This is a genomic window from Paenibacillus radicibacter, assembly GCF_024721995.1.
Lineage (GTDB): Bacteria > Bacillota > Bacilli > Paenibacillales > NBRC-103111 > Paenibacillus_AM > Paenibacillus_AM radicibacter.
This window is the reverse complement of the sequence record NZ_JANQBC010000010.1, coordinates 230686-273693: the sequence shown is the minus strand read 5'-3', so window position 1 is coordinate 273693 and position 43008 is coordinate 230686. Positions and strand designations below refer to the sequence as shown.

Here is a 43008-nt window from a genome sequence, read left to right as displayed (position 1 = left end):
GGTGAGCCATTACCTCACCAACTAGCTAATGCGCCGCAGGCCCATCTGTAAGTGATAGATTGCTCCATCTTTCCTAACTCTCTCATGCGAGAATGTTATTTATCCGGTATTAGCACACGTTTCCGTGGGTTATCCCAGTCTTACAGGCAGGTTGCCTACGTGTTACTCACCCGTCCGCCGCTAAGCTATCCCCGAAGGAATATCTCCGCTCGACTTGCATGTATTAGGCACGCCGCCAGCGTTCGTCCTGAGCCAGGATCAAACTCTCCATTAAAAGAGCTGATTGCTCAAAATTTACTTACTAGCTTGTCTCAACCAATCGCTCGAAAGCAATGATCTCGACTGTTTGAGATTCGTTAGAACCTCATCTATTCATTCACTCGTTGTTCAGTTTTCAAAGGACAATTTCATTCTTTTTCGCGTCCACCGTTTTTAGCGGCGACTTCTTTAATGTATCACATTCAAGTTCTTAGTGTCAAGCGTTTTTTAATTTCTTTTTCGTTGAGAAGCTCTCAACCGTGCTTGCTATAAGGTTTTGAATGCTGCCGTTTCAGCGGCGAGATTTAATTTAACATAGACTACACAACAAAGTCAACACTTCTCATCAAACTTTTTTATAGAAGTAATATTCAGAAAAGTTATTTGTGATTAATGTCGTTAATAAACAAAAAAGGCAGTCAGTTGACCACCCCATTATACATATAACAAATCACTTGGATTCGATCCTATATTTAACTACGAGTGTACTTGCATCATTAGTATCTGTAACAAGTACTTCTTTCACTAAAGATTTGCTAATGAGTTTGTTTAATAACATGGGGAGTTCTCTATAGATGTTTGCAAGCTCAGGGTAGTCGCGTAACTCTTCCAGGCTTTGCGGCTCCTGCCTGCTTCCTAGAATACGAAGCAGTGGTGTACAACAACGACTTGTTCGTGAGACAACTGAAAACTCACAAGCAAGAAGGACAAGCTGAACACGCTGCTTTAAAGTCTCATTACTCATTGTAAGTTCTTCAAACAACTTATAGATACCCGGGTTAATTGAACGTACCTGCTTCCATATTGCACTCTCTGGATAATCATCTGCTTCTATAATAGCTATCTTTGCCCAATGATTAAGCGCCTGTAATATACAAGTATACGCATCTAATACTTGCTCTTCCAGCAAATACGCTCGGCTCTCTTGATACTTTTTCAAAAAGTAAACAAATTCATTAAGTAGTCTACGTTCCTTCATGTCTATCGGGTTATTGACAATATTGTTACGAAGACTCGTAAGCTGCCTATCTCGCTCCACAACAATCTCTCCTCTAATTAACCATCCTGAAACCTCTGAATCCTTACCCTCAGCGGTTAAGCGCTCGAAATCGCTTACTAAAAACCACTTTTCTTGGATCCGGATATCGCCCTTTATGTAATACAAAGTACGATTGTGCTTCGAAGTATCGCATGTTAAGATTAGCAACAACAGGTCAATACCTTGCGTAATCAAGCTAGGTTGTTCATCAATCGTTACTTGAATTACACCTTGAATGTTTTGATCGTGTGCAAATTTGTCGTTGTAATTATTGAAATTTTTCGGCATTATCATTGCCCCCATATTTGACGCAACACTGTAGTCATTTTTATCAAAAGAATTCTACATACATGTGTTCGTTTCCTGCTTATTAAGAATATCAATATTACGAAGTGAAAGAAGTGATTGTAACGTATGGAAAAAGCATCAAAAATTATGAGATCCAGCAAAGTAAATGAATTCCGCTTATGGGGACTCCTCCTAACAATGGGCGGCATGATGCTGATGATCGTTGGATTAGCAGGGATTGTATTTGACTGGGGAACTTTCGGACGAGTTCTCGCCATCATCTTTGGCGCAATTGGTATGGTAAGTATGCTGGTAAGTATGGGCGTATACTTCTGGGCAGGAATGCTCTCCACATCGGCTACTGTTATCGAATGCCCAGAGTGCGGCAAACAAACCAAGATGTTAGGAAAGACAGACCGCTGCATGTTCTGCAAAACGATCCTGACACTTGACCCGAACCTTGAATCTAACGCAGCCCCAACATCAAACAGCTAATGATGTAAAACAAAGGACTCTCGCCTAAGCGAGAGTCCTTCTTTTTTCTTCGAACATATAAGTTAAATGTATTATGGCCGTTTCGTAAGACCTTCCTCAATGACTTTCCAAATATCCGGTGTTTCAAAACCACGTCTCCAAGAAGCAATACCTGCTAAATTAAACTTCTTCACGATTTCCGTCCGTGCTTTCATCGAAACGGCATCCTCGATCCAAATTTTATTCAGCTTATCACCTTCTTTGTATTCCACATAATTCTGACCGACTTCGGGCTGGAATACAGGCGTTAGTTTGTTTTCGCTAATAATACGTTGTGCCCGCTCCATAAAGATAGCTCTCGAAGACACTTTGGTCTTCCCATCAACGATCTCTTCTGTCCATAAGCGTGTATAGCTGGGTACACCTAAAACTAGCTTCTCAGGTGGAACTTCATCTTCATCTAGAATTTTCTTAATCGCATTCTCTACCCAAGGAAGGGATGCAACTGATCCTGCTTTCGGACTTGTTGCCCAGTGCTCATCATAGCCCATTAGCATCATGTAATCCACAGTTTGTGCAAGTGCACGTCGATCTAGGAAGAGCGACCACATCTCAGATTGTGACTTAGGCGTAACATCAACGGAGACAACTAAATTCTGTTCATGTGCAAGTGGTGTAAACTCCCTTACAAATTGAACGAAGTTCTGTTTGTCTGCAGTAACTACATTCTCAAAATCGATATTGATACCTTGCAGCTTGTACATCTGTGCAAATGAGAGGAGCTGCTTAATCATTTTCATACGCGTATCATAGGTAGCAAGTGCTTGCGTTGTCTGCTTCGGTTCAAATCCGTTATCAAACAGTGCCCATACCTGCAAACCGTTATTCTGTGCCCATTTTACATAGGCTGCATCTGCAGTATTGTTTAAGTTCCCTTTTCCATCTGCAAGGTGGAACCATGTTGGTGAAATAACATTCAGACCAGGCATCGCAGGGATCTTGGAAGTATCGGGATTCTTCGAAGTCACATGCTCCCAAGTCATATTGATTTTACCACCAACAGGTTTCCAGGGAATATATGGTTCAGGTGGAACTTTGCTCGCGATTTTCTCCGTATGATCAATCTGGATGGATTGTTTCTCTACGTAACCAAGCATGCCATTCTTGCGTTGTACTTTGTACCAACCATTCTCTTCGCCCCATATCATTACTTCTTCTTGTGGAGAAAGATCGCCGAGAATTGGATTAGTAACCCCTGATCGAGTCCGTATTGGCACGGTTAATGTCTCTTTGTCTTTCGCAAGGACTGATCCCCAAACGATCGAATCCCCACCCTGATTCACAATGGTGATTCCTGTCTCATCACTTTCTCTAATGTCCAAATGGTACAGTTCAAGCAAGGGATCAATGGGAACGTTGACGACTTCACCCTTCTTATCAATTGGAAATTTGAGCGTATAAGGTTTCTCATTAATCGTAGATGTTAATCCTTTGGTACGCAGTCGAACAACTTTATTCTCTGTTGTAACAATGACGGATTGACTCGCTTCTTCATAAATGGCAGACGGATCAATCTGTTTCTGAATAAAACCAAGCGGAAGTTTCAGACTTTCCTTGCTGCCAGTTGCATCTGAATCGGACAACTCCCCTTTATAGAAAACAGGCTTTGTCTTCCCATAATACTCTATACCTACATGCTCCGTACTCGGAACTTCACGATTGAAATAATAAAATGCAGCGACAACTACTCCAGCGACACACAAGAATAGGAAAAGTAAAGATAAACAACCTTTTTTCTTAATCATCATCACACACCTTTGCTAAAAATAAAAAAGACGCACCCATCACTCGTTATGACACGAAAGTGAGGACACGTCTATTATACTAGAGGCTATTCATTAATGTAAGTATTGCTTGGAGGCTGTGGCACACTCATGACAAGTTCCATACACTTCAAGTCGATGACCTTCTACATGGAAGGCAGTCTGCTCACTAGCTGCTTTCTCAACGTTATACAATGGAGGATGTTCGAAATCGACGATTTTGCCGCAGTGTACACACATTGCATGATAATGCTCACTCATGTCAGCATCAAATCGCGAAGAACTGTCTCCATACGTTAATTCTCTAACTAGGCCAGCTTCAATAAATACTTTTAAATTATTATAAACTGTAGCTACACTCATATTCGGAAACTTCGTCTCCAATGCTCGATAAATTTCATCAGCAGTTGGATGTTCCATGGACTGTAGCAGGAATGATAAAATCGCATGGCGTTGCGGTGTCATCCGAACTCCATTATTCTTCAGTTTATTCAATGCCTCCGACAGGTTCTCAGACATATACTCACCACCTACGCGACTATTACTCTAACTTAATACTTATTCTTATATTGTAAAGCTGCAGGCGAAATGTTGTCAATGCAAGTTATACAAGAGCTTTTATTTAATTTTGGATAGCGTAACTTGGCCAATCGTCTTGATTGTGATTAGGTGGGCGCCTGTTCCATTCTTACCTTCAATTCCATCCTTCTTGTGAATATTGTTGAAGTCGGATCGGAAACTTCCCGTTACTTGACCCTCCACCTCAAAATCAGCCTCTTCCGGCAATGAAAGATGAACCGAACCAATGGAGTTATTAATATCCCAATCGCTATTAATTTGTGCAGAACTAATTCCTATCTTGCCTGTTGTGGTATGCGCTTGAACGGACCCACCAACATCGGTAATATTGATCGCGCCAACTGTAGACTCTGCTGTTAAATCACCACTAATCTTGCTCACTTTCAATACACCTGTTGTTGTCTTTGCCACTGCTTGACCTTGAATTTGTTCTAGCTTAATTTCGCCATTCGTCGTCTCTGCGAACACTTCTGCTTTCAGATTAACAAGTTCTATCGAGCCGTTCGTAACGTACGAACGCATATGTTCGAGTATAGGTACGTCTTCTATTCGTAATTGACCATTAATCACTTCGATTTGATAGTTAACCGATGTTGACTTGGGTACTGTGATATCTAAGTTCATAACAGCCTGATCCTTATTGATCCCCAAAGTCGAATATGTTTGACCTTCTGCTCGAATCTGAGTATCGTCACCTGTTGTAAAATGAATATAGGACTGATCTGCAATTTTCTTCGCTTCATCTGCATTTGGATGTCGGACTACAACTTGCGTTGCTATCTCCATATCTTGTACATCACCACTGCGAATATTCACGCCACCAGACACATTATTCAGCGTAATCTGTTGTGTATCATTATCAACCGGCACAATTGTCTTCTCTAATTCAAATGTATGCTCATTGACATTGGTACTAGAAGTTATTTTCACTGCTTCACCAGATTGCAGACGCGCGACGGGCGCACTCTCACTATCCTTCTGCTCATCTAAGAAAACAATAGGCGAATTAATATTGAGCCCCTTAATATACTCAATTGCCGTTGATGCATGTACACTACCAACAATCACAACCGCGATTAATACCGAAAGCATGATACCGAGTAAATCTAATCGAAGTGGACGATCTGTCTTTTTGTATTTGGAGCTAAAGTAAATAAACTCAAAACCTAATAGAATTAAGAAAACTGGCCACCAATTCAGTAGTATAGGAACTGTTGAAATGGTTGTGAATTGCTCTAGGAGTAACAGACCACCTACTATTAGTAAAAGAAGTGCTGCTGTATATCGACCGACTTTAATCATCGAACTCCCCCATCTTAACGTTTACGCATATTCATAACAACCATAAACACACCGATTCCAATTAATATAATACCACCTACATAACTCCCTAATGCTTGTACGAGCGCTGCTAGCCACGTTGGCTTCATGCTAACCATAAAGAAGAAACAGCCTGCCGCGATGATGATAAAGGCAAGTGAATTACTTCCTGTTACTTTACCAAAGTCACTCGGAACTTCGCCATAAATCGCTAAGTTATGATTGATTCGATCTGTGTATTGAAGAGCATCAAAAATCGTATAAAAGTAAGTAATAGGTATTAATAATGAAGCAATGACGATCATACCTGAATTAGATGGCCCTACGCCTTGATCCGCATTAGATACAAGCGTTACGACTAGAAAAATACTAAACGCAAGGAAGAACATAAACATGACTCCGCGCTGCATTAACCCTAAATACATATGTCCTGTGCCAGGGATAAAGGCCGATAACATACCTGAAGCCCATTTTTTCTTACGCGGATAAGTAGTTGGATATGGTGGGAAATCATGATAATTAGGTGGATACGGTGGTTGATCATACGCTTGCTTGTTGTAATTAAATTTCTCATTCATTGGGAATGATTCTCCCTTCTCATTTTCGTTAGAATGTAAAATACCCTGATATTCGCTCGATAAAATGGGTAACTTCAAGTACGGTTGTGTTCAAAGAAAGAATCTTCCCAAGCACACCTGCCTGGATGAAAATATAAGTGGCTGCAGCGGCAACTGCCCCATGTATAAGATCTCGGCGTAATTGTACAATACCACTTGGCGCATCCTTAGCATGTGTACCCTGCTGAGAGACCACAACATGAACTTGATTCATAACTCGATCTGTGAAATCAGCAGACGGCTGTTCCCTTCTGCTATCTTCGAGCCATTTACTTACACTCTTGCGCAGTATTTCGTCGTCTGGAATCAATTGATTGTTCATGTGCTTCCACCTCCATCCATTTATTCTTTAGAAGTGATTTACCGCGGTATAACCTTGTTTCCACTGTCTTGATCGGCAAATTCATAAGTGCTGCAATTTCTTGATAAGATAATTCTTCAAAATGATACAAAAACATGATGTCCCGGTATTTATCCGGCAGTCCGGCAAGCAAGTGATGTACCGTATCTCGCTGCTCTTGCTTCACTGCAATCCCTTCAGGTCCTAGATTGTCATCTGCCCACCAGTCTTTGACTTTATCCAGCACCATCTGCAAGGGTTTACGCTTCTGGGAACGCCGATAGTCGATCACTTGGTTCATGATCATTCGATATAGCCATGTCGTGAACTTGGCATCTCCTCGATAATGTTCGAGGTTACGAAACACTTTAATAAATACTTCTTGCGCTAAATCTTCCGCGGTCTCCCTTTGGCCTACCATTTGGTAAATAAATGTGAAAACCCGCCCTTTATGTCGATCTACCAAATAACGATACGCATCTACGTGACCTTGACGGATTGATTCGATAAGCTGTTCATCCGTCAAATCCTCCATCGCAGCACCCGCCCCATCTTTCATTTCATATTTCATTTGACGTCGATCATGATCTTAACCCTTCAAACTAGGAAAAAATTTTTACACCGCATCCTGTTAATTCCTTCATTCATAGTTTACTTCTATTTTATTCAAAATCCAAAGTGAAATTATAACCATAAAAAAGCGACATACGCTATGATATGTCGCTTCTTCCTATGAGTAGCCTATCGTAATTAGCTATTTAGCGCTTCAACGATCAGCTTATTTACCATACCAGGGTTCGCTTTCCCCTTACTTTCTTTCATGACTTGTCCAACGATAAAGCCGATTGCTTTCTCGTTACCACCTTGATAGTCAGCAACCGATTTCGGGTTATTCGCAATAACCGCAAGCACAATTTCTTTAATCGCACCCTCATCGCTAATTTGAACAAGACCTTGTTCCTCAACGATCAGCTTCGGCTCTTTGCCTGTCTCTAACATTTCTTTAAAGACCGTCTTCGCGATCTTAGTAGAGATCGTTCCGCCTTCGATCAAGTTGATCATCTCACCTAAGCTTTTACCTGTGATGTTCACGTCTTTAAGTTCCAAACTGTTCGCATTGAGGTACCCGAGCAGATCACCCATGATCCAGTTCGATACTTGCTTCGAGTCCTTCGTAAATTGAAGAGACTCTTCAAAAAAATCAGCGAGTTTCTTCGAAGATGTCAGCACTTCCGCATCGTAATCTGGCAAACTATACTCGGCTGTATAGCGCGCTTTACGTGCATCGGGAAGCTCTGGAATGGAGCTGCGCACACGATCTTTCCAAGCATCGTCAATATGAATGGATACAAGGTCTGGATCTGGGAAGTAACGATAGTCATGAGACTCTTCCTTCGAACGCATCGAAATCGTCTTTCCTTGCGCTTCATCCCAGCGGCGTGTTTCTTGAACAACCTTCTGTCCGCTATCTAACACTTCCGCTTGACGAATTTCTTCATACTCAAGACCACGTTGTACACCGCGGAAAGAGTTCATGTTCTTAAGCTCAGCACGAGTTCCAAATTGCTCTTGTTCCCATGGACGAATGGAAATGTTCGCATCGCAACGAAGTGATCCCTCTTCCATCTTCACATCAGACACTTCGCAATACAGCATGATCGCTTTTAACTTCTCCAAATATGCTCTTGCTTCCTCAGGTGTGCGAATATCGGGTTCCGACACGATCTCAACTAGCGGAGTACCTACACGGTTAAAATCGACAAGTGAAGCGTAACCGCCATCTACGTGTGTTAGTTTACCCGCATCTTCTTCCAAGTGTAATCTCGTAATCCCAATACGCTTGGTCTTACCGTCTACTTCAATATCAATCCAGCCGTTCTCGCCAACTGGTTTATCGTATTGAGAGATCTGGTAAGCTTTCGGTGAATCGGGGTAGAAGTAGTTCTTGCGATCAAACTTTGTTTCGGCTGCAATCTCACAATTAAGCGCCATCGCTGCTTTCATCGCAAATTCCAATGCTTGACGGTTCAGTACAGGCAATACACCTGGATGACCTAAGCAAACTGGACAAGTATGTGTGTTCGGCGGTGCACCGAATGATGTCGAGCATCCGCAAAATATTTTGGAATTCGTATGCAGTTCAACGTGAACTTCAAGTCCTACGACGGTTTCATATTTACTAGTTGTCACTGACAATCGCTCCTTTCCTTATCCAATTACAGCTGTGGACGCTGTTTATGATGATCGGTATGTTGTTCGAAGGCATGAGCAACACGTAATACGGTAGACTCATCTAGCGCCTTTCCGATAATTTGTAAACCAACAGGCATGCCATCAACCAATCCGCAAGGTACGGAAATTGCCGGTACACCTGCAAGGTTAACTGGAATGGTTAAAATGTCATTGAGGTACATCGTGAGCGGATTGTTCACTTGCTCGCCGATTTTAAATGCAGTTGTCGGCGCAGTCGGCCCGATCACGACATCATATTGTTCAAAAACTTGATCAAAATCTTGTTTAATCAATGTACGAACTTGTTGTGCTTTCAAATAATAAGCATCATAATAACCCGAAGACAGCGCATACGTACCAAGCATGATCCGGCGCTTCACTTCCGAGCCGAAGCCTTCACTGCGGGACATATGGTAAAGTTCAAGCAGATTATCTGCATTATCCGAACGAACGCCATAACGAACACCGTCATAGCGAGCAAGGTTCGACGAAGCTTCAGAAGATGCAAGCAAGTAATATGTTGCAACCGCGTATTCGGAGTGCGGCAAAGATACTTCCTCACAAATAGCGCCAAGACTTTCAAGTACTTGAAGCGCTTCTTTCACGCGAGCTTTAACCTGCGGATCAATTCCGCTGCCAAAATATTCTTTAGGCACAGCAATACGAAGACCTTTGATGTCTCCAGATAGCGCTGAGATGTAATCCGGAATATCGACCTTAGCAGATGTGGAATCACTTGGATCGTGTCCAGCAATTGCTTGAAGCAGGTATGCCGAATCTTCAACGTTCTTCGTAAGTGGACCGATCTGATCCAAAGAAGAAGCAAATGCAACTAAACCAAAGCGAGATACTAGACCATAAGTTGGCTTGAGTCCTACTACACCACAATAAGCAGCAGGTTGACGAATCGAACCCCCTGTATCTGAACCAAGCGAGAAATAAACCTCACCTGCAGCAACCGATGCTGCCGATCCGCCTGAAGATCCACCTGGTACGTATTCCACGTTCCAAGGGTTATAGGTTGGATGGAAGGAAGAGTTCTCATTGGAACCTCCCATTGCAAACTCGTCCATGTTCAGCTTCCCTACAGTTACAGCGCCTGCTTCTTTCAATTTGCGAACAACAGTTGCATCATAAACAGGGTTATAGTTCGACAAGAATTTGCTTGCACATGTTGTTGTAAGCCCCTCTGTTACGATGTTATCTTTAATACCGATCGGCAAACCGAATAACAAGCCACGTTCTCCGCCACTTACGAGCTGTGCATCAAGCTCAGCTGTGCTCTTACGTGCTTGCTCTTCATTTAATTTAATAAATGCTTGAACTTTCGGCTCCACTTGTGCAATTCGATCATAAGATTGATTCAGCAAATCTGTCGCACTGATTTCACGTGCATGCAACATGCTGTGAATCTCTTGTAATTTCTTTTCAAATAAAGACATGATTTCGCTCCTCCTTCCAAGCTATGTAGTTCTATTCTAGAACAGCTGGTACTTTAAATTGACCTTCTTCTTCCTCTGGTGCATTAAGCATGACTTTCTCAATTGGCAGAGATGGCTTAACTTCGTCTTCACGCATCACATTGTTCAAAATCATCGCATGGGAAGTCGGCTGAACACCCGTTGTGTCTAGTTCCCCCAATTGCTCCGCATACTTCAAGATTGCGTTTAACTGATCCGTAAATTGATCCTTCTCTTCGTCCGTTAAGTCCAAGCGTGCCAGCTTGGCCACATGTTCAACATCTTTTAACGTAATACTCATCACAGACACTCCTTTAAACGGATACTATCCTTTATTAAGGCAGCAAGCCGTTTCTTCTTGTCCAACAATTTTTTAAAAAATGTGTTGAAAGATTGTACTATTATAGCCTAGAAATTACGCTAACTCAATGTATGCGCATGACGGAGTAAACAAAGAACTCCCTCCAGCTTGCGCAAAGAGAGAGTCCTCTGATCTGTTACGAATTAACCAATAACAACGAATGCTTCAACACCAGCAGGTGTTGTTCTTGTGCGGAACAGCAATCCGCTAAAGTTAAATATACGCAAACGATAACGCACTCGTGTTAATGTGGTGATTGTTGGAAATATACACACACCGAAATTATCAAAAGATGCCTCCGCCACGACTCTTCCATTAAATGTTAATTGCGCAAAAAATCCTGCTGATGTATCAAAAGTAACGCCATTACGATCACACCATACAATTGTGAACCTGCTTAATAATTTACTCGATGTCTTATGCGTGCGACTCACTTTAATTCTTCGACCGGCAAACTTCAAATTCTGCACAGGTTTATTAGCCATAAGCTTCACTCCCTTCATCACAAGTTAATGTATGACTAGCAATGTGATAAAGTTCGGATGATAGATTAATTGATTCGCCTAATTATCTAGCTTCTCCTCAACAACTCCGCTCCTATCCGCATACTATGGAAGGAATTTAGCGTTGCAAATGCAAACAGGAGGCTGATGATGAATAAACTAGAACCTACTCTTCGGGTCATGATGAAACAAAAAAAGGTTCCAGATCGAGTAAGTGTCATTATTAGACTGCATAAACGACCGTTCTCTCTTGCTTGGAAATCACTTCAAAAAGAAATGCGACAGCAAGGATATCCAATTAAGCTAGGATGTAAACTCCCTATTATTCATGCCGTTGCCGCAAAAGTGCCTGTTACTTCATTACATTGGCTAAGTAAACATCATCAGGTGAAACGCATCTATCAGGATCGAGTGAAAAAAGTAAATTTAAATATTGCAACACCCTCAATTGGAGCAACACGAACACATACGAAAGGAATCACAGGTAAAAATGTTGGAATCGCGATAGTGGATACGGGTATATATCCCCATCCGGATCTCATTCGACCATTGAATCGGATCGTAGCCTTTAAAGACTTTATCAATGGAAGAACGACGCCTTATGATGACTATGGTCATGGCACGCATGTTGCTGGAGATGCAGGAGGCAACGGCAATTCCTCAAAGCGCAAGTATGTAGGCACTGCTCCGCAAGCCAAGCTTATAGGCGTCAAGGTGCTCGATCAATACGGTTTCGGCTCTGACTCTACCATTATTCAAGGTATTCAGTGGTGCTATGATAATCGTGCCAAATACAACATTCGAATTATTAATCTCTCACTAGGCGGTACAGCGACAACTTCGTATCTAAATGACCCCGTTGCTCTTGCTGCGGAGAATGTAGCGAAAGCAGGAATAGTTGTCGTAGCTGCAGCAGGTAATTCTGGACCAGGGAGTGGTACGATTGAATCTCCCGGTATTGCTCCATCTGCCATAACTGTTGGGGCATCAGATAGTCATCAGACGATTCGCTTATCAGACGATACACTTGCTACCTTCTCATCTCGCGGCGTTGCAAAAGGCGGATATCTCAAACCAGATTTACTCGCTCCAGGTGTTAACGTGGTATCCCTACGTGCACCGGGCTCTACACTCGATAAGCAGTTCCCAGAAAATCGTGTTGGGCAGGGCTACTTCCGATTAAGCGGTACGAGTATGGCTACCCCTCAAGTCGCTGGCGCAAGTGCGCTATTGTTGCAACTACAACCTGCTCTTACTCCCAAATCACTCAAATCGAAATTGATGCAGAATGCTTATTCCCTTGGACTAAGTCCTAACAAACAAGGTAAGGGCATCGTGAACGTTCGATTCATATCATAAAAAAGAGGACTCGTGCAAAATTGCTACGAGTCCTCTTCACATGTGACTATTAGATCCATGCTCTTAAATTAATTTGTCTGATGAAGTCTTCAGCAGTCTGCGGCTGCGCTTGTTCTTCAGCCTCAACCTCTTCTACTTCTTCATCATCAGGTTCCCCGTTCATCAAACGGAAAAACAATTCTTCATTTTTCGTTGCCAGTGCAAAATCAATGAGTGCTTCCCGTTCGACAAGTTCGACTGCTTCTTGCATGAGAACTTCTTCGGGCTCAATATCATTTGCAGGTACAAAGAAATGCTTATTTATTTTCGGTACACGGATCATATAGTCAAAAATATTGTCCGGGTTCCGGTCATAGGCAATGACAAAAGCATACTCCCCAATCGGCAAGTTCTGCTCAATACTATCTTCTACAATATATACTTTCTCTCCTAATTGCAGCATGATTGTTCCCTCCCCATGCTTGAGTACCAAAATATGATTTCTATCTATGGTACTAAAAATTAGAAGACGTGTCTATTCATTTGCTAGAATTATTCTAAATTGGTAATTGAATGACTCCGCTACGTGAAATTGATAGTTTCTCATAACCTTCCTCGGTAATTAAATACGAATCTTCAACCCCGACTACACCGCGACCCGGGAATGTAAATTTCGGTTCAATCGCAATGACCATTCCAGGTTGAAGTGGAATCGGGAACCCTTTGGCAAGCACAGGCAGCTCATCCATCTCCAGTCCAATACCGTGACCTAGGAACTTCACTTGATTGTCCCCATATCCCATAAAATGATCGGCAAGTCCAGCGTCAGCTGCATATTGGAGTGCATCCACATATAGCTGCTCACAAATTGTACCTGGTTTAAGGCTTGATTCTGCAAGTTTCTGAATTTCTACGGATACATCATACGCATGCTGTAAATCTTCGGGTAGTTCGCCAAAGACCGCTGTTCGTGTCTGGTCGATCACATAACCATCGATGCAGCAGCCAAGATCGAGCAGAAGTGGTTCGCCGATGCCGATCGGGCGCTGCGAGGAGCTCTGCGGCGATGCAGTGCTTAAACCACGGCCGCCACCGGGGCCGTCGAAGTAGGTCGGCTCCGCAGCAGCCGACCCCGCCGCTACCATGCCGGTGACTAACTCGGCATTGTAAGCCCGCATGCGCATGATTCCCGCATGCTGGCGAAGACGAAGCTGATGTTCGATGAACGCCATCAGCTCGAACTCCGGCATGCCCGGGCGGACATGCCGCAGGGCTGCTTCAAGCGCCGCGTCCACAGCGCTTGCGGAAGTGCGAATCGCCGCGATTTCATCCGGCGATTTGATCATGCGCAGCTCCCGCAAGAGTCGGGAGCCGTCCACCCACTGCGCGCCAAGGATGGCTGCTTCCAAGCGACGGAACGTCGCGACGGGAAGCACATCCAGCTCCGTGGCAAGCACAAGGGCTGCACCAGCGCTGGCCGTATCCGCGCTGGCGGGAGCTTCTTCGCCGCCGCTAGCCGCTAGGCCGGCGGCGCTGTAAATCTCTACGCCGGCGCTGCTCTTCGCGCTCACCTGCGGGTAGCGCGCAGCGAGGCGCTCTTGCAACGTGCGCAAGGAGCCGAGCACTTCGACTTCAAACGCAGATTCCTCTTCCGCACGCGAGATACTCCGTCGTACCATGAATACCGATTCTCCAACTGCTGGAACAAACAAGTATCCATTCTGCATCGATCCTGTCATGTAATATAAATCAATATTTTGTGTAACGACGAATACGTCGATTCCATGATTATTCATTCCTGCTTGGAGCCGCTGCTCCCGCTTTTTATAAATAGACTCAGTCACTTTCAGATCCACATCCTTTTCTCATTAACACGCTCCTTTTTATCATACAATAGGTTACCATTTATTATCCAATTATTTCATCACAACACAAAAGACATCCAAACTCTCGTCTGGATGCCCTTGTCTGTTACACTATACTAGCACTTAAACGGTCTACACAATCCACAGGAAATAATAACGAGTAGAATGAACAATACAAGAATTTCTCCCTTACCCCAGCGACCTTTCGTTTCAGTTCCACATCCAGCATGATGAACATGAACAGGTTTACACATCGGCTTCGGTTGACAATGGTGGACTAGAGGTTGTTGAATTGCTGGGCTAACATAAACTGGCTTATTACAGCCATCCCACATTGGTTTCTCCATAATTGGAGTTGGAGCAACATACAAATATTGTTTTTCCATTTGTACCGGTTTATGCATAACTGGCATAGGAGCTACAGGCATTGGTGTTACTGGAGCTGGCATTTGTATCGGGTTGTATTTTTCCATGTCGAACACCTCCTCAATTTAGTCATTCGTAAAGGGTTAATCTGTACTTCCATCAACAGTCTATGGGGAATCACCTCTCCCGAACACGGTATACACCTACTCCGCAGAAATTAGACAAATACCGATCATGAGACAAAAAAAGAAGCCAGAGCATCTGCCCTGACTTCTTCTCAACCGCCGCTTACACGTGCGGGTTATTCGCTTTTTCAAAACCAATTGTCGTCTTACCGCCATGTCCGGGGTACACAATGACATCATCCGCAAGTTCGAACAATTTGCCGTGGATGGAGTCTAATAAGTCATTCCCATCGCCGCCAGGCAAGTCAGTTCGACCCACAGATAGCTTAAACAGAACGTCACCGCTGAACAAGTGGTTATTCCATAAGAAAGACACACTTCCCGGTGAATGTCCCGGTGTATGCATCACTTGAAGTTGAATGCCTAGCACATCAAGCACTTGCCCTTCATCCAAATCAAATTCAGCATCATCTGTGCTGATGGGACCTGTCACTTCAGACCATCTCGTCGAACCGTTCTTACGTGGATTTGTCAGCCAATCTGCTTCTAAGGCATGCAAGTATACGGGACAACCTTTAGCTTTACGAATTTCCTCAACACCGCCAATATGATCAAAGTGCGCATGTGTAAGTAGAATCGCCTCGATCTTCATATCTTTGATTCGCTTCACAAGCGGCTTCGGATTCATACCTGGATCAATAATAACTCCACGGCTTCCGTCTTCTGTTGATAACAAGTATGCGTTAGTCCCGAGTGGACCTAGAGCAAATGATTCGATTCTGATCATATCTATATGTCTCCTTGTAATCTGTTAAAAAGATGATAGCAATTCCTTAAGTTCTGAAACCACAACATGCTGATAAGAGGTATCCTCACCATAAGCACGGATCATTTCCTGACGTACAGCAAGCATTTTCTCTTGAAAATCCGGTGCCTCGCGGTCAGGATCCGTTGCCTTGAATGCTGTCATAATCGCCTGAACATATGCAGGACGAGGTCCCCATTTACCGAGAACAAATCCGCCAGTATCTGCGAAAATAACGACTGGAATCCCTTTACCTTCGAATTCTTTCATCAAGTCTTCATGCTCTTCTTTGATGAACACTTCCACAGGAATGCCGCTCTTCGCTAAAGCACGGAAAACAACTGGAATATTGCGCACAACATCCCCGCACCAATCTGCAGCAATAATTAAGCAACGTACATCATCTCGATCACTCAGCGATTCGAAAAACTGTTCATCCGCTTCGGATTGCCATGCAAACTGCTCATACCACGCGATAAACTGCTCCTGATTCTTCGTCATTCCTTCTTGGAACTGCTGAGGAGAAATTCCTTTGCCAAGCTTGGCTGCAACAAGGTTACTCATTGATCCTGCCTCCTATAACGAATTAGATATTCATTAATAAGTGTTATGCTTTTTTTTTGCGCATCAGGATTTTAATTAAGAAGTACAAGGCTGTTAATCCGATTGCACCAACAAGAATTGGTTTTACGTATGGACCCGCAATGGTATTAATGCTCTCCCAATTGCTTCCTAACGTCTTACCTAAGTAAACGAATAGAATTGTCCATGGAATAACTGCTAATGTTGTTAACGTGATGAATCTTGCATGCGACATCTTCGCAAGTCCGGCTGGAATTGAAATTGCATGACGCACAATGGGGATAAACCGAGCGGTAAAGATCATGCCTGTCCCATATTTGTTAAACCATTTCTCCGACATATCAATATGATGACTATTAATAAATACGTATTTACCATACTTCTCAAGCAACGGTCTACCACCGTACCGGCTTGCCCAATAAATGAAGAGCTGCGCAAAAACCCCGCCAATTGTTCCAAAAATAACGGCTCCAACAAATGAGATGCTGCCATTGTAGACCAAGTAACCTGCAAAAGAAAGAATGATTTCACTTGGGATTACTTCGATCATAAGTCCAATCATGACACCCCAGTATCCGAGACCTTCTAAAAACAAAAGTATGGACGAGATAATTTCACTGATCATGGTTTTCCTACTTTCCTAGCTTTTTTCACAATGCTTATTCTATCATACTCGTCCTTAACTAACAAAAAGAACGTCCCCTCTAGAAAAGATTGGACGTTCTCGTTAAAAACAATTATTATCCGTTCATTTCAACAATGACAGGAAGTGTTTGACGTACATATTCTTGAATCTCATCTGCAGTTTCCATGTCAAGCACAGTAGCAGCGATACGCTTCGCTTCTTCATGTGTAATCTTGCTCATCAGAACACGAGCAGGAAGTACAGAGCCTGCGCTCATGGAGAACTCGTCTAAGCCAAGACCAAGAAGTACTGGAATAGCTGTTAAGTTACCAGCCATCTCACCACACATACCTACCCACTTGCCTTCTTTATGCGCATTGTCGATAACCATGCGAATTAAACGAAGTACGGATGGGTTCATTGGTTGTGTCAAATGAGATACTTTCTCGTTCATACGGTCAGCTGCCATCGTGTATTGAACAAGATCGTTCGTTCCGATACTGAAGAAGTCAACTTCTTTCGCTAATTGATCAGAAACAATTACTGCCGCTGGAATCTCAATCATGATACCAACTTCCATGTCCTTGTTGTATGCAATGCCTTTCTCATCGAACTCAGCTTGAACTTCAGCTAAGATCTTGTTCGCAGCACGCAATTCCTGAACCGTTGCGATCATTGGGTACATCATTTTCACGTTACCAAATGCACTTGCACGTAAAATCGCGCGAAGTTGTGTCTTGAACATCTCCACTTCATCCAGGCACAGACGAATTGCACGATATCCAAGGAACGGGTTCATTTCTTTTGGAAGCTCAAGGTAATCCAACTCTTTGTCGCCGCCGATGTCTAGTGTACGAATCACGATTGGGTGATCGCCGCCGAACGTCTCAGCCACTTCTTTGTAAGCTTTAAATTGCTCTTCTTCCGATGGGAAGTCTGGGCGACCCATGTATAGGAATTCCGTACGGAATAGACCGATACCTTCCGCACCATTGCGGTGTGCACCAAGGGCATCACCTGGGTTACCGATGTTCGCAACAAGTTCAACTTGGTGACCATCAGCCGTTTTTGTAGCGGAGTTCAGATATTTCTTGTACTCAGCTTTTTGCTCTTCGTACTTCACTTGCTTTTCTTTGTAAAGTGCGATTTGCTCTTCTGTTGGGTTTACGAATACTTCACCTGTTAGCCCATCAAGGATTACATAATCCCCAGAATTTACTTGGGAAGTTACATTCTTAAGACCAACAACTGCTGGAATTTCCATCGAACGTGCCATAATCGCGGAGTGCGATGTACGACCCCCAATGTTCGTAGCAAAACCAGCTACACGATCACGGTCTAGTTGCGCTGTGTCAGACGGTGTTAAGTCATCTGCAATCAGAACAACTGGCTCTTCGAAATCGTTAAGTGATGCTTGCTTCGCGCCTGTAAGCAGACCCATAACACGCTTGCTTACGTCGCGGAAGTCAGCCGCACGTTCTTTCATATATTCGTTATCCATGGACTCGAAGAATTCAACGAGCTCAACTGTAACGTCATGAAGCGCAGCTTCTGCATTCAATTTATCTTGATCAATCACTTCACGAATGCGGCCAACGAATTCTTCGTCATGTAGCACCAGAATGTGTGTCTCAAAAATTTCTGCGTGCTCATCGCCCATTTTCTCACGAGTCTGCTCTTGAATCACTTTCAATTGTTCAATGGCTTCGTTTACTTTTCCATTAAAACGTTGAACCTCGGCTGGAGTTTGGTGAGGCAATAATGTCTTGCGCTCTACTTCAACCTTCTGATCCTGCATTACAAATGCGGGCCCGATTGAAAAACCAGGTGCTGCTGCAATTCCTTGCAAATTCATCAGTTCATCTCCCCGCTAATCTTATTCAAATACGTGCTCTACAACTTCACCAACAGCTTGAAGCGCTTCTGCTTCGCCGTCTCCATCTGTGATTACTGTCACTTGCTCGCCTTGTTTAAGACCAAGTTTCAACAAACCAACCATGCTTTTCGCGCTTACGCGAGTACCGTCAGCTTTTTCAAGCTCAACTTTGCAAGCGTAGATGCTTGCTTTCTTCAAGATTGCACCTGCTGGTCTAGCGTGAATACCTGTAGGGTTTTGGACTGTGAATTGTTGTTGTAACATGTTTCTTCCACTCCTTAAAATAATTTTCGGGTCTTTCCCGATATGTCTTAAAATTAATGGATCAAGCCATGTAATATCAGAGCGATCAGATCGTCCCAACTATTACATGGCTTAATTATTTTATAATAAAAATGGGGTGTGGTTCAAATTACAGTTTTTTCATCTCGTCTTTAATCATTTCGGACTGTGTACCGAAGATGACTTGAACTGCACCAGAACCAAGCTTCATAATGCCTGCAGCGCCCATTTTCTTAAGCTCAGCTTCATTCACCTGCGTATCGTCTTTAAGCACAAGACGAAGGCGTGTAATACAAGCATCAAGGCCTGTAATGTTATCCTTACCACCAAGAAGTTCTGTGATTTTCACAGCTTTATCGTGTAGGGAAGATTTCGCGTTTGTAGTAGAACCTGCGCCTTCTTCAACTGCTTCATCATCTTCACGACCAGGTGTCTTCAGGTTTAGCTTCACAATAAGTACGCGGAATAGAACGTAGTATACAACTGCGAATGCAAGACCTACTGGGATAAGAAGTAGTGGCTTCGTTGCTAATGGATAGTTCAATGCGTAGTCGATGAAACCAGCAGAGAAACCAAATCCAAGTCTAACTCCAAGCTCGATCATGATGAATGAAGAAATACCCATCAAGATCGCATGTGTTACGAACAATACTGGAGCCAAGAACATGAATGCAAATTCAATCGGCTCTGTAATACCTGTTAAGAAAGATGCAATTGCAAGACCAACGAATACGGATGCAACTTCTTTACGCTTAGCAGGTTTTGCTGTATGAATAATCGCTAGTGCTGCTGCTGGAAGACCGAACATCATAACTGGGAAGAAACCTGTCATGAATAGTCCAGCTGATTTGTCACCTGCGAAGAAGCGGTGCAAGTCACCATGAACAACAACGTTCTTCACTGCATCTGTAAAGTCACCAATTTGGAACCAAGCAATTGCGTTGATAACGTGGTGTAAACCAAATGGAATTAACAAACGGTTCGCTACACCGAAAATAGCAGATCCTGTCGCGCCAAGAGAAACTACCCAAGCACCGAATTGATCAAGTCCTTGTTGTACTGGACCCCAAATCATACCGAACAAAATACCAACTAATACCATCGTAACGGATGTAACAATTGGTACGAAACGCTTACCACCGAAGAATCCAAGCCAATCTGGCATCTTAATGTTATGGTATTTATTATAAAGAGCTGCTGCAACACCACCGGCTAATAGACCGCCAAGTACACCCATGTTCAATTTCACGTCATCGCCAATAAAGTCGAATGCCGCTGGTACTTTAGCAAGTACTTGTAAGAGAACTAGATGTGCGATAACCGCTGCGAGTACCGCAACTGCATCGCCGGCAAGACCGATCGCAACACCGACTGCGAAGATAAGTGGCAAGTTATCAAAGATGGCATTACCACCAGCAAATAGGAACGGTGCAATGTATTGGTTGATAAAGCTACCAACCGCACCCATATGGAACTCATTTACGTAATCAATCGCACCAAAGCGAAGCAAGATCGCTGCTGCCGGCAAGGATGCAACAGGAAGCATTAAAGACTTACCAATTTTTTGTAAGAATGCTAACATGTTAAGAAACCTCCAAGTTGTATCTAAGATGTTGTCTCAGATGTAATCTAAATTAGATGTCATTTCACTTGAACTTCAAGCAATTTACCTTCACCTTTTGTTACAGCACCTGTTGAAGAAGTAAGTTTGTCTACAACTTCAGCGTTAGCCATAATAACTGGTGTAATAACCGGATAACCTGCTTGTTTAATCGCTTCGATGTCGAACTCGATTAGTGGTTGTCCCAACTTAACTGTATCGCCTGTTTTTACTAGCGGGTTAAAGTGCTGACCCTTCAGGTTTACAGTGTTAACACCAATGTGGATTAGAATTTCAACACCAGAATCATGTCCGATGACGCAAGCATGATACGAATCGATCATGTGGGCAACAACACCATCACATGGGGATACAAGTACACCTTGCGTAGGTTCAACTGCAACACCATCACCCATGAATCCTTGCGCGAATGCTGGATCTGGTACTTCAGATAGTGGTACTGATGTTCCTGTTAGTGGGGAAGCAATTGTAACGACTTTCTTTTTCTTGAAAAACATAGTAAGCAACTCCTTTTGTCTTACAGCTACTATGCCTTATTTTGAACGCAAAAAAGGCATGAGCTGTGTGAAAATAAGAAAGTAAGAAGACTCTCTTGTCTCACTTAGCTCATGCCTAGATTTAACTAGTCGCACGCTAAATAATACAAATTGATTATAAACCAACCGAGTCTCTCATGTCAACACTTTTGGCAGATATGTATCAGGAGGATACACGAATTCATTATCTTGGTGGTTCTAACATGTTATTGCTGTTAGCTTAACCACCTTGATCTAACTTATTCTTACTGTCCATGATTATGTCGATATGAAAGTCTCATTATGATTTCAAATTAGGATTGAGACTTTGGATCGTACTGCTGGAATAGACGATATAAATGCATGACGATATAACCAATCTCATCTTCTGGAACAGGTAGTTCCAGGCGCTCACCCAGAATAGCTGATACTTTCTTCGCAAGCACATACTCTTCGGGTAAGGACTCTTTGAGTTGATTCACGAATGGGTTCTTAGATACTTTACCTGTCTTAAGTCGTTCGATCGCAAATCTCAGGTGCGTAATAAGACGTACATAGTCAATACTGTCGCGCGGGATATGAATATCCTTCGCTTCCTCAATAGCGGACACTAACTCCTGAATGAGATGCGTGTCTTTTACGATATTGCCTAGTGATACATGACATACTGCAGACTGAATGTGCATCGCGAGGAAACCGACCTCTGGCTCGGGCACGTCGATACTAAAAGCTTGTGCAATCATGTCAGCCGCTTTCTGTGCGATCTCATATTCTTTATGATGAAGGGTTTGGATTTCAAAAATAAAAGGATTTACGATCTCCATCTCACTCTTTAAGCGATGAAGCGCAAATTGAATATGACTTGGCAGTGCAAAGAAGACTTGATCATTCAGATCCGTGTCAAATTCTTTGCTAATCATCGAGATGATATCTTGGGATACATCAAGTACCTCTCTGTCGATCTGATCGAACATCGATTGGTAACGATCTGTTTCCTGCTGATCATCGAGCATATATTTTTTTTCAATGCGTGGATCATCGGATGCCAGTTCAGCTCCTGCTTTTACACCAAAGCCAAGTCCTTTACCTGTCAGAATAATTTCTGTTCCGGGCTGATCCCCCTGCACTTGCACCACATTGTTGCTAATTACGCGTTGAATTGTGTAAGCGCTTGAATCGTTCATGTCACTACCTCACCTTTTCTAAAGGTCATCTGCTTATTCGAAAAATCATTGTATTATAACTCTTTAATTCGAGTCAATTCAAAAATATTGTCAACCATTTACCAACCCGCATACATATGTTGGTAGAAGGGAGACGATGCGTGATGAACTCTAAAAATCCTGAGAAACATAAGACGCAAGCTCCTAATTTACGACAAATTCGTCGAGCTTGCAATAAAGAATTATACAGAACTGCAAAAAGAATTGGGCACTATATCGCACCAGAAAAAATCGAAGAAGCTGAGAAGCTCTATTACAAGCAAGTGCTCTCCCATTTGCCCTTTATCGTAGAGAATAGTTCCAATCGCAAGGAACTTGCAAATTGGTGGGAAACGAATGTCGCTCCCGATATCGCTGCAATATGGGAAGTCGAGGTCGACGTGTTATCCCGTAAATTTCGTGAAGCATTCGGAGGATAACTTAAGCTATCCTTTCACTTTCCGGCAGGGGAGCCTCTTGGAGTTAGAAGGCTTCCCTGTAATATTTTAACCGAAATCAGTACAAGCTAAGCGCTATACATATTGGATAAAGGAGTTAAACATGAAGCGAAACTTTGTACGAATCGTTGCTGCTTGCTTGCTTTTATTTGCAATTCCGACCTTACTTGCGATGGATGCCCCTAGAGATCGTGCTTATTATGAAAAGCGTGGAGATATCGTGTGGGAAGTTCGCACAAACTCCAAAGTCATAGCCCTTACATTTGATGATGGTCCCGATCCTTTTCAAACCCCACAGATCCTTGATCTACTTAAACAATATGAAGCGAAAGCTACTTTCTTTGTGGTAGGTAATCGCGTAAATAAGTTCCCTGACATTCTCAAACGTGAAATTGCAGAAGGGCATGAAATTGCTAATCATACTTTTTACCATGCTTATTTCAATCAGAAGCAACCAGCATCCAAGATTGAACAAGAATTATTGCTTGCCCAAGAAGCGATTATGAAGATCTGCAACATTCGCCCAATCTTGTTCCGCCCGCCGGGTGGCTATTATAACGAAACACTTGTCAATACGGTTCGCAAGAATGGTTACAATATCGTGCTCTGGTCTTGGCATCAAGACCCGCAAGATTGGCGCTCCCCCGGTGTGGATTTTATCGTGAACAAAGTCCTGAATAATGCCCGTAATGGAGATATCGTACTGCTGCATGACCATGTGGAGAGAAGAGGAACAAATACAATTGAAGCTCTGAAAAAAATATTGCCTGAGCTGAAAAATAGAGGTTATCAGCTCGTAACGGTATCTGAACTTATGACTTACAAGGGGAAGTAGAACTACCCGGATGCCTATTAAATTTTACCTAGATCAGCAATTTGATCGGAGTTATAGATGGAACTCCCTTCCGTTTGCTGATCTGTCGCATGCAGCATTGCACTAGCGATGACAGCAGCATCAATGCTCCGATATTTGCGCATAGGACCTACAAGTAGAGGATTTAACACCTTCATAAGTATAACTGCGAAGGCTTCACCACTACGACGATCTTGTCGATTACCCGTTATCAAGGAAGGACGGAAAATATGGAGTGCAGGCAAGCCTAGTGCTTGCAACTGCTGCTCTAGCTCTCCTTTTACCCGAGAATAGAAAATTATTGATCTCGCATTAGCCCCCATTGCCGTAATGATTAGAAAACGCTGTGCACCTTGCTTTTTAGCAATTTGTGCGAGCTGCACGGGATAATCATAATCGACTAGTCGAAAAGCTTGCTGTGAACCCGCCTTCTTAATCGTTGTTCCTAAGCAGCAGAAGACGTCATCGCCGTTCATCATGAATTCATAGTCCGCGAGTTTGTTAAACTCGACCTCTCGCTGCTCCAACTTCGGATGAGTAAGAGATATCGGTTTACGCACAAGCATGACCACGCGAGAATAAGCCTTACTTTCAAGTGCCTGTTTCACTAGCTCAGTTCCGACTACTCCTGTACCTCCCACAATCCATGCGGTTCTTCCCATGTCTTGCCCCCTTGCTTGTTGTATAACCTCGTATATAGTCCATCTTGCTCTAACAACTGTTCATGCGTGCCCCGCTCAACAATTCGTCCGTCTTCCACAACTAGTATTTGATCAGCTGCTAACACCGTCGATAGGCGATGAGCGATTACTAGCGTTGTGCGATCTTTCATTAAGTCCTGTAATGCAGCCTGTACATAGGACTCCGATTCCGAATCTAGATGGGATGTTGCCTCGTCTAAGATTAGAATACGTGGATTTTTCAGAATCGCTCTTGCAATCGCAATCCGCTGACGTTCCCCACCAGATAGACGATGTCCCCGCTCCCCAACCATGGTATTAAGGCCACTAGACAGCCCTTGAACAAAGTCGTAAATGTACGCCTTGCGACATGCTTCTTCCATCTCGGCATCCGTTGCATCTTCTTTTGCAAATCGCAAATTATCCCGAAGAGTCGCATGAAATAGAAACGATTCCTGTGTAACATAAGCCATCTGCTCACGCAAAGACTCCAGTGTCACATCGGTAATCTTCTGTCCGTCGATCGTAATGGTTCCTTCTGTTGGATCATACAAGCGACCAATCATGCTAATGAGCGTCGATTTACCAGCACCACTTGGTCCTACTAAAGCAACCATCTCACCGGCTTTAGCTGCAAATGAAATATCCTGCAACACATCGGCATCCTGCTGGTAAGCAAAACTTACATGCTCATAAGTGACATCTCCTCGGGTAGACTGCATCACAGCTGCATGTGGCTTCTCTGTTACTTCTGGGGACATATCTAAATATTCGAATATCCGTTTGAAAACGCCAAGTGATGTCGCCACTTCCACATGTAAATTAAGGAGTGTACCGAATGGTTGATATAATCTTGTTAAATAAGCTGTAAAAGCGACAATTGCACCAATTGACATCATATCGTGAATCACTGCATAGCCACCGTAAATATAAATGATCGCTGTACCAAGTGGACCGAGGACGCCAAGGAACATCATAAACCAACGTCCCATCAGATTAAGCTTTAGCTCCATGTCCATCACTTTCGTGTTCATTTGCTCAAAGCTTTGCTCTTGGCTCTTCTCTCTACCAAAAATGCGTGTCAGCATCGCACCTGAGATACCGAATATTTCCCCCAGCATAGAGGACATGTCTCCACGCACCTTCTGTGTTTCATTACGAAGTTGCTTGCGCATCGCGGAAACTTTGCGAACCGGAATCATAAATAAGGGAAGAACGATGACCGAGAGAATCGCAAGCCGCCAATCCATCCAGAACAAGATGCCAATCGTAGTGAAGACGATAACAATTTGTGTGATAGACGATACGACTACGCTCGTCACGACATTCTGCACAGCCTGAACATCATCGGTTACTCGCTGCACGACTTCACCTGATCTTGCTCCTGTAAAAAAGCTCATCGACTGCTGCTGCAAATTGCGAAACAATCCCTGACGTAAGTCTCGCATGACCCCTTGAGCGACTTTCGTATTCAAGTGATTCTGCCACACACCCAGCATCCCGCTAATAACCGGAATGCTGACCATAAGCAGCGCATACCAGAACAACTCTGTCATATTCTTATTTGGAATCGCTTCATCTATTATTCGTTGCATGATAAGGGGTGGTACTAAACCCATTACCGCGGCTGTTAACGCTAAGAACAAGATAAAATACAACATTCTGCTATACGATCGAAATAACGTCCATATTCTTCGTAGTGACACTTCCTTCAGTGTAGCCTTTTTCGAATAACCGATACGGTCACTTAAACCTCCTCGTGCTAATTCCCTCATGCTATTACCTCTCCCAGTCCTATATTCTCTTGTAATAGCCTTATTGTATTTGTGCTAGATGCGCTTTAACAGTCTGAATTTTCATGCTGTCAATCTCATCAAGCGATCCTTTTGCACCACGAACTCCTGATCCGAAATGGACTTCCTGCACACCCGTCTCTTGTATAAAAGTCTGCAAAGAATCGATGTTTAATCCACTACCCGCTAATATACGCACATGAGAGTCACGACTAAGTTTAACGAGACGTTTCATCCGTGGTACAGCATGCCGTACATTTGCCTGCCCCCCCGATGTAAGAATGCGATAAATCTGCGGATATTTCGATAATTGATCATATGCGGATTCTTGATCTTCGATTTCATCGAAAGCACGGTGGAATGTTACACCGATGTCTCCAGCTGCGCTCAAAAGTCGCTCTAGTGCGTAGTGATCGATTTGCCCATTAGTCGTTAATGTTCCAAGTACAACACCTACTCCAGATCGACCTACCTTGCGAATAGCCTCAATATCCCGCTCCATCACACGCAAATCATCAGCATCATAACAGAACGATCGACTGTGCGGTCGCACCATCACTTGAATCGGAATCGATACAGCATGCGCTGCTTCTTCAATTAATGCGATGCTAGGTGTAAGCCCACCCTCTGCAATTCCTGTAATTAGTTCAATGCGATCTGCACCGCTAGCTGCAATTTGTTTTACTTCGGACAATGTCGTCCCAATTACTTCAAGTAACATAACTCATCTACATCCTTTGCTTAAGTAAACTTCTATTGTTGTCACCATCTTACCAAACTTCACTCGGAACATACAAAAACATGCGGACAGGTCTTTGTATTCATTCCACGTTTTCGATACAATAATCTACAAGAATGGAAGAATACGAATATGGAGGTGTTCATCATGGACTTGCAAACCGCACTATCCAACTTGGAAAGCATGGGAACCGAGCAGAATCGCAAGACATTCACCAGGCACGGTGCTGGAAAAAACCTGTACGGTGTGAGCTTCGCCAATTTAAATAAACTTAAAAAATCGATTAAGGTCAATCAACCATTAGCTGAAGAATTGTGGGCAACGGGTAACGTTGATGCATGCATCCTTGCTGCTATGATTGCAGACCCGAAGTTGATTACCTCTGAGCAGTTAGACCATTGGATTCGCGACACTCAGTATTACTGTCTGATTGATGAATTTGCGAAACATGTTGTTTCACGGACTCTATTTGCGATGTCAAAAGTAGAGAAATGGACGACTTCCGAAGATGAGTGGATCGGACGTGCAGGCTGGCAAACACTCGCCTGTCTTGCACTTAGCAAACAACAGATTGAGGATGAGGTATTCGAGAAGTTTCTTATGATAATCCGTGATTCCATCCATCAACGTAAAAATCGTACACGTGAAGCGATGAATACCGCATTAATCGCAATTGGCGTACGAAATGAACATCTGGAGACGGTAGCCAAAGAAGCAGCACGCACAATTGGACAAGTTCATATTGATCATGGGGACACCTCTTGCAAAACTCCAGATGCGATTGCTTATATCGATAAGACGAATGCGAGGAAGAAGAAGTGAGGTGAACACCGGGCGAGTCACCAATTGACGAATAATGGGTAATCTCATATAATTTGAAGGGTAATTTAACTAACAATGAAGAGGTGGAAAGGTAATGGAAATATTATCAACTGTTCTTAGAAGAGATTTGCAATAAACGGGAGAAGTCTGCCCTTTTTGAAGCAATCTTGAGAACAGTCGATATGATTCCAAATCCTTATCTACTCTGCTTATACGTAGCAGGTAAGGTGTATTCGCCTTACCTGCTTTTTATATACAATTGGATATAACTTCATTTAGCTGTTCTCTCTGATGGCTTCTACTCACACCATCAAATCACAAGGAGAGAATCAAACTATGAGTATTCTAACGGTTACAAACCTTACCCATATGTTCGGTGACCAATTAACGTTCCAAGATATAAATTTTCGTTTATTAAAAGGGGAACATGCTGGTCTCGTCGGTGCCAACGGCGCAGGTAAATCCACCTTGTTCCGTCTGCTTGCAGGAAATCTGCTCCCTGACCAAGGAAAGATCGAATGGGCATCGAACGTTCAAGTAGGCTTTCTTGAACAGCATATGAAGCTGCAAGCGGGGATAACCGTCATGCAGTATTTACAGCGAGCTTTTCAAGATCTATATGACAAGGAACAACTGATGCACCAGATAGCAGACAAGATGGCCACTGCCGGAGATGATTTAGATACCCTATTACAGAAATACGGGGAGCTTCAAGCTATTCTCGATCATTCAGACTTTTACCAAATTCAAGCCAAAATCGAAGACGTGGTACGAGGTCTAGGTATGATGGAGATGGGACTTGCGACGGATGTGAGTACACTAAGCGGCGGCCAGAAGACCAAGCTTCTTCTTGCTAAGCTACTGTTAGAAGAGCCACATGTTCTTCTACTAGATGAGCCAACGAACTATTTGGACACTGTGCATATCGACTGGCTGACAGGTTACCTTCTCAAGTATCCTCATGCCTATCTTATCGTCTCGCATGACGAGCATTTTCTAAATGACATCCTAACTGTTACCTTCCATCTTGCACATCACACAATCAGACGCTATGTCGGCAACTATGCGCAATTTAAGAAGGAATACGCACTCAGTCAAGAGCAATTGCAAGCAACCTATACGAAACAAAACAAGGAAATTGCAAAGCTTGAGGCATTTATAGACATCAATCGCATACGTAAAGCCAAGCAAGCCAAAAGCCGACAGAAGGCGCTGGATAAAATAGTCAGAGTAGATAAGCGCATGGACACCCCTCAGCCGCGCTTTAAGTTTAACGCCCAAGGTAACAACGCCGGTGCAATCGTGTTCGAGGCGAAGCATTTGAAGGTTGGGTATAATAAGCCTCTATTCAAGCCCCTTACCCTTACTGTCAAAAGAGGCGATAAAATCGCTATTGTTGGTGAGAATGGTTCTGGTAAATCGACGCTTATCAAGACATTATTAAATAACCTGAAACCTTTAAGTGGGATATTAACAACGCGGGAATATGTAAAGGTCGCCTATTATCAGCAGGAAGATGTCGGTTCGAGTGAAACGCCGCTGAATAAAGTTTGGGCGCTGCGACCTGACTTAACACAGAAGGACATCAGACAAACGCTCGCCATGTCCGGTTTAACTTCTGAACACATTCGCAAACCCATTCATTCGCTAAGCGGTGGTGAACAAGCTAAAGTCCGGCTCGCTGAGCTTATGCTTACAGAGAGTAACCTATTAGTGCTGGATGAACCAACGAACCATCTTGATGTTCGCGCGAAACAGGCATTACGGCTAGCATTGCGAGACTATAAGGGGACGATTTTGCTCGTGTCTCACGAGCCGTCGTTCTATGAGGACTGGGTGACGGATGTCTGGTCGGTACAAGATTGGCGGTAGGGGCATATAATTGTCTTCTACATTCAAACAAAGGCTTTATCCAAGGCATGCCTTAGGATAAAGCCTTTTTAATTTGTTATTGCAACAATCTATTTAACGGGTTGATCGCGCTTGACTCTTTTTGGACGCTCAACCCAATTGGTACGATTCATTTTACCCACACGGTTAAGCGGACTGTCGATTGTCGCCGTTTTATCTACAGCTACTTGCACGCCTTCTTGTCTAAGACCTGCACCAACCTTCTTCTTCACATGACTCACTTTATCTGCAGGAGGTCCGGCTCCACCATTACGTTTCCCTTTGTTCCATACTCGACCTTTACTCAATTCACCACTCCGTTCTATTTTTCAGTCCATGTATAATGATTAACTCAATGACTGACTCATTCTACGTAATGTCTAAGTGTACGTTTATAGCAGGAAAAAAGCTAGTTTTTCGATTGTTAGGGGCTTTTGCTTATTGAGGTGAATTATGTAGGTATAGCTGTAGAGGCTCTTATGTTGAGTAGCAATCACATTCTCGATTACTAGCTTTGCACTTGCGTTCTCAACGCTTTTTGCATATGGATCATCTTACATTTCATCGCAATCGAATCTTATTATACAGTTCCGGAATCACACAATGCTTATATCCGATATTTATGCAAATTTATTCAATCAATCGACGTATCACAAGCATTCATGTATTGGGTATCATCATCTTGGTCATGATTGTGGCAGGCTCACTCCTCATTCGTAACGCTGTGGTGGTCGATCCAGTGACGAGTGCAGATAACAAGTAAGCAGTACAACGTAACTATACTAAAAAATACTGAATACCGATCATGTTTACTGTTATCGCCTTCTGTTTCGGTGTCAACATCAATATTTTCATCGTAATCATCGCGGATTTGCTTGGAACTTAGTAGCCAAACAAGAGCTATGGTATCATCTATCAATAGTTTATGTTAAGATCTCTAGCGGAATCATTTCTAGTTATCTAATTCAACTTGCTTCCATGTAATATTCATGGTCAATGCAATGCTGTGCGCTGTTTCATTCTTGCTTAAGATCCTCATTTCTACTCCAGAAGAGATCGAGGTAATAAAAAATGGTTTTAAAACTAAGATCTTAATGTTGGATAAAAATAACCTCCCATTCTTGAAGGGGAGGTTTATTTTGTGTGGGACATTATAAGATGTATTTGAGTAATTTGTATATCCGGCCGTACTACAGCAAACAAAGAGTCTATTAAATAGTTTTTGTAAACTCTAAACCTACTAAGAAGTAAATAATAGAAAGCTTAGGAGAACATATTGGCTGAAGGATCCGGATGTGTAAATTGCCTTGAAAGCCCTCTTTGCCGAAACTGCCCAAGAGATGCTGTTCGCTGAGTTAGATACGCGCCTTGGCTATGAGAGACATGTGGTAAACACCAAAACGAATCCCTTCTCAAAATGTACTCCCCCTCGACTATAGACGTCGTCCGCAATGGAACAGTCGTGTTTAGCACTGGGGACAAATGCTGCTTCAACCATCCGTTTTCTTCTTGAAAGGTACGGTACGATCAACTTATGTTTATTGACGAACTGCCTCCACATAGAATCCTTCTAAACGCGTTCCCCTTAATTAACATCTAACTCACTTTTATATCAACTTTTAATTTTACTTCTAATACTCTTATTTAAATTTGGTTGGCGTATATTACTCGTAATACTAGAATTATTTCTAGGTCTAAATCTAGGTGTTGGTGTTTGACTCCTCAGGCTCAGATGGAGAATTTATTATTTTCATAAAATTGGAAATATAATCAGTTTCTTTATAAAACATTTCGTATACACCTGCACGGGATTGATAAGCAATATATCTATTTATGATGTTTTGTGCATATTCAATTTTGAGAGTTCCTAATATCATATTTTTTTTGAGCTCAATATCTTTTTCTATTAATTCTTTATCTATTGTTTTAACGTCATAAAAATTCCATTTCACAAATATAAGCTTCTTATTACCTATATCAGGAACCGCAGTGCAATGTTCCTTACTATTTCCATTTTTCAAAGTACTCTCTGATATATTTTTCACTTCTGTACCAATAATAAATTTGTATTTATTTCCAATATTTTCAAGTCGTGTTATATCACATAATGGAGTGATACAGTATAAATAAGTAATATTGTTATTAATAGAATCTATTTGTTTTAATATTGTACCTGTTTGAATTTGAGAAGTTACACTATGATACTTCATTATCCAAGTAAATAAAACAGTTTCTTCAAGATATGACTCTTTAAAATTCATATATGACTGACTACTATTAGACTCCTTAGTTTCACTTATAAAGTTGTCAAGAAGCATGATAAATAATACTAGCTCATTAACAATCTGATTATGTTTTTTGCTACCTTGAGTATACTCTTTGCACATATTATTTATATGTAACTTGAAACTTTCAAATGAGTTAATTTCAGAATCTTTAATTATGTCTTTCAATTTATCGATGAATTCTTGTTTTTGAAATTGTTCTTCAATAATTTTTTTTGCTTGGGTAAGGGTTAATATATTTACTAACTCACTAATAATTGATTTATTTATGATTGGTTGGTTAAATAGAATTATTAGCTTTTCTCTTTTCCATTCAAACAAAAAATGAGTGTCAGATTTTATCGTAAACTCATCAATCACATTGGAAAGTAATGTATTATTTATAAATGGTGATATTTCTTCATTTGGGATATCCGAGGTGAATATTTGCGAAAACAATACTTTTTCAAAGGGAGCATTGAATTTTTGTAACGTTTTATGCAAATTACTATCTAACTTATTCGCACATTCCATAAAATGTAAAGTAGTGCTTTTATCTCGAACTAAAATCTCTGCGATTTTACTAATAATTTGATCTGGAGAAACCTTCTTATCCATTACAAAGCCAAACAACGAACACCCCTTATCCACATTTTCCTTTTTGTTTTGAAAAAAATATGATTCTTGATCGACAATTTCATATTCCTGTTTTAATGATTCTAACACATTATCAATATTACCTTTAGTATAAATAACAGCACACTTCAATCCGGTTTCTTGATTTAGAAGTGATTTTATTATTTCCTTTGTTGCATATCCCGGTTTTGTTACACCTGTATTTGTTTCCATTTCCCAATCAATAATTAATATTTTTGTGTTCGATAAAACATTTTTTATTTTCGATATATTTTCTTCAACTTTTTTATTCTGATTATATTTATAAGGAAATGTCACTATCCCAGTCTCAATAAAATTAGAGAAAACCTCGAAAGGGCTATGTGTTATTATAGCATCCTTATTTTCTATTGATTTTGATTCGTCAATTGTCATTACTGTTGCCGCAGCACTTTCCTTCCCACCAATAATTACTTCTTTTAAACCAATTTGGTCGCCTTCATTATAATCTTCATCTTCAAAGTCACTAAAATCTATTTGTTCATTTGTTACTTCTCCCAATTGCTGATGCTTTAGAGACCCACTAATTTGCTTATCTGAATCAGTATCAACATGTAAATTTACTACCTCTAACTCATCGTCAATAATTATTGCATTATTAAAATATTCTTTAACGATTGATTTGGCTGATTCATTGATTGTTGATTGCATTATGCACTACACTCCCAATACAGAATTATTATTAAAAGAAACACAAAAACAAGCTCCTTTTAGTGAGCGTAGCTCACTTCCTCGAGAAATCAAGGATAGTTCATGCCCCTTGGAGTTTAAAATATCTTTTGATAAAAATAATCCTAGACCTCTCCCTTCAAGCTTTTTGGAAAAGAATGGTTCAAAAATATGACCATAATCTTTCTCAGCAATTCCCGGACCAGTATCATGAATATAAATATGCTTAAAATCAGTCGAAGCATAGAAACATAGCTCTCTATTCTCTTGATTTAGCATCCAGTAAATAGCATTAGAAATCATATTCACAAAAGGAGCAAAAAATACAACTTCTACTTCCTTAACAGTCAATTCCGGTGGTATATCATTTTTTATTATAATTTCAAAGCGATTAATATCTGAACTGAAAAAATCTAATACTCCGTCTACGTAATCCCTTATTTTTATATCTTTTTTTCTATGTCTGGATTGACGATATAGTGGACTCATTCTCTCGTGTAATTTTTCTAATGATTTAAATGCAGAAACTGTATTATTTAAAATAGGTAATACTCCAGTTTTACCTAATGCTTTTATCAATTTATTGAAATTCTCATTAATTTTTGCGTAAATAGAATTAAATTCATGATCTGTTAATTCAGTAGCTAATCCTAGTGCAGACAAGTCTCTATATGTTGTTAGTTCAGTTTTTAACTTCCCAATTAAGTGTTCGTCGTAATTCCAAGTTTCGCTATTTTCTAATGAATAAACAAAATTCTTTAGCATTTTATCAAACTCATTAAGAATATCCGATTTTTTCAATGAATTCTGATACTCGGCTTGCAGTTCTCTAACTATAAGGCTAGTTTCATCAAATTGGTCAAAAATTCTGTTCAATGTATTGATGTCTTTATTCGTGATATCTTGAACATCCAACTTCATTTTAAACCCAACTAATTCTTCCAACAGTATTTTTACTTTCATATTGTTGGAGCTCCATATTCTATCTTTTATTTCATTTACTTCTTTGGAAACTATTTTTGTTAAATTTGTTTGAATACGATTTGAGTAATCCTCTAAAAAGCGATTTCTTTCCTTTTCAATATCGAAGATGGTTTGATTAATTGATTCAGTTAACCAATTAATTCTCTCATCAACTTGATGAATAATTTTTTTCTTATCATTAATATAATCTAAAGATATAAACTGTTTTTTTATTTTGGTTAATGATGCTTTAATAATTTCCCCTGAATCCTTCTCTAATTCTTTTTGCAATTGATCAACTATCTCATTATAATTTTCTATTATATCTACCACTTCATTTATATGTTCATATCTATAATTCATCTTCCATTTCATTTCATCTAGAGACTCAATTAGTTTGTTTGTCCCAATTTTTACCATTGACAAGTTTTTCTCTAACTCATTAACGTCTACCGGGTGTAGCTCTGTTAATTTTTTTTTCAAAAAAGTCTCAATTTGACGTTTACATTTTTGCTTATTTTTATATATTGTTTCGTCAAATTTTACAATCCATTTATCTAATCTGACAAAATAATTTTGTTCTTCTTTTTTCTCAAGATCCCTCTTTTTTTGTAAACCTGTTTCTTGCTTAGATTTCAATATGTGTTGAGCACGTCTTGCATCTGGACTATCAGATCTAGTGCCAAGATAATCTTTTGCCCACCAAATCAATAAATTAGTTAATAATGTTCTAAAATGATTATAATACCCATTTTCGATAAACCCTTCCCGACTTGATTTATCTTCTAAATTGGGATTTGTTTTCTTACCAATTTCAATATAACCATACATTCTCCTAAAACTGAATAAATATGTACCTGCGCGTAAGCTTCTTCGCTTTTCCACATTAAGAAAATCATTATCAGGTTCTCCGTAAGGCAAAATTCTTAGTCCATCACGAAAAACATATATTCCCCCTATTTCATCTAATTTTTTTGCCAATGCTTGATGTTGATCCTGTGGAATACAAGAGAGGGTTGGCGTTCCTTCTACAAAGAACCATTTTATCTGGATCGGTCCACAATCAACGTTGTCAAGAATCATACCTTGAGTTAATTTCTCTTTGTCAACTTGTACTCTCTCTGGAGAATCCCCTCCTCCAATATACGCTTCACCGATAAATTCACTATCTCGAATCTCTCCTTTTAAAGCATAATCAAATAAGCGAAGATCATCAGCATTCAATCCATCCTTATTTTCAATTTTCACACCATCTATATGAATTTTTGGCACAAAACAATCTGTTTTATTAGATTCTTCCTTTGTGTCTATATCCTTATCTGAGGAGTCATTTTCCAGCTGTTTATCAAAGAGGTCAATAAAATTTTGAAAAGAAAATAAAATTCCCTTAAGCCTATTTTTTTTTCTAACTAAATTATCTTCTTCTGTATTAACATTAAAACTTCCCCAATCCCATGTATTATCAATATTATTGATATGAAATAATGTCCCCCCCCCTTTTTTTTCTATGTGATTTATTTTTGATAATGTTTCTTTTGTAATTTCAAAATTATCAATTTCATTAATGATTTTCATATATTCAGCTGATGTCCATAAGCTTTTATTCGAAAAATTAGATAGCAAAGAACTCTTAGCATCATTAAAATTATTTACTAAGTAGTGTAATAAGTCCCTAGAGTCATTAAATTCTATTACCGGTATCTCAATTTCCTCCAGAAATAGATTCTCATTTCGAAATAAGGACCAATGTAAATACAATAATATCCATTTTCCGTTAATATTATTAACATCCTTTTTTTTCTTGGTTAATAACAGTAGTTGATCACCAAGTAAAGAAATCGCTAATCTCCCAATACCTTTTTCACCTATTTTAGTTCTACCTTTTTTAGTTTGAGTTATCACCTTGTTTTTTTTTGAATAAGTACCTAACGTTAACCAATTATTCAATATATCATTCTTACTCATACCATCGCCATCATCAAATATGATAATACGTTCTTTTCTTGTATCCACATCAACTAGGCCTTCATCAGCATCTGCATCATATGAGTTACGTAATAATTCAGATATCGCAGTTACTTCATCTCGAATTTGTTGTTTACCCAGCAAGTCAACAGCACGAGCTCTAGTTCTAAAATTTGCCATGAATATTCCCCCTTAAACTCCAACCAATTACTCCCAAATACTTTACAAGTATACTATAGAATCAATGAAAATATCACTTAATAACTAATATGTTCCGTTTCTTTTTATTAAATTAGTGTTATAATATCTATTTTTTGATAGAATAATTATACTAATTTAGAAAACATGATGCGGAGGAATATGCCTTGAGGTTTACGGCAGTCGATTTATTTTGTGGTGCAGGGGGAACTTCAGTAGCTTTGAAGAAAAATTATGATATTAAATGTGCAATTGAATACGACCCAATCATTGCTGAAACATATCAAAACAATCATGATTCTTCACATTTAATCATTGAAGATATTAAAAAGATCTATAAAAAAGAATTTCTTGAAAAAGTATTTTTGCAACGCGGAGAACTAGATTTATTAATAGCCACACCACCCTGTCAAGGTTTCTCCAAACACTCTAAGAAAAAGAATTTCATATTAAACGACACGCGTAATAAATTAATTTTTCATGTGTCCAGGGTAGTAACTTACTTTCACCCCAAATTTATTCTATTCGAAAACGTAGGTAATATAATTAACAACAATTATTTTTATATACTTTTAAAAAAATTATCTAATATTGATCAAGAAGGATACCCAATAATTAAAACTCAACCTTCCTATCATATTAATTTCCAAATTGTTAACGCTACTGATTATGACGTTCCTCAAAAAAGGCAGCGTCTAATATTAATAGCAAAAAAAATAGACTCAACTGACTTGCCAAATACTAATGCATTTATCACATTATCAAAAAAGGGGATCCCACAGGTATCTGCCCCATTAAATATATGGCCAGATAAAAAACCAGCAAAAAAACTAGGAGAATTTTTAAAACCTCATAATCTTAGAAAACTTGAAGCAGGAGAGACAGATCCTGAAGATGAATTGCATACAGTTCGAAATCTCTCTGAATTAAATATCCGAAGGTTAGAAGCCACCCCTAAAAATGGAGGAAGTCGGAACTCTTGGCCAGAATCTATATGGTTAGATTGTCATAAGAAAAAAAATGTTAGTTATGGTGATGTCTATGGACGTATGAGTTTTGAAGATTATGCTCCAACTATCACCTGTGGTTGTTTATCTCTATCAAAAGGTCGTTTTGGACACCCTACAGAAAATAGAGCTATAAGCTTACGAGAAGCAGCATTGATACAAACTTTTCCTAAAAAATACAAATTTAGCGGGTCTATTGAGAAGAAAGCCTTGCAAATAGGAAATGCAGTTCCAGTTAACTTAGCAAAGTTATTTATAAATGCTATAACAGCTAACCTTATTGAAACAAAATTACAACCTGTTGTGTCCCCGCCTTCAGACCCCGTTGGAGTTTGCTAATTTGACTATAGTCCCTCTTAAGGGACTTTTTTTCATATCTAAAATTAACTTTACAACAAAAAAAGGACTCGGGCATCACTCTTGCCCAAGTCCCCTACATCAACAACTCCTACTTCGGGTTCTTCGCCCCCACGACCTTACCTTCGTACTTCACAGTCTTCTTAACCACTTCGCTCGTCTTCCCAAGCTTATTACCCGACTTGATCTCAATCACGTTATCGCCTGCCTTGAGTTGAACATCTGTAAAGATACTCCCCTCACCGACCTTTATCCCATTCACATAAATACTCGGACTGGAATCGTTCGGATCCTCTGCTCGAACAGATATAGATATCGTTTCTGTCTTGGATGTCTTGGCAATTGGTTCGATAACAAGTGTCGGTGCTGGCGCGTGATACATGACTTTCTTCGTAATCACTTCCGACGGCTTCCCACCACGGTTAACGGCTTTGAAGGCAAATACATTCTCACCATCAACCAATTTAACGGTTGTCTCCAGCTTACCGCTCGATATATATTGATCGCCCAAATACATCTTGACGGTACTATCCTTCTCTCCTTCACCTTCGACACTCGCCTTCAAGGTCAGCGTATTCGTCGTAGACGTATCCGGTAGAGCTTCAACTGTAATCTCTGGCGGTGGTCCTAGACTGACAACAAAGTTAGTTAGCGGATTCCACAGTACGATAAGGAGCACCACTAACAAAGGCACTGCGATAAGCGCTGATCTTACTAACTTCCGCTTATTCTGACTTAAGAATCGTACGAATGCGCCTGATTGCCTTAACTTAATGGCTTTGTACAAGGAGGTGAATGACTGATTTCTTGTCTGCAACAGCCGTTCTCTAACTTGCTTGTCCTTGAACGCTTTCGGGCTATATCGGTCAAAATATCTGTTGATCGCCGCTCGGTAATTCGGGTGAATCCCACCCTTGTCACTTAGGAACCTGAAGTCTCGTTCCGACCATTGTAGGAAATCGTAGATCGTATCTGTACCCTTTGTCGCCAGAGCAATAAATTGCAACATCCGATCATAATCGTATATGGGAGTCTCATTATTATTCGACTGACTGCTTGGACTAAAGAAAGCGAACGTAATTGGACTGAATCGCTCCACATCCACTTTCTTCTCTAATATCCGTTGTAGCGACTCTTGCACAAGGTCCATCTCATGAGGACCGAGCTGTTGGAACGATTCTACGGCAACTGTCATCTCACTCGGCACTAACGTCAGCACTCGATATATAATACTTAGATTGATCAGTAGCTGCTTCTTAACTCGGTCTACTTGCTGAAGTAGCTCATGGTCTAACGAATCGATCATAAAGCTAAGGTGAATGATATCGTTAAATTCAAGACGCTCCAAGTTCAAGTCATCTAACAGTTCGTATTGGACAACCTGCTTCATTTCACTTAAGAATCCAATATAAGGAGACTTTCCTTGCCGTGTAATCATCTCATTACTGAAGCGATATAGTAGGCCTGCAGCTTCTATACGATCAGACGTATTCTTAAGTGGCTTAAGTAACTGCTTGGTCTTGTCAAACACTTCATTCGTGAAGAAAGGCATCGACACGACTTCATCCGCATGTGTAAGCCAGAACCGAATCTCATCGATCAACTCATTCACCGAACTAATCTTGTCCATTCGGTACGCGATGTAATCTTCTGCGGCAGGGGTAGCTTGCTTCCTAAGCTCTCTCATGACCATACCGAACATCGACTCATGCTGTACCAATTGGTCAAAAATCTTAGCCGCATGGTTCACGCCTTCTTCTGGACGACCCATAATTCGATTAATGAATACGACTAAACAGTTAATGAGAAAAGCCTTCTCGCCTTGATTAGCCATTCTGTCATATTGCAGCAGGCTTTTCACGTAAATGGCACTTGGCGTGCTCTTTGCATCCATTGCATCTCTGCGTAACAAGCTGATGAACAACGCTTGCAAGCGTTGTTTGTACGCCACTGTCTCTTTTGTCAAATAGGTCAAAATTCCGTTCATCACACCTGCACGGTTATGCGTGTACAAGATTTCATTGCCTTGCTCAATTTGATACAAGGTGCAGAGCTCATCGTAGGTCGAAGTTGCAAGTTCAACGGCACCAGATAACCCTTGCAAGGCTTCATCGGCAAAATCGAAAAACCGCCCAAGCTGCCCACTTTCATTGCGGTATTTCCATATAAACTCTAGGAACGAATGATCGTTACTTGGCAGATCCACATTCACAAATCGTTGATTCGGCAGATCGAACACGTAATCCTTGTCGATCCTGCGATCTGGGGAGCGTAAGCTTCCTTTTTCAACGAATAGGATATGCAGGTTCTGTTTCGCTTCAGGCTCACTATTGAATGTCATGAATCCGAGCTGTCGTCTGTACGCATAAGGAAGACAACGATAGACGATTTCGAGCAACTGCTTCGCCATCATCGCACTTACCGACACGTCCGTATCCAGCGCGATATAGACCTTCCTCTTATTCGTCGCAGACGCCATCACTGCATGTAAGAGCTGCTCAAAGATCTCTGAATCGAATCCCAGATCTTCAAGCACCTGATCTAGTAGTTCCTCCCGATAATTAGAGTCATATGGAACATCCGTCAGCTCTGGAATCGTCTTGCCATCTTGAATATCATAACGACTCTGGAAACCCCGAATACGAAACAGTCGGTTCGGCTCACGTATGAAAGCTTCCTTCATTTCCCCGGGAATAATGAATTGATGTGTGAACGATGCACTACGCTGACCCGTGAAATCCGATTCGACATAGATACTACGACCAATAACAAGCTCCCCATTATCTGTTTGAAAAGAAACGAGTGACTCTGGATACAAATCGCTGTTCGGCTCACTTCTAGTAAGGAGCTCCTGTGGTGCTTTATACACACAGTAAGGATGCAAGACTGATTTAATAAAATTGTTGTCTAAACCTGCTGACTTAGCAACCGTATCGAAGCCTTCGCTCGTGCGAAAGATACCCTCCCGATCACGGGTAAAATACTGTTGCTGAATGTGTCTTCCGCTCATCACAATGCCTCTCTCTTCTCCACATAATCCAGTTCATGGAGCAGCCAGATGAATGGCTCGTCGACACGAGTCGGGTTAATGACTCCTGTGACCTGTTTATTGATCGGGTTCGTTCCTAGTGCAGATACGGAAAAATACGCGGTATTCGTGAAGTATACATCGACCGCATCTTTAAATGGACGATCTACTTTTTCAATGAATCGGCTAATCTCGCCGTTAATGTTCTCAAATTCGGTCTGATTCAAGAAGCCCTTGTGAACCACATTGCGGAACACGTTGCTATTAGATTGAATGTATTCGCTGTCTTCCTCTTTTAAATACTGGAGCATATCACTTTTCGTTAACACGATTGCAGTTGGGATGTTTGTCTTACTATTATGCTGATGGGCGATAAAGTTCTCGAAGAGGCTGATCACGACTTCACGAGGTTCGTCGTAACGATTCGCGAATTCACCTTCCTCTTCACCCAGCTTAATATGAATGCGATCCCGAATGCTGCGAATTTGCAGGGGATCAACGAGGAACAAGATACCCGATGAATTCTTAATATGTGACGCATAAATATCGATATACTCTCGCTCTACCATGCCTTCACCTGCTACATCGAAGAATACGAGTGTAAGTGGTGCTTGATCCGGATCCTTGAATACGAATTGGAAAATAAATGGTTCCTGCTGCTCATTCGGATTCGTCGATTGCAGCATGCTCCCCCGCTCAAAGATCGGCTCGTGGTAATTCTGTCTGAACTTCCGGCTAATCTCCGCACTCAGCGGTATACATGCCGCATTGAAGTTCGAAGCTGTCGTATGCTGCAACGTATGAATGAGCGACGTCATATAGACGGATTTCCCGACTTGAGAAGCACCGACGATTGAGATGATGTTACTCGGCACTTTACCTGCTGAGATCGGAAGTTCATTATGACATTGTGGGCATAGACGACGCTTCGTCTCTACACCATAACGGTCGCTAACAGCAACCAGTACATTGTGGGAATAAACTTGATTCTGCTCCGGAATGGTATGCGGTTCGATAATCGCTTCCATGTCCACTTGGGATAAATTGAACTTACGACGCCAATTGTTCAGTTTCAGATCTTCCTGCAGCATGAAATCATCATCATTGTCTTTAATATGATTCGCCCTGAATACGACTTCTTCTGGTTCGAATTTACTGAAGCAGAAAGGACACACAATGCTGTAATAAGGTGGTCTTTCTTTAGCTGGTGGTTTTTTCTCAAGTAAACCTTTAATAAAATTAAGCACTTCAATTCCTCCCTCATTCACATATGAGTTCGTACAACTCGCCATACCGCTTGCCTTCGGCAAAAAACAACCGAATATATTCGTCCTTGCCAATCTCAATTTCAGGTAGGACACTCCTCCCTACTTGAAAATCCCCCATGAACGGATAAGCGTAGCCATCCTCAAAATTTGTTGGATTACTACCTGTCTTTTTCACATAACAGAGCACTTCCTGTGGAACTTGAATCTCGCAAAATATTTGAATACGAACGGTCTTAAATTTACGAAAAAGCTTATTCCCGTATTGGATCGAGTAACGAATCTTCGCTCTTCCTCCATTTACTCGGATCCGATTATGCTCATCCTCTTGCGTCAGTACGCTTAACTGACCATCACGCCTAACACAAGGGAAAATTCGATATCCATGCATACCAATGTAATCGATACGCTCTCTATATCCGTTACTTGCCTTATATTCCTCACGGGTGAATAGCTTCAATTGCCCTGACCCTAATTGCTCTGCTCGAAGCTCTTGCGACTCATTAAAGCTATAGATATAGACGTAGTCCACATCCTTCGGCCACTGCCAAGTGAGAATACACTCCCCATCCTGCAATTGATACGCAACCCTTGTGATGCCATACGGCTCGCTAAATTGTTCCCATTGCAAACAAATCAGCCTCCTATTGATGTCTGTACATAACGCTACAATTAGCGGAATCGTCTACCACTCGGCCGATCGTCTCGGCTTCGTGCAACACTCTTCTCTTGCCCTCCACGATCCTTCCATCCCGTGCGTAACCCCGTATTCGATCCTCGCTCTGGAACCGCTACGATCAAGGTCGATAACGACAATACGAAAGCGAGAATGATATCAGCAAGTCCCCGATAGATCATCGGAAAGCTAGCACCTTGTAAACCTGTT

At 41.3% G+C, this 43008-nt stretch carries 40 protein-coding genes and 1 rRNA gene (1 of these 41 only partly in view); 8 read left to right on the top strand and 33 right to left on the bottom strand.

Annotated elements, in window-relative coordinates:
- A 16S ribosomal RNA gene (locus tag NV379_RS19040) occupies nt 1-274 on the bottom strand; the annotation flags it as partial.
- A gap of 435 nt (nt 275-709) precedes the next feature.
- Nucleotides 710-1585, bottom strand: a complete 876-nt coding sequence (locus tag NV379_RS19035; protein ID WP_258208925.1) for a nucleotidyltransferase-like protein — start codon at nt 1583-1585, stop codon at nt 710-712.
- Between the two features lie 147 nt (nt 1586-1732).
- Between NV379_RS19035 and NV379_RS19030 the strand changes: the two genes are divergently transcribed.
- Nucleotides 1733-2080, top strand: a complete 348-nt coding sequence (locus NV379_RS19030; protein WP_258208924.1) for a DUF2614 family zinc ribbon-containing protein — start codon at nt 1733-1735, stop codon at nt 2078-2080.
- A 71-nt stretch (nt 2081-2151) separates the two neighbouring features.
- On the opposite strand, the gene NV379_RS19025 is transcribed toward NV379_RS19030, so the two are convergent.
- The 10 genes from NV379_RS19025 to NV379_RS18980 form a co-directional block, all read right to left on the bottom strand.
- Nucleotides 2152-3864, bottom strand: coding sequence for a glycosyl hydrolase family 18 protein (locus NV379_RS19025; protein ID WP_258208923.1), 1713 nt, complete (start codon nt 3862-3864; stop codon nt 2152-2154).
- A 93-nt stretch (nt 3865-3957) separates the two neighbouring features.
- Nucleotides 3958-4401 carry a peroxide-responsive transcriptional repressor PerR gene (perR, locus tag NV379_RS19020; RefSeq protein ID WP_258208922.1) on the bottom strand — a complete coding sequence of 148 codons (444 nt, stop codon included), beginning with the start codon at nt 4399-4401 and terminating at the stop codon, nt 3958-3960.
- Between the two features lie 99 nt (nt 4402-4500).
- Nucleotides 4501-5763 carry a DUF4097 family beta strand repeat-containing protein gene (locus NV379_RS19015; RefSeq protein ID WP_258208921.1) on the bottom strand — a complete coding sequence of 421 codons (1263 nt, stop codon included), beginning with the start codon at nt 5761-5763 and terminating at the stop codon, nt 4501-4503.
- 14 nt (nt 5764-5777) lie between these two features.
- Nucleotides 5778-6359: a hypothetical protein gene (locus tag NV379_RS19010; RefSeq protein ID WP_258208920.1), complete on the bottom strand. Its 582-nt coding sequence runs from the start codon at nt 6357-6359 to the stop codon at nt 5778-5780.
- Nucleotides 6360-6387: 28 nt separating this feature from the next.
- The gene (locus NV379_RS19005) at nt 6388-6720 is read right to left on the bottom strand and encodes a hypothetical protein (protein WP_258208919.1); all 333 of its coding nucleotides are present in this window, start codon (nt 6718-6720) and stop codon (nt 6388-6390) included.
- Complete coding sequence (locus NV379_RS19000) at nt 6668-7309, bottom strand: RNA polymerase sigma factor (RefSeq protein ID WP_258208918.1); 642 nt, start codon at nt 7307-7309, stop codon at nt 6668-6670. The genes NV379_RS19005 and NV379_RS19000 overlap by 53 nt, the downstream gene beginning before the upstream one ends.
- Nucleotides 7310-7488: 179 nt before the next feature.
- Nucleotides 7489-8928 carry an Asp-tRNA(Asn)/Glu-tRNA(Gln) amidotransferase subunit GatB gene (gatB, locus tag NV379_RS18995; protein ID WP_258208917.1) on the bottom strand — a complete coding sequence of 480 codons (1440 nt, stop codon included), beginning with the start codon at nt 8926-8928 and terminating at the stop codon, nt 7489-7491.
- Between the two features lie 26 nt (nt 8929-8954).
- A complete protein-coding gene (gatA, locus tag NV379_RS18990) occupies nt 8955-10412 on the bottom strand; it encodes an Asp-tRNA(Asn)/Glu-tRNA(Gln) amidotransferase subunit GatA (protein ID WP_258208916.1) in 1458 nt (485 codons plus the stop codon).
- 31 nt (nt 10413-10443) lie between these two features.
- Complete coding sequence (gene gatC, locus NV379_RS18985) at nt 10444-10731, bottom strand: Asp-tRNA(Asn)/Glu-tRNA(Gln) amidotransferase subunit GatC (protein ID WP_308860308.1); 288 nt, start codon at nt 10729-10731, stop codon at nt 10444-10446.
- Nucleotides 10732-10934: 203 nt separating this feature from the next.
- Complete coding sequence (locus NV379_RS18980; RefSeq protein WP_258208914.1) at nt 10935-11276, bottom strand: hypothetical protein; 342 nt, start codon at nt 11274-11276, stop codon at nt 10935-10937.
- Between the two features lie 168 nt (nt 11277-11444).
- On the opposite strand from NV379_RS18980, the gene NV379_RS18975 reads away from it, so the two are divergent.
- Nucleotides 11445-12653, top strand: coding sequence for a S8 family peptidase (locus NV379_RS18975; protein ID WP_258208913.1), 1209 nt, complete (start codon nt 11445-11447; stop codon nt 12651-12653).
- 49 nt (nt 12654-12702) lie between these two features.
- On the opposite strand, the gene NV379_RS18970 is transcribed toward NV379_RS18975, so the two are convergent.
- The 11 genes from NV379_RS18970 to NV379_RS18920 all read right to left on the bottom strand — a co-directional run bounded on the left by NV379_RS18970 (nt 12703) and on the right by NV379_RS18920 (nt 22478).
- Nucleotides 12703-13095, bottom strand: a complete 393-nt coding sequence (locus NV379_RS18970; RefSeq protein ID WP_258208912.1) for an ATPase — start codon at nt 13093-13095, stop codon at nt 12703-12705.
- A 94-nt stretch (nt 13096-13189) separates the two neighbouring features.
- On the bottom strand, nt 13190-14482 hold the full coding sequence (locus tag NV379_RS18965; RefSeq protein ID WP_258208934.1) for a M24 family metallopeptidase: 1293 nt from the start codon (nt 14480-14482) through the stop codon (nt 13190-13192).
- A 131-nt stretch (nt 14483-14613) separates the two neighbouring features.
- Entirely contained in the window at nt 14614-14970 is a 357-nt protein-coding gene (locus tag NV379_RS18960; RefSeq protein WP_258208911.1) for a hypothetical protein, read from the bottom strand.
- Between the two features lie 181 nt (nt 14971-15151).
- Entirely contained in the window at nt 15152-15775 is a 624-nt protein-coding gene (locus NV379_RS18955) for an MBL fold metallo-hydrolase (protein ID WP_258208910.1), read from the bottom strand.
- A gap of 24 nt (nt 15776-15799) precedes the next feature.
- The gene (locus NV379_RS18950; RefSeq protein ID WP_258208909.1) at nt 15800-16357 is read right to left on the bottom strand and encodes a thioredoxin family protein; all 558 of its coding nucleotides are present in this window, start codon (nt 16355-16357) and stop codon (nt 15800-15802) included.
- Nucleotides 16358-16400: 43 nt separating this feature from the next.
- Nucleotides 16401-17000, bottom strand: coding sequence for an undecaprenyl phosphate transporter UptA (gene uptA / locus NV379_RS18945; RefSeq protein WP_258208908.1), 600 nt, complete (start codon nt 16998-17000; stop codon nt 16401-16403).
- Nucleotides 17001-17115: 115 nt separating this feature from the next.
- On the bottom strand, nt 17116-18855 hold the full coding sequence (gene ptsP / locus NV379_RS18940; RefSeq protein ID WP_258208907.1) for a phosphoenolpyruvate--protein phosphotransferase: 1740 nt from the start codon (nt 18853-18855) through the stop codon (nt 17116-17118).
- Nucleotides 18856-18876: 21 nt separating this feature from the next.
- Nucleotides 18877-19140, bottom strand: coding sequence for an HPr family phosphocarrier protein (locus NV379_RS18935; RefSeq protein ID WP_258208906.1), 264 nt, complete (start codon nt 19138-19140; stop codon nt 18877-18879).
- Between the two features lie 148 nt (nt 19141-19288).
- Nucleotides 19289-20740: an N-acetylglucosamine-specific PTS transporter subunit IIBC gene (gene nagE, locus NV379_RS18930; protein WP_258208905.1), complete on the bottom strand. Its 1452-nt coding sequence runs from the start codon at nt 20738-20740 to the stop codon at nt 19289-19291.
- A gap of 59 nt (nt 20741-20799) precedes the next feature.
- Nucleotides 20800-21276 (bottom strand): PTS sugar transporter subunit IIA, encoded by a 477-nt coding sequence (locus NV379_RS18925; RefSeq protein WP_258208904.1) that lies wholly within the window; start codon nt 21274-21276, stop codon nt 20800-20802.
- Between the two features lie 332 nt (nt 21277-21608).
- On the bottom strand, nt 21609-22478 hold the full coding sequence (locus tag NV379_RS18920; RefSeq protein ID WP_258208903.1) for a BglG family transcription antiterminator: 870 nt from the start codon (nt 22476-22478) through the stop codon (nt 21609-21611).
- Nucleotides 22479-22621: 143 nt separating this feature from the next.
- Between NV379_RS18920 and NV379_RS18915 the strand changes: the two genes are divergently transcribed.
- Together NV379_RS18915 and NV379_RS18910 are read left to right on the top strand one after the other, a co-directional pair.
- A complete protein-coding gene (locus NV379_RS18915; protein ID WP_258208902.1) occupies nt 22622-22936 on the top strand; it encodes a dehydrogenase in 315 nt (104 codons plus the stop codon).
- 121 nt (nt 22937-23057) lie between these two features.
- Entirely contained in the window at nt 23058-23789 is a 732-nt protein-coding gene (locus NV379_RS18910) for a polysaccharide deacetylase family protein (protein WP_258208901.1), read from the top strand.
- Nucleotides 23790-23806: 17 nt separating this feature from the next.
- Here NV379_RS18910 and NV379_RS18905 read toward each other — a convergent pair whose 3' ends face one another.
- From NV379_RS18905 to NV379_RS18895, 3 genes are read right to left on the bottom strand one after another with little or no spacing between them, the layout of a single operon-like run.
- Nucleotides 23807-24469, bottom strand: coding sequence for an oxidoreductase (locus tag NV379_RS18905; protein WP_258208900.1), 663 nt, complete (start codon nt 24467-24469; stop codon nt 23807-23809).
- Entirely contained in the window at nt 24430-26262 is a 1833-nt protein-coding gene (locus NV379_RS18900) for an ABC transporter ATP-binding protein (RefSeq protein WP_258208899.1), read from the bottom strand. The genes NV379_RS18905 and NV379_RS18900 overlap by 40 nt, the downstream gene beginning before the upstream one ends.
- A 40-nt stretch (nt 26263-26302) precedes the next feature.
- On the bottom strand, nt 26303-27001 hold the full coding sequence (locus NV379_RS18895) for a copper homeostasis protein CutC (RefSeq protein WP_258208898.1): 699 nt from the start codon (nt 26999-27001) through the stop codon (nt 26303-26305).
- Nucleotides 27002-27166: 165 nt separating this feature from the next.
- On the opposite strand from NV379_RS18895, the gene NV379_RS18890 reads away from it, so the two are divergent.
- Both NV379_RS18890 and NV379_RS18885 read left to right on the top strand, forming a co-directional pair.
- Nucleotides 27167-27841, top strand: coding sequence for a DNA alkylation repair protein (locus tag NV379_RS18890; protein ID WP_258208897.1), 675 nt, complete (start codon nt 27167-27169; stop codon nt 27839-27841).
- 336 nt (nt 27842-28177) lie between these two features.
- On the top strand, nt 28178-29713 hold the full coding sequence (locus tag NV379_RS18885) for an ABC-F family ATP-binding cassette domain-containing protein (protein WP_258208896.1): 1536 nt from the start codon (nt 28178-28180) through the stop codon (nt 29711-29713).
- An 89-nt stretch (nt 29714-29802) separates the two neighbouring features.
- Here NV379_RS18885 and NV379_RS18880 read toward each other — a convergent pair whose 3' ends face one another.
- On the bottom strand, nt 29803-30039 hold the full coding sequence (locus NV379_RS18880) for a hypothetical protein (protein ID WP_258208895.1): 237 nt from the start codon (nt 30037-30039) through the stop codon (nt 29803-29805).
- 314 nt (nt 30040-30353) lie between these two features.
- On the opposite strand from NV379_RS18880, the gene NV379_RS18875 reads away from it, so the two are divergent.
- The gene (locus tag NV379_RS18875) at nt 30354-30494 is read left to right on the top strand and encodes a hypothetical protein (RefSeq protein ID WP_258208894.1); all 141 of its coding nucleotides are present in this window, start codon (nt 30354-30356) and stop codon (nt 30492-30494) included.
- A gap of 937 nt (nt 30495-31431) precedes the next feature.
- Here NV379_RS18875 and NV379_RS18870 read toward each other — a convergent pair.
- Nucleotides 31432-33321, bottom strand: coding sequence for a response regulator receiver domain (locus tag NV379_RS18870; protein ID WP_258208893.1), 1890 nt, complete (start codon nt 33319-33321; stop codon nt 31432-31434).
- Nucleotides 33322-33327: 6 nt separating this feature from the next.
- Complete coding sequence (locus NV379_RS18865; protein WP_258208892.1) at nt 33328-36447, bottom strand: ATP-binding protein; 3120 nt, start codon at nt 36445-36447, stop codon at nt 33328-33330.
- Nucleotides 36448-36632: 185 nt separating this feature from the next.
- Here NV379_RS18865 and NV379_RS18860 point away from each other — a divergent pair, with 185 nt between their 5' ends.
- Nucleotides 36633-37811 carry a DNA cytosine methyltransferase gene (locus NV379_RS18860; protein ID WP_258208891.1) on the top strand — a complete coding sequence of 393 codons (1179 nt, stop codon included), beginning with the start codon at nt 36633-36635 and terminating at the stop codon, nt 37809-37811.
- A 109-nt stretch (nt 37812-37920) separates the two neighbouring features.
- On the opposite strand, the gene NV379_RS18855 is transcribed toward NV379_RS18860, so the two are convergent.
- The 4 genes in view from NV379_RS18855 to NV379_RS18840 are tightly spaced (at most 41 nt apart) and all read right to left on the bottom strand, a layout consistent with a single transcriptional unit that may run on beyond the window.
- Nucleotides 37921-40839, bottom strand: a complete 2919-nt coding sequence (locus NV379_RS18855) for a GAP1-N2 domain-containing protein (RefSeq protein ID WP_258208890.1) — start codon at nt 40837-40839, stop codon at nt 37921-37923.
- The gene (locus NV379_RS18850; protein WP_258208889.1) at nt 40839-42104 is read right to left on the bottom strand and encodes a TRAFAC clade GTPase domain-containing protein; all 1266 of its coding nucleotides are present in this window, start codon (nt 42102-42104) and stop codon (nt 40839-40841) included. The genes NV379_RS18855 and NV379_RS18850 overlap by 1 nt, the downstream gene beginning before the upstream one ends.
- 13 nt (nt 42105-42117) lie before the next feature.
- Nucleotides 42118-42753, bottom strand: a complete 636-nt coding sequence (locus NV379_RS18845) for a hypothetical protein (RefSeq protein ID WP_258208888.1) — start codon at nt 42751-42753, stop codon at nt 42118-42120.
- Between the two features lie 41 nt (nt 42754-42794).
- Nucleotides 42795-43008, bottom strand: partial view of a vWA domain-containing protein gene (locus NV379_RS18840; RefSeq protein WP_258208887.1) — the 3' end only. It continues 1049 nt past the right edge of the window; the window shows 214 of its 1263 coding nt (coding positions 1050-1263); the start codon falls outside the window, past its right edge — the gene reads right to left on this strand; its stop codon occupies nt 42795-42797.

Excerpts from the sequence above, each read along its gene's own strand:
- NV379_RS18980 (WP_258208914.1), bottom strand. The coding sequence starts at position 11,276 with ATGGCTAATAAACCTGTGCAGAATTTGAAGTTTGCCGGTCGAAGAATT.
- NV379_RS18910 (WP_258208901.1), top strand. The coding sequence starts at position 23,058 with ATGAAGCGAAACTTTGTACGAATCGTTGCTGCTTGCTTGCTTTTATTT.
- NV379_RS19025 (WP_258208923.1), bottom strand. The coding sequence starts at position 3,864 with ATGATTAAGAAAAAAGGTTGTTTATCTTTACTTTTCCTATTCTTGTGT.
- NV379_RS18950 (WP_258208909.1), bottom strand. The coding sequence starts at position 16,357 with ATGAGTAACCTTGTTGCAGCCAAGCTTGGCAAAGGAATTTCTCCTCAG.
- NV379_RS18915 (WP_258208902.1), top strand. The coding sequence starts at position 22,622 with ATGAACTCTAAAAATCCTGAGAAACATAAGACGCAAGCTCCTAATTTA.
- NV379_RS18875 (WP_258208894.1), top strand. The coding sequence starts at position 30,354 with ATGCAAATTTATTCAATCAATCGACGTATCACAAGCATTCATGTATTG.
- NV379_RS19010 (WP_258208920.1), bottom strand. The coding sequence starts at position 6,359 with ATGAATGAGAAATTTAATTACAACAAGCAAGCGTATGATCAACCACCG.
- NV379_RS19000 (WP_258208918.1), bottom strand. The coding sequence starts at position 7,309 with ATGAAATATGAAATGAAAGATGGGGCGGGTGCTGCGATGGAGGATTTG.
- NV379_RS18925 (WP_258208904.1), bottom strand. The coding sequence starts at position 21,276 with ATGTTTTTCAAGAAAAAGAAAGTCGTTACAATTGCTTCCCCACTAACA.
- NV379_RS19035 (WP_258208925.1), bottom strand. The coding sequence starts at position 1,585 with ATGCCGAAAAATTTCAATAATTACAACGACAAATTTGCACACGATCAA.
- NV379_RS18865 (WP_258208892.1), bottom strand. The coding sequence starts at position 36,447 with ATGGCAAATTTTAGAACTAGAGCTCGTGCTGTTGACTTGCTGGGTAAA.
- gatC (WP_308860308.1), bottom strand. The coding sequence starts at position 10,731 with ATGAGTATTACGTTAAAAGATGTTGAACATGTGGCCAAGCTGGCACGC.
- NV379_RS18900 (WP_258208899.1), bottom strand. The coding sequence starts at position 26,262 with ATGAGGGAATTAGCACGAGGAGGTTTAAGTGACCGTATCGGTTATTCG.
- ptsP (WP_258208907.1), bottom strand. The coding sequence starts at position 18,855 with ATGAATTTGCAAGGAATTGCAGCAGCACCTGGTTTTTCAATCGGGCCC.
- NV379_RS19030 (WP_258208924.1), top strand. The coding sequence starts at position 1,733 with ATGAGATCCAGCAAAGTAAATGAATTCCGCTTATGGGGACTCCTCCTA.
- NV379_RS18920 (WP_258208903.1), bottom strand. The coding sequence starts at position 22,478 with ATGAACGATTCAAGCGCTTACACAATTCAACGCGTAATTAGCAACAAT.
- uptA (WP_258208908.1), bottom strand. The coding sequence starts at position 17,000 with ATGATCAGTGAAATTATCTCGTCCATACTTTTGTTTTTAGAAGGTCTC.
- NV379_RS18885 (WP_258208896.1), top strand. The coding sequence starts at position 28,178 with ATGAGTATTCTAACGGTTACAAACCTTACCCATATGTTCGGTGACCAA.
- NV379_RS18970 (WP_258208912.1), bottom strand. The coding sequence starts at position 13,095 with ATGCTGCAATTAGGAGAGAAAGTATATATTGTAGAAGATAGTATTGAG.
- NV379_RS18960 (WP_258208911.1), bottom strand. The coding sequence starts at position 14,970 with ATGGAAAAATACAACCCGATACAAATGCCAGCTCCAGTAACACCAATG.
- gatA (WP_258208916.1), bottom strand. The coding sequence starts at position 10,412 with ATGTCTTTATTTGAAAAGAAATTACAAGAGATTCACAGCATGTTGCAT.
- NV379_RS18855 (WP_258208890.1), bottom strand. The coding sequence starts at position 40,839 with ATGAGCGGAAGACACATTCAGCAACAGTATTTTACCCGTGATCGGGAG.
- NV379_RS18955 (WP_258208910.1), bottom strand. The coding sequence starts at position 15,775 with ATGATCAGAATCGAATCATTTGCTCTAGGTCCACTCGGGACTAACGCA.
- perR (WP_258208922.1), bottom strand. The coding sequence starts at position 4,401 with ATGTCTGAGAACCTGTCGGAGGCATTGAATAAACTGAAGAATAATGGA.
- NV379_RS18935 (WP_258208906.1), bottom strand. The coding sequence starts at position 19,140 with ATGTTACAACAACAATTCACAGTCCAAAACCCTACAGGTATTCACGCT.
- NV379_RS18870 (WP_258208893.1), bottom strand. The coding sequence starts at position 33,321 with ATGCAATCAACAATCAATGAATCAGCCAAATCAATCGTTAAAGAATAT.
- NV379_RS18890 (WP_258208897.1), top strand. The coding sequence starts at position 27,167 with ATGGACTTGCAAACCGCACTATCCAACTTGGAAAGCATGGGAACCGAG.
- NV379_RS18905 (WP_258208900.1), bottom strand. The coding sequence starts at position 24,469 with ATGGGAAGAACCGCATGGATTGTGGGAGGTACAGGAGTAGTCGGAACT.
- NV379_RS18895 (WP_258208898.1), bottom strand. The coding sequence starts at position 27,001 with ATGTTACTTGAAGTAATTGGGACGACATTGTCCGAAGTAAAACAAATT.
- nagE (WP_258208905.1), bottom strand. The coding sequence starts at position 20,740 with ATGTTAGCATTCTTACAAAAAATTGGTAAGTCTTTAATGCTTCCTGTT.
- NV379_RS19005 (WP_258208919.1), bottom strand. The coding sequence starts at position 6,720 with ATGAACAATCAATTGATTCCAGACGACGAAATACTGCGCAAGAGTGTA.
- NV379_RS18975 (WP_258208913.1), top strand. The coding sequence starts at position 11,445 with ATGAATAAACTAGAACCTACTCTTCGGGTCATGATGAAACAAAAAAAG.
- NV379_RS19015 (WP_258208921.1), bottom strand. The coding sequence starts at position 5,763 with ATGATTAAAGTCGGTCGATATACAGCAGCACTTCTTTTACTAATAGTA.